39 protein-coding genes and 5 pseudogenes are annotated in these 42,817 nt (G+C 59.7%); 22 read left to right on the top strand and 22 right to left on the bottom strand.

The window, feature by feature from the left end:
• Window positions 1-1,253 precede the first annotated feature (1,253 nt).
• Window positions 1,254-2,307 (top strand): annotated as a pseudogene (locus BG61_RS30875) (purine-cytosine permease family protein); the annotation flags it as partial.
• A 21-nt stretch (window positions 2,308-2,328) separates the two neighbouring features.
• On the opposite strand, the gene BG61_RS30870 reads toward BG61_RS30875, so the two are convergent.
• Together BG61_RS30870 and BG61_RS30865 are read right to left on the bottom strand one after the other, a co-directional pair.
• Window positions 2,329-3,258, bottom strand: a complete 930-nt coding sequence (locus BG61_RS30870) for an acyltransferase family protein (RefSeq protein WP_035942550.1) — start codon at window positions 3,256-3,258, stop codon at window positions 2,329-2,331.
• A gap of 41 nt (window positions 3,259-3,299) precedes the next feature.
• Entirely contained in the window at window positions 3,300-3,482 is a 183-nt protein-coding gene (locus BG61_RS30865; protein WP_152565252.1) for a hypothetical protein, read from the bottom strand.
• A gap of 338 nt (window positions 3,483-3,820) precedes the next feature.
• On the opposite strand from BG61_RS30865, the pseudogene BG61_RS30860 reads away from it, so the two are divergent.
• Window positions 3,821-5,509, top strand: a pseudogene (locus BG61_RS30860) (NHL repeat-containing protein); the annotation flags it as partial.
• A gap of 634 nt (window positions 5,510-6,143) precedes the next feature.
• Here BG61_RS30860 and BG61_RS40510 read toward each other — a convergent pair.
• Together BG61_RS40510 and BG61_RS30855 are read right to left on the bottom strand one after the other, a co-directional pair.
• Window positions 6,144-6,344: pseudogene (locus BG61_RS40510) on the bottom strand (ATP-binding protein); the annotation flags it as partial.
• A 91-nt stretch (window positions 6,345-6,435) separates the two neighbouring features.
• Window positions 6,436-6,696, bottom strand: coding sequence for a hypothetical protein (locus tag BG61_RS30855; RefSeq protein ID WP_035942548.1), 261 nt, complete (start codon window positions 6,694-6,696; stop codon window positions 6,436-6,438).
• Between the two features lie 262 nt (window positions 6,697-6,958).
• Between BG61_RS30855 and BG61_RS30850 the strand changes: the two genes are divergently transcribed.
• On the top strand, window positions 6,959-8,563 hold the full coding sequence (locus BG61_RS30850) for an EAL domain-containing protein (protein ID WP_051672902.1): 1,605 nt from the start codon (window positions 6,959-6,961) through the stop codon (window positions 8,561-8,563).
• Window positions 8,564-9,315: 752 nt separating this feature from the next.
• Window positions 9,316-10,362, top strand: coding sequence for a hypothetical protein (locus BG61_RS30845; protein ID WP_035942547.1), 1,047 nt, complete (start codon window positions 9,316-9,318; stop codon window positions 10,360-10,362).
• A gap of 32 nt (window positions 10,363-10,394) precedes the next feature.
• Here the strand turns inward: BG61_RS30845 and BG61_RS42280 are convergent, their stop codons facing one another.
• Window positions 10,395-10,748 carry a hypothetical protein gene (locus BG61_RS42280; protein ID WP_152565251.1) on the bottom strand — a complete coding sequence of 118 codons (354 nt, stop codon included), beginning with the start codon at window positions 10,746-10,748 and terminating at the stop codon, window positions 10,395-10,397.
• Between the two features lie 22 nt (window positions 10,749-10,770).
• Window positions 10,771-10,947, bottom strand: a complete 177-nt coding sequence (locus tag BG61_RS43010) for a hypothetical protein (RefSeq protein ID WP_161783718.1) — start codon at window positions 10,945-10,947, stop codon at window positions 10,771-10,773.
• A 215-nt stretch (window positions 10,948-11,162) separates the two neighbouring features.
• Here BG61_RS43010 and BG61_RS30840 point away from each other — a divergent pair, with 215 nt between their 5' ends.
• Complete coding sequence (locus BG61_RS30840; protein WP_081868231.1) at window positions 11,163-12,791, top strand: GNAT family N-acetyltransferase; 1,629 nt, start codon at window positions 11,163-11,165, stop codon at window positions 12,789-12,791.
• Window positions 12,792-13,098: 307 nt separating this feature from the next.
• Here the strand turns inward: BG61_RS30840 and BG61_RS42275 are convergent, their stop codons facing one another.
• From BG61_RS42275 to BG61_RS45075, 4 genes are all read right to left on the bottom strand, one after another.
• Window positions 13,099-13,641 (bottom strand): hypothetical protein, encoded by a 543-nt coding sequence (locus tag BG61_RS42275; protein ID WP_152565250.1) that lies wholly within the window; start codon window positions 13,639-13,641, stop codon window positions 13,099-13,101.
• Window positions 13,642-13,644: 3 nt separating this feature from the next.
• Window positions 13,645-14,460, bottom strand: a complete 816-nt coding sequence (locus tag BG61_RS30830) for a tetratricopeptide repeat protein (protein WP_233469246.1) — start codon at window positions 14,458-14,460, stop codon at window positions 13,645-13,647.
• A 26-nt stretch (window positions 14,461-14,486) separates the two neighbouring features.
• A complete protein-coding gene (ku, locus tag BG61_RS30825; RefSeq protein ID WP_035942543.1) occupies window positions 14,487-15,416 on the bottom strand; it encodes a non-homologous end joining protein Ku in 930 nt (309 codons plus the stop codon).
• Between the two features lie 85 nt (window positions 15,417-15,501).
• The gene (locus tag BG61_RS45075) at window positions 15,502-15,906 is read right to left on the bottom strand and encodes a response regulator (protein ID WP_420912402.1); all 405 of its coding nucleotides are present in this window, start codon (window positions 15,904-15,906) and stop codon (window positions 15,502-15,504) included.
• 164 nt (window positions 15,907-16,070) lie between these two features.
• On the opposite strand from BG61_RS45075, the gene BG61_RS30815 reads away from it, so the two are divergent.
• On the top strand, window positions 16,071-16,778 hold the full coding sequence (locus tag BG61_RS30815; RefSeq protein WP_035942542.1) for an SOS response-associated peptidase: 708 nt from the start codon (window positions 16,071-16,073) through the stop codon (window positions 16,776-16,778).
• Window positions 16,779-16,922: 144 nt separating this feature from the next.
• Here the strand turns inward: BG61_RS30815 and BG61_RS30810 are convergent, their stop codons facing one another.
• Complete coding sequence (locus tag BG61_RS30810; RefSeq protein WP_035942541.1) at window positions 16,923-17,123, bottom strand: YqaE/Pmp3 family membrane protein; 201 nt, start codon at window positions 17,121-17,123, stop codon at window positions 16,923-16,925.
• A gap of 352 nt (window positions 17,124-17,475) precedes the next feature.
• Between BG61_RS30810 and BG61_RS30805 the strand changes: the two genes are divergently transcribed.
• From BG61_RS30805 to BG61_RS30785, 4 genes are all read left to right on the top strand, one after another.
• Complete coding sequence (locus BG61_RS30805; RefSeq protein ID WP_035942554.1) at window positions 17,476-17,694, top strand: ribbon-helix-helix protein, CopG family; 219 nt, start codon at window positions 17,476-17,478, stop codon at window positions 17,692-17,694.
• Window positions 17,688-18,053, top strand: a complete 366-nt coding sequence (locus BG61_RS30800) for a type II toxin-antitoxin system VapC family toxin (protein WP_035942540.1) — start codon at window positions 17,688-17,690, stop codon at window positions 18,051-18,053. Before BG61_RS30805 ends, BG61_RS30800 begins: the two co-directional genes overlap by 7 nt.
• 316 nt (window positions 18,054-18,369) lie before the next feature.
• Entirely contained in the window at window positions 18,370-18,669 is a 300-nt protein-coding gene (locus tag BG61_RS30790) for a DUF2471 family protein (protein ID WP_233469247.1), read from the top strand.
• A 6-nt stretch (window positions 18,670-18,675) separates the two neighbouring features.
• A complete protein-coding gene (locus BG61_RS30785; RefSeq protein WP_035942538.1) occupies window positions 18,676-18,996 on the top strand; it encodes a hypothetical protein in 321 nt (106 codons plus the stop codon).
• Window positions 18,997-20,106: 1,110 nt separating this feature from the next.
• On the opposite strand, the gene BG61_RS42270 is transcribed toward BG61_RS30785, so the two are convergent.
• Both BG61_RS42270 and BG61_RS30775 read right to left on the bottom strand, forming a co-directional pair.
• Complete coding sequence (locus tag BG61_RS42270; RefSeq protein WP_152565249.1) at window positions 20,107-20,289, bottom strand: hypothetical protein; 183 nt, start codon at window positions 20,287-20,289, stop codon at window positions 20,107-20,109.
• On the bottom strand, window positions 20,286-21,227 hold the full coding sequence (locus BG61_RS30775) for a hypothetical protein (protein WP_035942536.1): 942 nt from the start codon (window positions 21,225-21,227) through the stop codon (window positions 20,286-20,288). The genes BG61_RS42270 and BG61_RS30775 overlap by 4 nt, the downstream gene beginning before the upstream one ends.
• A 412-nt stretch (window positions 21,228-21,639) precedes the next feature.
• Between BG61_RS30775 and BG61_RS40505 the strand changes: the two genes are divergently transcribed.
• Entirely contained in the window at window positions 21,640-21,924 is a 285-nt protein-coding gene (locus BG61_RS40505; RefSeq protein WP_075584256.1) for an isochorismatase family protein, read from the top strand.
• A gap of 25 nt (window positions 21,925-21,949) precedes the next feature.
• Window positions 21,950-22,055: pseudogene (locus BG61_RS41435) on the top strand (CGNR zinc finger domain-containing protein); the annotation flags it as partial.
• Window positions 22,056-22,065: 10 nt separating this feature from the next.
• Here the strand turns inward: BG61_RS41435 and BG61_RS30770 are convergent.
• Window positions 22,066-23,052: a GlxA family transcriptional regulator gene (locus BG61_RS30770; protein ID WP_035942535.1), complete on the bottom strand. Its 987-nt coding sequence runs from the start codon at window positions 23,050-23,052 to the stop codon at window positions 22,066-22,068.
• Between the two features lie 146 nt (window positions 23,053-23,198).
• On the opposite strand from BG61_RS30770, the gene BG61_RS30765 reads away from it, so the two are divergent.
• The 6 genes from BG61_RS30765 to BG61_RS30740 all read left to right on the top strand — a co-directional run bounded on the left by BG61_RS30765 (window position 23,199) and on the right by BG61_RS30740 (window position 29,664).
• Window positions 23,199-23,840 carry an HD domain-containing protein gene (locus BG61_RS30765; RefSeq protein ID WP_035942534.1) on the top strand — a complete coding sequence of 214 codons (642 nt, stop codon included), beginning with the start codon at window positions 23,199-23,201 and terminating at the stop codon, window positions 23,838-23,840.
• Between the two features lie 415 nt (window positions 23,841-24,255).
• Window positions 24,256-25,230 (top strand): meso-2,3-butanediol dehydrogenase, encoded by a 975-nt coding sequence (budC, locus tag BG61_RS30760; RefSeq protein ID WP_338152275.1) that lies wholly within the window; start codon window positions 24,256-24,258, stop codon window positions 25,228-25,230.
• Between the two features lie 1,282 nt (window positions 25,231-26,512).
• Window positions 26,513-27,934: a MocR-like pyridoxine biosynthesis transcription factor PdxR gene (gene pdxR / locus BG61_RS30755; RefSeq protein ID WP_035942532.1), complete on the top strand. Its 1,422-nt coding sequence runs from the start codon at window positions 26,513-26,515 to the stop codon at window positions 27,932-27,934.
• Window positions 27,935-28,055: 121 nt separating this feature from the next.
• A complete protein-coding gene (locus tag BG61_RS30750) occupies window positions 28,056-28,514 on the top strand; it encodes a carboxymuconolactone decarboxylase family protein (RefSeq protein WP_035942531.1) in 459 nt (152 codons plus the stop codon).
• Window positions 28,515-28,543: 29 nt separating this feature from the next.
• The gene (locus BG61_RS30745; RefSeq protein WP_035942530.1) at window positions 28,544-28,855 is read left to right on the top strand and encodes a DMT family transporter; all 312 of its coding nucleotides are present in this window, start codon (window positions 28,544-28,546) and stop codon (window positions 28,853-28,855) included.
• 182 nt (window positions 28,856-29,037) lie between these two features.
• A complete protein-coding gene (locus BG61_RS30740; RefSeq protein ID WP_035942529.1) occupies window positions 29,038-29,664 on the top strand; it encodes a cysteine hydrolase family protein in 627 nt (208 codons plus the stop codon).
• A gap of 640 nt (window positions 29,665-30,304) precedes the next feature.
• Here BG61_RS30740 and BG61_RS30735 read toward each other — a convergent pair.
• Entirely contained in the window at window positions 30,305-31,237 is a 933-nt protein-coding gene (locus BG61_RS30735; protein ID WP_027777730.1) for a LysR family transcriptional regulator, read from the bottom strand.
• Between the two features lie 291 nt (window positions 31,238-31,528).
• On the opposite strand from BG61_RS30735, the gene BG61_RS30730 reads away from it, so the two are divergent.
• The 3 genes from BG61_RS30730 (at window position 31,529) to BG61_RS30720 (ending at window position 34,873) form a co-directional block, all read left to right on the top strand.
• A complete protein-coding gene (locus BG61_RS30730; protein ID WP_035942528.1) occupies window positions 31,529-32,842 on the top strand; it encodes a serine hydrolase domain-containing protein in 1,314 nt (437 codons plus the stop codon).
• Between the two features lie 63 nt (window positions 32,843-32,905).
• The gene (locus tag BG61_RS30725) at window positions 32,906-33,772 is read left to right on the top strand and encodes an NmrA family NAD(P)-binding protein (protein WP_035942527.1); all 867 of its coding nucleotides are present in this window, start codon (window positions 32,906-32,908) and stop codon (window positions 33,770-33,772) included.
• Between the two features lie 81 nt (window positions 33,773-33,853).
• The gene (locus BG61_RS30720; protein ID WP_035942526.1) at window positions 33,854-34,873 is read left to right on the top strand and encodes an aldo/keto reductase; all 1,020 of its coding nucleotides are present in this window, start codon (window positions 33,854-33,856) and stop codon (window positions 34,871-34,873) included.
• Window positions 34,874-35,038: 165 nt separating this feature from the next.
• On the opposite strand, the pseudogene BG61_RS30715 reads toward BG61_RS30720, so the two are convergent.
• The 3 genes and pseudogenes from BG61_RS30715 to imuA form a co-directional block, all read right to left on the bottom strand.
• Window positions 35,039-38,182 (bottom strand): annotated as a pseudogene (locus tag BG61_RS30715) (error-prone DNA polymerase).
• 6 nt (window positions 38,183-38,188) lie between these two features.
• Window positions 38,189-39,655, bottom strand: a complete 1,467-nt coding sequence (locus BG61_RS30710; protein WP_051672900.1) for a Y-family DNA polymerase — start codon at window positions 39,653-39,655, stop codon at window positions 38,189-38,191.
• Window positions 39,585-40,286, bottom strand: coding sequence for a translesion DNA synthesis-associated protein ImuA (gene imuA, locus BG61_RS30705; protein WP_035942524.1), 702 nt, complete (start codon window positions 40,284-40,286; stop codon window positions 39,585-39,587). Before imuA ends, BG61_RS30710 begins: the two co-directional genes overlap by 71 nt.
• A 294-nt stretch (window positions 40,287-40,580) precedes the next feature.
• On the opposite strand from imuA, the gene BG61_RS30700 reads away from it, so the two are divergent.
• Window positions 40,581-40,952, top strand: a complete 372-nt coding sequence (locus tag BG61_RS30700; protein WP_233469248.1) for a Fis family transcriptional regulator — start codon at window positions 40,581-40,583, stop codon at window positions 40,950-40,952.
• A gap of 34 nt (window positions 40,953-40,986) precedes the next feature.
• Here the strand turns inward: BG61_RS30700 and BG61_RS30695 are convergent, their stop codons facing one another.
• The 4 genes from BG61_RS30695 to BG61_RS43710 all read right to left on the bottom strand — a co-directional run.
• On the bottom strand, window positions 40,987-41,244 hold the full coding sequence (locus tag BG61_RS30695) for a hypothetical protein (RefSeq protein WP_051672898.1): 258 nt from the start codon (window positions 41,242-41,244) through the stop codon (window positions 40,987-40,989).
• 56 nt (window positions 41,245-41,300) lie between these two features.
• The gene (locus BG61_RS30690; protein WP_035942523.1) at window positions 41,301-41,762 is read right to left on the bottom strand and encodes a hypothetical protein; all 462 of its coding nucleotides are present in this window, start codon (window positions 41,760-41,762) and stop codon (window positions 41,301-41,303) included.
• A 483-nt stretch (window positions 41,763-42,245) separates the two neighbouring features.
• The gene (bamE, locus tag BG61_RS30685; RefSeq protein WP_035942522.1) at window positions 42,246-42,593 is read right to left on the bottom strand and encodes an outer membrane protein assembly factor BamE domain-containing protein; all 348 of its coding nucleotides are present in this window, start codon (window positions 42,591-42,593) and stop codon (window positions 42,246-42,248) included.
• 15 nt (window positions 42,594-42,608) lie between these two features.
• Window positions 42,609-42,817: hypothetical protein (locus BG61_RS43710; RefSeq protein ID WP_206540616.1), on the bottom strand; the 209-nt coding region annotated here is incomplete at its 5' end.

Genomic DNA, 42,817 nt, shown 5'->3' with positions numbered 1-42,817 from the left:
TCTATCCGTCGAACCGGGTCAACCTCAAAACAATGTAGAGATCGTTGAGTGCCGTCACGATTTCTGTTGGGCTTGCGACGCAAGTCTCGGTGCAGGTCGAGGGCGGGTGCATCATCAGCATGCCTTCGATTTCGTCGTCAGGGGAGAGACCGCCGTCGGGTCACACGTTCCCGACGGCGTCGAAGGGTTCGATGAGGAATGTGTGGCACGGGCCGCTCCAGCGGCGCGGTGTGAGTTCGAAATCAGGCCGCGGTGCCTGCGAGGTGCCGGGTGAGGTGATGCACATGTGGGACGCGGCTAGAAGCACTTGAGGCAGGTGTGTTGCCGAGTTCCGCGTCGGCAATACGACCGCGGCAATTGCTGGACAACGAAAGCTGCGTTGTGCACAGCGGCGCATTGCTCAAAGACTTCCCGTCGGCTGGCAGTTCTGCGCTGAGGCACCGCATTCTGCGGCGGTGCGCCCGAGCAAGTCCAGGAGAGTGGATAAGCGTTGTCGATCGTGAACCGACAGACTAGAACGTCCCAATAGGCACTCGATCTGCGATGTCCAATAGTCGCGACGGATAAGCCGCGGGCGGTTAACCAAAGCGTTTAGCGCCTTCTCCAGTTGTCCTATTTCGGATTTCACCATATTCACGTTCGTCTCCTTTATCGATCCGCTGAAAGCCCTGCATGTCATGAGCTGCCTGACTTGCTCACTCAATAACCCGTTCGAAATACGTTAACGACTTTTCCAACACCGCCGAGCCTGCGAGCGGTCAAATACTCTCGCCGGCCACCACAAAGCGCTGCGCAGAGCGCGACTGATACTTGTTCAGAACAGGTGATACGGATCGTTGAATGACGTATCAAATCGGCCACAATTTTCGCGCAAACGTTAGCTCTGACGCGACCAAAGGATCCGTTTCCGTTAGTAAGTAGTCTGTATGCGATTACGGCAGCGACTCAAATTTCTTTACTAGTAAAAACCCGCAGTACGTATTGCAATGATTGACTGAAAGCGCGCCGAACCCTGGCGGATAAGGAGTGCTGGTCGCGATATGAAATTGTCGCCGGCAAAGAGCCGCGCCGGGTCCTTCTCCGATCGACCGTCAACGGCCGGGCCAATAAGCGACCTTCGCTGGCGACCGGGTTTGGACATTCCAGGCGACGGATGGACCCTGGAAGCGGGCGTTGAAAATCGCGGAGATGGAGGTCGCTTCATCGGCCGAGACGCTCCAATCGGCATTTGCGATCGAACGGCATGGACAGCGGGGCTCGCGGCGATGTCGTCGCTGCGGCCGACGCTCGGCGTGCGCGGCGCCTCGATGCAGGCCGTGCTGAACGCGCGATCCAACTCGTAGGGTAGGACGCGTTCGAAGTGATCGTGATGCGCGATTCCGCGGACGCTCGCTAAACATGCCTTCTGCATCTCGATGCCGCTGATCTGGGCCGTGATCTTCGGCGTACTCGCGACGCTGCTCGCGATCAGCGGTCCGCCGTCGTTCGTAAGGCGCTTTCCGTGCCCGTGGGGGATCTGGCTGCTGCTTGCGGGCGCAGGCTGAGCTCACGTGGGCGGTGCTGGCGAACACGACATCGGCGTGCTGCTGCACCGCCCCGGCACCGGCGAGATGTCATCCGGCGTCGCGATCGATCTGGGGGTGCCGATGCCGTTGTCGTGGCCGCCGCTAATCGCCGGCTTCACGCGTTTCGGCCGGCGCGCCGGCGAGACGTTACGCGGCACGCTGCTCGGCTACGGCAATGCGAACGTGTGGTTCTACGCTCCGCGCGGTGTACGGGCTCGCTGCGGGCGGCGGCGACGCGCTGTTCACCACCGCGCTCGCGCAAGCGGGGGGCGGCCTCGCGCTGCTGCTGGTGCTGATCGACGAAACCGACAACGCGTTCGCCGACGTCCACTCGGCCGCCGTCTCGACCGGCACGTTCTGGACCCCCTCGAGCTGCTGCTACTGTCAGCCGCGTACGGCGTGCTGGGCACGGCGATTGCGCTCGCCGTGCCGATGGCGCAGTACCAGAACTTCCCGCTGCCGATCGGCTCGGTATTCGCGCCACTGTTCGGCGTCGTGCGAGTCAATCACGTCATCGTCAGAAAGCGCCGCATCGATGCCGCGGCGCTCACCGACTGGCAGGGCCGCTTTGGCTGCTCGGCGGGCGGCACGTGAGCGCGTTTATCGCGTGGGCGATCGGCATCGCCGCGTATCAGGCAATCAATCAGGGCTGCCGAATCTGGGCGCGACGTCACCCGCACGAGCGATCGGCGCGTTGTGTTATCTCGCGCTTGTCTCGACCCGCAGGCAGGCGCTCGCATAGCCGCGCGCGGCCGGCGCGCGATCAGAACGGCTGGTTCGCGCGCTGCACAGCGGCGGTTCTGCCCCGGTGCAGCGTCAGGAACTGGCCGAGCATCATCGCGGGCCGCTCGATCGCGAAGTGCACGACCGTCGCGACCGGGATGACGAGAAGCGCGGCAGTCACGATGGTGCGCCACATCGAATCGGCCGAAGGTATCAGGTGGACCACCGTCAGCAGCACGACCGCGTGCGTCAAATAGAGGCTATACGAGATCATGCCGAGGAACGCGATCGGCCGCAGCGCGAGCACCGACGCAAAACGCGCGGACACGAGCGAGGTACTGATGAGGCCGGCCGTGCCCGCCGCGACGAGCCAGTCGAATACGCACTGCCCGAGCGCGCTCATCGTGATCGAGAGCACCGAGCGCGACGTGAAGTACAGCACGACCGATATCGCAAACACGATGCGCGTGCGTCCATCCTTCATCAGCCACTGACGCCACGACGCGCGGTGAATCGCGAGCGTCGAGCCGACGATGAACATGCTCAGGTAGTGCAGCGTCATCGGCCAGTCGCCTTCGAAGTTCGCGCTTAACGGTTCGCCGCCTTCAGTCCCAAGTAACACGAACGACAGCCCCGACATCGCGAGCGCGGCCAGCAGCGCCGTGCGCGCGGACACCGGCGCCACTAGAAACACGACCAGCGGCATGATCAGCGAGATGGGCGCCTCGTAAATCAGCGACCAGATGACCGGAACCATCTGATAGGCTTTGAATTGGCCGATAAAAATCAAATGATCGACGATTTCGGTGCCGGTAAATGGCCCGCTCCAGATCTGATTAAACCAGCCGCCTGCCCAATTTACCGATTGCACCGAAATCGCATCGACGATCGAAAAAGTTACGACAAGTACGGCGAGATAGGGCAGGTAAATTCGGCAGATGCGCTTGATCAGGTAATCGTGATATGGCACTTGTCGGCTCGACCGCAATTGCAACGCGAGCACAAACCCGCTCAGTACAAAAAGAAGATGACTGCTTCATGCCCCAACGCCGTCACCCTTAACGGCGATTTCATGATCCAGAATAATGGACCGAGCAGCACGAAATGGTTGACAACCACCATCAGCGCTGCGATGCCGCGTAACGCATCGAGCTGCTGGTAATGCTGGTTGTTCAAAACGCTGGTCTCTTTCATTCGAAAATCCCCGCGGCGTCGAGCAATCAATAAGTAGGCGAAAGGGTTCACAAAAACGGCGCCGCTCTTCAACGCCATTAGAACAAGGTTTTAATTGTTCAGAGGAAAGATGTGAAGTGCTGAATAATTTTCTAACAATTCTGTTTTATTTATGTTTTTGAAGACGGCGGTTACGACCGGACGGCCCGGATATCGCTCGCACTGAGCAAAACGGGGTCAATGCAGGCAGGCGGCACGGATGGCCGATGTGCGCTGCGTTTCACCACTTTGGCGCGGCGTGAGCGCTGAATATTTTTGAATTACTTCCGCTCTATGTCGTGACGGATTTCCCGCGTATGGGCTTCCTGATGGTGAACGACGTACCGGGCGACGCGAGCGCGGAAATCACCGGCCTCGCCGCCAGCGATTCGACGCTTTATGTCGCGAATCCCGCGCGCGGCCGGATCGAGGTCTACGACGCGCAATCGCAGCTGCGCAAGTCGACCTGGCCGGCGCACGATGCTGCGCACCTCGCGCTCGAGCGCGACGGCACGCTGTGGGTGCTGACCGACGCGCGCAGCGGCACACCGCACCTCGCGCACTACACGGCGAGCGGCCAGCACCTCGATGACACGTTGCCGCTGCCGGACGACACGGTCGCGACCGACGTCGCCGTCGATGCCCAGGGACGCGTGCTGATCGCCGATAACGGGCCGCGCCAGCAGGTGCTGATCTTCAGCAAGAGGAACGGGCGCTATCAGGCATGCGGCACGCTCGGCGAGCGCGGCGGGATCTTCTCGGGCGCCGCGGGCCGGGCGGGTCCGCGGCGCTTCAACGGACTGACCGGCGTCGGCGCCGACGCGCACGGCAACGTCTATGTCGCGAGCAACGGGCTCGGGCCGCGTTACGACGCACCGGGCGAGACGTTCGGCGCGTCGCTCGAGAGCTATGCGCCCAACGGCCGGCAGCGCTGGCAGGTGCAAGGTTTGCTATTCGTCGACGGCGCGTGGGTCGATCCGGCGCGACCCGACAGCGTCTATACCGGCAACAAGCGCTTCGAGCTCGATCTGTCGAAGCCGGCCGGGCAGCAATGGAAGTACGTCGGCTTCCTGTCGAACCGCTTCAGGTATCCGCAGGACCCGGTCTTCTATACGGACCGCTGGCCGCCGGGCCTGCCGATCGCACGCCGCCTGAAAGGCCGCACGTTTCTGTTCCTGACGGACATGTACGCGGACCACCTGGCGATCTATCGCTTCGATGCCGCGCATGACGGCGAAACGGCGATTCCCGCAGGCTTCATCGCGGGCGACGAGCGCGCGGTCGCGAAAGTGCCGAATGCGCCGCCCGATGGCGACTGGATCTGGCGCGACGCGAACGGCAACGGCCGCTTCGAAGCCGCCGAATTCAGCGTGAATTCGACGGGCAACCTGCTCGCCCACGGCTGGGGCTGGTGGGTCGATAGCAACGGCGACGTCTGGCGTGCGCGCAACGGCCAAGGCATTTATCGCTTGCGCTTCGGCGGGCTGGATCGGAGCGGCAACCCGATCTACCGCTACGCGGACATGACCGCGTATCCGGTGCCGCCACCGTTCAGCGACGTGCGCCGCGCGATCTACGAACCCGCAACCGATTCGCTGTATGTGACCGGCTATACGCCGCAGGCGGGCGTCGATGCGCGCTACTGGAAGGAAGCGGGGCGCGTGCTCGCACGCTACGACAAGTGGTCGACCGGCAAGCCCGTGCAGCGCTATACGATCGCGCTGCCGTGGCAGACGGGGACGCAGCCGGGCGCGACGGTGATCGGCGTGACGGTCGAGGGCGCGTATGTGTTCGCCGTCGAGCCGGTGGGCATCGTGCACGTATACGACAAGGCGAGCGGCAGCGAAGTCGGCGTGATCAAGCCGGGGCCCGAGGTCGGCCGCACGTCGGGCTTCGTCGATGTCGCGAATGGCGTGAGCGCGGTTCGGCGCAGCAACGGCGAATACCTGGTGTTCGTCGAAGAGGATGCGCGCGGTAAGGTGATGATGTATCGATGGAAGCCGGTGTGAAGCCGGACGTTTCCTATCGCATCGCAGTAGTTGCTCCTTGAGCACGCAACTCCCCTCATCTTTCACTCATCACTACCACAGGCGTGCCGCCGCAGGGCGCTACGAAAGGCGCACCTACGCCTCCCGGAAAGTCAACGACTTGCAAGTAGGCGCGCCACAAGAGCCGTCGAGCGGTGTCGCGACCGCTTTGCGCCAGTCGTCTTTTATGCCTGAGCCGGTAACAGCCTTCTCTTGATTCAGCCCGCGCGCGTTCTTCGGAACACGCAGGATTTTTTGGGGGCATTAAGGCTTCCAACGATAAACAACTATGCCAGGAGCCGTTGTAGTTGTCCTTCGTAACCACGTCCTCTCCGGTCGATCGAAGGTGCGACCGAAGGCGGTTTTCTGGCCGTGCACGGAAGACCGGCTTAACGGCTATCTGCCACAGGAGTTGAGGGTCAGCGTCGCCGCTGCGCTGGCGCGCAAGCGCGTCCCGGTACTGTGTCAACGGCACTCCGGAATTGATACAGTTTTCGCGGCATCGGCACTTCAGATTTACTACACCAACTTGTAGTGTTATTGCGGTGCCGGCCGCTCTCAGCCGGTGGCGTTCTCCCTTGTTGTGGACGATCTTTTCGCGACCAATCCGGCTCGCCCTTTTCTCTCGTAGCCGGTAGCTCTCCCCCTGAATTGCCACGACGTGAGCGTGGTGCAATAGCCGATCGAGCATCGCAGCAGTGAGCGTCGCATCATCAGCGAACGTCTGGTCCCATTGCCCGAACGGCAGGTTGCTCGTGACGATCAGGCTGCCGCGCTCGTATCGTTTGGCGATCACCTGAAAGAAGAGATTGGCCTGCTATCGAATAGCGAGCCCGCGCGAATCGTGATCGTCATGGGTGCCTCCGATGAATTAGCGGAAGATGCTCAATGGAAGGTCCGTTTCGGGCTCAGGCCTGTCCGCGCCTGATGAGCTCGTCGCGATAGCGTTTCTTCAACTGCTTGACCATCGACTCCACCAACTCATTGCCCTGAAAAGGCGCCGCCTTCTGGTCGATGGACGTTTCCACCTGCCGGATGGCCGCCTGCACACTGTCCTGATCGCCCGGCACGACGGTGACGTGGGCAAGTTCCCCGCCCAGCGATTTAAAGACGCGGGACGCTTCTTGAAGTTGCCGCGTCAGCTTGTTCAGTCCGTCGGTTTCGAGCATTCTTCCGTCCTCGTATGGGTGGCAAGAAGGAGAATTATCATACGAAAGAAGCTCGCGGACTATCGTCATTGCGGCGGGCTAGACCTGCGCTGTCGCATTTGCACCAAATCAGGGTTTACTTCGTTTAAGTAAACGCTCACGATGCCGATATGCAATAAATGCTATGCCAGTTTTCGCGATAAGGTAACTATTACTCTGTGCCATTTCGCGTATCGGGGTATCAGTGTGCCCTCCAAGCCACGCGAAATGAGGCGTCAATTTCATGGTTCAAAAGCACAGCCTTCACTGGACGAAACGATTGCCGCTCGCCTTCGTGTTGCCGGGGATGTTGGCGGTTATTGCAGCGGTCACGTGCGCGCACTGGGCTGTCGGGGTGGCGGTCCAGCAACGGGAACGAGCGGTGGCCAGAGACATTGTGCGCCCGGTCACCAGCATGCTCGACAGCCTGCTCGCCCGGGGCGCGCAGGCGTTGCCGCTCGTAGGAGAGCCGTGCGATCAGGCGCTACCTCGGCTACGAGCCGTGAGCCTATCCCTTCCTTATGTGCGGGCCGTGGTCCTCGTCAAAGGCGGCCGCCTGTACTGCTCGTCCACGCACGGTTTGATCGAAAAGCCGCTAGCCGCGTACCTCAAGCCGTCCACGCAAGCCCAACAACTCGGGCTGTTGCCGCAAACACCGTATCGGGCAAACGTGCCGGTTCTGGTGATGTTCGATCGCAGTGGGGACGGTAACGGCCTGCTCTACTTGATCGATCAGGTGTATCTGGCCAACATGCTGTCGCAAGGAAGCTTGGGCAGGAGCAGCCAGTCAAGTCTCGCCGTGGAAGGCTCCGGCGTCATCACCGAAGCCAACGGTTTTGAGCCGCTTTCCAGCAGCGCCTCGCTCGGCGCACTAGGAACGGGCGTGCAGTCGCCCAGCTGGCCCCTGACGGTGATCACCATGGCCAATCCAAGTTGGGTGCTCGGCACCACTGTCGGATTCGATCTGGTTGCGCTTTTGCTGAGCATGGCAGTTCTTGTCGCGGGGTGGCAGTTTCAAGGCGTAGCACAGCGCTGTCGGCTGGTGCGTGCCGCAGCGCGGGCGCTGCGGCGCAACGAGTTCTATCTCGTCTATCAGCCGGTGATCGATATCGCATCACGCCAATGGGTCGGCGTCGAAGCGTTGCTGCGCTGGGACCATCCTCGCTGGGGTCGCCAAGGGCCCGCCGCCTTCATGGAAGTGATCGAAAACAGCGCGTTGATCGGGCCGGTGTCGCTCTTCGTTCTCAGGACCGCGCTGACAGAAGTCACGTCGATCGGCGCACCGGCGTCGTGGCACGTCGCCGTCAATGTTGCGCCCCGCCATGTGCATCAAGAAAACTTCGCCGCCGAGATGGTTTCCGAGCTTGCCGCCATTCCCGCGCGTCCGCAGGTCGTTCTCGAAATTATCGAGCGTGGACAGCTACGAAGCAATGAAAGCGTTTGCAAGGCCTTCTCGACATTGCGCGCCAACGGAGTGAAGTTCGCCATCGACGACTTCGGTAGCGAGCATAGCAATGTCGACCTGTTGCGTCGGTTGCGTTTCGACTTCGTCAAGATTGACCGGCAGTTCGTCGCCAGCGGCGCACAACAGGATATCCAGTTAGTCCGAGGCATTGCGTCGTTTGCACGCCACCTCGATACGGAAGTGATCGCCGAAGGGGTGGAAACGGACGCGCACCACGGCGCGTTAGCGCGAGCAGGCGTACGGCTCGGCCAGGGCTATCTCTATCAACGCCCTTCGCGCATCGCCGAGCTGGCCAGGTTATGGAGTTCGTCGAACAAAAAACCGCCGCCGGCCGTGCACCCGCCCGTATCCCCAGTGGGCGATGCGGCGATGCTTGTTGCGTAGAATGGGTTGATCCTCACCGCTGATAACGCTGCGGTGTTGGTCGAACACTTACCAAAGCTTTCAGTCATAAGACCGGCTCGTCAAAGACGCGGGTGCCGCTGCTGCATCGCAGGCAGATGCGGAACTGCCCGACGCAATGGCCGCCGACGGAGAGGCCCGTTGACCACTGGCGGGGAATTAGCGGCTGTCGGTGTAGAGAACATTTTCGAGGACCAAGGACAGCGAAACGCTCGGACGTTGATGGGCATCCTCGGCGCGAGCGCTATCCGGCCGTAAGTCACGAGGATCGGGGTCATAGTCATCGCATGGGGCGCAGTCGGCCAGTAAGAGACGTTCGCCAGTCAGCGGATGATGACCGCTTGCCAACGGACTTCAGGCGTCGGTCGAATCTCAGGATGTTTCCGGAAGCCGAATCAAATCAAAAAAACAACTACCTGCAGAGCGACGAGGTGAAGCGGGCTCGGCAGATGAGTCAGGAATTCGCCGCGCTCTGACCGGGAGCGCCTGGCAGTTTCCGGTCTCTGACGCCCCCCTTTTCTAACCATGCCTGTGCGATTGTCTCTTTCGGCTGAAGCATTCCACCGGCGGACGCTCAGGCGCACGGCGATGCCGCAACGGGCGCAAAAAAAATGCGTCGTTTGAGCTAAAGCCCCGCAAGGTTTTTGTCGATATCTTTCTGTGAGTATTGCGCTTTCGTTGCTCAGCGGCGCGACAGAATATCCCGAATACATAATCACGCCTGGCACACGCAAATGTCCTCACCGATCAGCAGCATCACCGACGCCCGGTTACCGGGCTTGCAGAGTATTTCGCCTACGTCCGTCAGCGCCGGGCGGAAATCCAGTCAATCGGCAGGGCTGGAGATCGGCCAAGCTGATATCGGCCAAATGCAGGAAGTGCAGAAAATGCTTCAGGCGATTGCTCTGCCGGTCGCGACGGCCAACATCAGCCAGTTTGAGGCTGCCTTAGGGCAGATCGTGCAAACTGCAACCACTGTCGATCCAGCGACCGGGCACCGAGAGATGACGGCCACCGCTGACCGCGAACTGAGCGGTGCGCTTCAAAACTTGCTTGTGGAAAGCGGTTTTCCGGCGCAGCAAGCCCAAGCAGTCAGTGCGAATTTTGGCGAACAACTGGCAAAAGGCGGTTCTATCAGCCTGAATGCAAGCTTCGCCGTGACCTCTGCCGAATCGTCGACGGTAATCGGTTTCTCTAAAGCCTTTATCGGCAATATTGCCGTATCGGCCGGTTATGGGACGACGCTGTCGGCGTCGTCGTCGATAGTCAATGCACGTGCAGGTTCGGTGTCGATAACATTTGATCCCGATAGCGGTGCGTTGTCGGTTTCGCTCGAAAACCAGTGGCTGTCCGCGTCCTCGGCGGTTATCTATGCTGCAACCCCCGGCGCGCTTGCTACTTCCCTCCCACCAGGCAATACGGCAACAGTCGGGCCGGACCAGAATCCTGACGGCACTAACGACGACGGAGGTAGCCGTCTGCGCGGGCTGATCGCCGGACTTGGGCACCCGACGCTACACGGCGTAAGTACGGCACTCGATTTGCTGCGCCTTGCGGCCAGTGCCGCGCAAACGGAAAACGCGGCGAAGGATGCCGGTGCGAAGCCCGGAGATCGGGTGCCGAATCGGAATCATGCCACGCCCGCCACCCTAACGGTGGGTTTCACGCAGCCCCTGTCGATCGCGAGCCACGGTGTAAATGGCGATCTCGCGACGCTATTCAAGCGACCCGACGGCAGTACCGGTGTCGTTTCGTTCGGCCCGGTAAACGTCGAGGCTTGAACAAGGGGACAACTGCAAGCTCTCAAAATACTTCACCGACGACGCCATGGAAAATCAACGAGTTGGTGGTCTTCCCTGATATGCGTAAATGCTGAAACGGGTCGGACCGACAATGAAAATCGATAGGCATATCCAGAAAACGTGAAGCCTTTGTCGTTTTCAGCAAAGTGCAGGTTTGCCATGGTCCATGGCTGGAACCCTTTAAGCCGGTAGCGCCAGCTTTTTTCTGTGGTTAGCATCAGTTGACGCGATTGCCCTAACAGGTTGCTGAAATACCTTCCGAGAGGGGTTCGCAGAAAATTGCCGACCTCATAGGAAGTCCTGCAAGCCGCTCGCGCGACGGGGAGCCACTGGTCGCGGCGGTCGAGCATGCCGAGAGCGGTCAATGAGCCGAGTGCTTGCCGACACCTACCTGAGCAGCTTTCTGCCTACCCACCAGATCCCCAGGGCGACGGGAAGCATCAACCACGGACCCATCCCGCCATATTCCTTGTAGGCAGGCAGGCCGATGACCATCCACAGGATCATGATTTGGATCCCGCTGAATACATTGTCCCAAACGTCCTTATCGTCGTCTTTTTTCATCGTGGTCCCACCTGTAGTTGGGGCGGCCCTAGCCTACCGCGTCTCCGCCCCAAGATATGCGCTGCACCACGCATTTAGTCCCGGACTGCTAGTAGACAAGTATAAGCTTGCGATTTATATTCTGCGTGCCGATGCCAACCTGTTATTAATAATATTATAAGCTGCTTAATCTATGTGCGCGCCAAGCCCAACCCCTATCGGGAGCGAATTTAATCATGAAAAGAACGATCGTCATTTCCAGTGATGAAAATGCCTTCAATCTGATCTCTGAACCTGTTTTTTTACATCAGTGGCGTGACCTGTGCGAAGCATGCTCGTGGGGGACTGTGTTTCAATCCTCGGACTACGTCAAGGCTTGGTATGAAACATTTCGTGAACGATTTATTCCTGTTATTTTAAGCATGGCAGGTTCAAAGGGCCAACTCCGTGGACTCTTTACGCTTGCAATCAGCAGATCAACGGGACAGCTGGTCTACGCCGGCGATATATATGCCGAATATCAGGTTTGGCTTGCGCGCGAAGACGCGAATGATGCTTTCATCTCTGAAGTTTTGGATTTGCTTCGAGAAAAGTGGCCCCGAAAGGTTCTGGTATTGAAATACCTTCCTCCGAGGACGGACCTGGGACCGATCGAAAAGTCAAACTGGATCAAAAACATTTGTTTTTTTAGACCGTCTTCTCGACCCTTGATAGGCCTGGATGCGCAACAACGCGTCGATCAGTCACTGAAATCCAAACAAGTCAAGCTTAACCGACTTAAGAGGATGGGAGCGGTCACATTCATAGAAATCAAATGCGATGAATTCGCGGAGATCTTTGAACATGCGTGGCCTCTGTACGAGTTCCGACAGATTAAACAATATGGTTCAAGTCCTTTTCTAAGGGACGCCGATCTGAAAAGGCTTTGGGTTGCGGTGGCGAAACATTCGGACGCGCTGCACATGTCCGTCCTGAAGGTCGATGAAACGATTGTTGCCTGGTTCCTCGGCCTTCAAGGAAACGGATACTTACACCTGCTTTCGATGGGTTATTCTCCGTTTTACTCACGTCATAGTCCTGCAATGCTGCATATGCTGATGCTGGCAAAGAGGCTGATCCAGGAACGACGCGTCTTCGACCTTACGCCGGGCGGCTCCATATATAAGGACCAACTGGCGACCGCGCATGAAAAAACCCTTACCCTATACTTTATCCCGAGTCTAAGGTCTGCGATTGAATCCCAACAAACGCGCGATCTAGCTGGAAGAGCTGTAAAACGGCTGGTAAGGGTTGCGGTCAAGAACCCTTCACGTGCTCTGGCGGCGGCACTTGGCAGGAGACGAGGCGAGGCGGCCGATCCCGACAATCCGCGTCCCCGCGAACACGAGATCCGCTTTCGTCTTCACAAGCTCAACACGGCGGATTGTGCAAGGCATGATGAACGGTTAGACGCAGTTAGAAAGAATAAGATCGCCGATCTCATACGATATGAGTCGACGCATGCGCAATCACTTCGCGATTTTGTCAGCGAAGCATGGCACTTTATCGATCAAGGAGCGGACGTTTATACCCTCATGCGAAAAGACCGTCTAGCTGCCAGCTGCTGGATAGTTTCTGGAGAGAGGACGGCTTCTGCCGAGTTAGCGAATTCCGGGGTGCCCGCGGGCACGGCGCTTTTAGTCGGCTTTTACGTTCATGCCGATGAGGATGGGGAAAAAATCCTAATTATGTTTATTGAAAAATGGAGGAATGAGATCGCACCCGTTCTAAAAACGACTGAGCTAAATATTGGCATACCCGAAACCGACGCCTTTCGAAGCATCCATGTTTCCGGCGAAAGCGCGCCGCAAATGCCAGTCACCTAAGTAATGAGGCGAAAAACAGGCCTCAAACCGTCGAACAAGAAGCTGGATTCGCGTTTAAATTTCGCAATGCAAAAAAGTTGCGGCCGTAGCCGCGCCCAGCAAGGAACGTTGTTTCTCGAGGGTGTATTTCCGCAGCCTGCTAAAGAACTCAGAGGGCACTGATTGACCACTAATCGGCCGTTCGTCACAACGTTTCGACTGGCTGTGTTGGGTCGACTTCCGCCGATCGCACGGATGTTTCGCCATCGACGCGGTGGGTCGCCTTTTTCCCGTTCGCCGCCGCTTGGCGCGACAACAGACGCGAGTTTCATTGATTGTTTCGGGTGCGCGGCCTGCGTTCGGCGTGATCGGAACGATCAGAGCGCCGTACAGGAATGCGGCCGCCGGTGAAGCCGCTGTGCTCATTCCAACGGACGACATCGGCTTCGTCGACCGAATGGAACTCGATGGCAGCTTCAACCGATACGACAGTCCCGATCTGACTGGCGATGTCTTGCGGCACGTCACCGCCAGCAGCGAGTACAGCCTTGCCGGTAACTTCCCAAACTTTCGGCTCGCCGTGGCATTCGAAACGCAGACGGAAGCCCGTCTCAGAGAGGGGTTCGTCGAGAGCGGCGTCGTCGGCGTACACGAGATCGACTGAGGAATCAGGGTCGAACGAGCCAGTCCAGAGCGTCGCAATGTCGAGCCGGTCAGTGCCTAGAAGTTGTTGTGCGCGGTCGAAGCCGTCTCTGACCTTCGTGACGGTTCGCGACAGCGGGTCAATGAGGTACGAAACGAACACGATCGTCTCCTCAGAAGGATGGATTTTGGCGCTCGAGCTTCGACGCATGGCGATGCCCGAACTCACAGGCTACTGCTTTTTCTGTAAAGTGCGGTACCGGTTGAAGTGGCGGATCGCTCTGGTGGCCTCGCCAAGCTCCTCGTGGATACGCGCGGCGTTGAAGTGAGCGTCGGCAAAGTCATCCGATAGCGCGATGCATGCCTGATAGGAGGAGAGGGCGTCCCTCAGACGGTTGCTGTCCTCCAGGACAACGCCAATGTTGAAGTGCAGGACTGGATCGTCCGGACGATGCTCCAATGCCGCCCGATACACTGCGATCGCATCGTCGTAGCGCTCGGCATCAACGAGAATGCAGCCCAAATTCAGCGACGCGTCGGTATAGCCCGGCGCTTGCGCTAGTGCGTCGCGATACGCAGATTCCGCACCCACCAAATCAGTCGCCTCCAACGCTTCGGCCCGGTAGAACATATCCACCGCTGTGCTCTGTGCGCGTCGCTCGCGAGCCGACGGTGGCTCGTGGAATGATGCAACCGTGCCGCAGGCAGGCTTCGGCTCGAAATCGATGAGAAGTTGCCCCGACTCGGCGTCCCATTGGCGGCTATGTGCGTCCCTGACCGTTATGTTGTTGCCCACCGCAGCGATCCGCAGGCTTGTGAGCGACCCTTCCTTGACCCAGCTTGTCCGAAGATGGTCCAGCGCCCGGACGATCTTGCGGGGAGAAACGCCGGCAGTGCGCAACGAATGGGCGGCGCGAAGGATGACGACATCCTGGAAGCTGAAACGGCGTTCGCGCCGTTCTCCGGTCTTCGGCGAGACAAAGCCGGCCGCGATCAGCCGTTCAACAACCGTGCGCGATACTCCGAGCATGCGCTGCAGCTCGCGCAAGCTGTATCCCTCACCCTTTCGCATGGTCACTTTTTGGATGCCGTCCGGCGGGCGGGGGCGGGCGTCGCCTCTTGAATTGCTGCCCGCCGCACGCCGCGACGGGGCTTGGCGGGTGGGGCTTCCGGTTCCTTCGCTTTCGTCGCCGGAGCGGCTGCTGCCTGCGTGCGGGCGGACGAAGGCGCCTTTTTCTTCAGGCTCGCACGCAGAGCTTCAACGAGGTCGATGACCTCTGCGCCCGTCTGTTGTACATCGGGCGCTGCGGTGATCTTGTTTCCAGCGACCTTCTGGTCGATTGCAGCGAGGACTCGTTCCTTCTCCTCGTCCTCATATGCGGCCGAATCGTAGCCCTCTACCCGGTACTGCTCGATGAGCTGCTCCGCGAGCTGAAGTTCCGACGGCTGGAGCGATGGCTTCTCAATATGGAGATCTTCTTGCGATCGAACCTCGTCAGCATAGAGGAGCTGCTGCATGATGAGCCCGTCGCGGCCTGCACGGACCTGGACCATGTGCTGCTTGCCGCGCGAGACCCATTTGGCAAGTGCGCAGGTTCCCGTTTCCCGCATCGCCTCGTGGAGCAACTGGTACGGTTTGGCGCCGCGCTTGTCGGGGCCAAGGAAGTACGCCTTGTCCATGTAGATCGGGTCGATCGCTTCGGTAGGCATGAACGAAACGATATCGATGGTGTGGCTGGCGCTGGCTTCAAGTGCTTCAAGTTCAGAAGGTTCGAAGAGAACGTACTTGTCTTTCTCGAATTCGTAGCCCTTCACCATGTCGGAGCGCTCGACCACCTGGTTATGCGTCGGGCAGATGTACTGCTGGCGCACCCGCGTACCGCAATCCTTGTGCATTAGATTGAAGCCCACGCCGGACTTGCTTTCGGTCGCGGTAAAGAGCTTCACCGGCACGGCAACAAGTCCAAAGCTAAGCGTCAACGAAGCGATCGAGCGAGGAGCCATGACAGTTCCTGTGAATAGTAGGAAGGGGATGATTCACGCATACGGCACGGCAAGCCAATCTGCGGCCAGCTGCCCGCCGTGCGTCTCACGGTCCATCGTTAACCGGCGCCGCGGGCTTTTGAAAGTCTAGATCCAGTCCAGCTTTGCCCCAAGTTTCGAGAGCGTGTCTTAACGCGGGCCACGTAATCGGCTTGTGCAGGTATCCGTCGAACGACGGAAAATCGTCGCCTCGCAGATCTGTTCGGCCGGTTATTGCGATCATGCAGGCATCCTGGGAGGCGCCAGCGGAGCGCAGCCGCTCGCAAGTTTGTCGGCCATCTCCGTCGGGCAATCCCACGTCGCACAAGATTACGTCGAAGCTGCGAGTCGTTGCATACTGCATCGCAGTCTTGCAGTCATAGGCTACAACGACCGTGTGGCCTATTTCTGTTGCGAGCGCGGCCAAACTGTCTGCTGAATCACGGGCATCATCCACGACTAGGATCTGCATAGAGCCCCCGACAACCGCAACTACGGGCACGCGGCGCGTGCGCATACGGGAAAAGCAAGCAAAATGCCAGCTTATGAGATTCATGCACGCTGCGGGGTTGACCGTGTCAGTCGCCGTCGCGATGTAAATCGTCCCTGTATCATCTTCCCGCAGGAGGTATTTCAATGTGCACCAGCTACGAGGCAAATCCGGCGGATCGCTTTGTCACGTTCAGTCTTTTCCCGAGACCCGATTTCGACCACAAGCGCGAGATCTACAAAGACTATCCGGCGCCGATTTTTCGGAAGGTCGAAGAGCAATACACGACAGACGCCGCGACCTTCGGCCTCGTTCCGCGGCAGCACATTCCGCCCGGCGTGAAGGTGTTCGACACGATGAACGCGCGATCGGAATCGATGGGAGAGAAACGCAGTTTCCGGAGCGCGTGGAACGGATTGCAACTGGCACTCGTTCTCTGTTCTGCGTTCTTCGAGCCGAATTACGAGAGCGGGAAGGCAGTACGTTGGCGCATCGGGATGGCGAACGGCGAGCCACTGGCAATCGCGGGCCTCTGGCGGTCGTGGAAGGAGGCTGACGGTGGTGAGGCCTTGTCTTTCTCGATGCTCACAGTCAACGCGGCCTACCACCCGCTCATGAATCGTTTCCACCGGCCGGGATCTGAGAAGCGTTCGGTGGTGATCCTGCCACCTGATGAGTACGAGTCGTGGCTGTCCTGCCGCAGCACCGATGAAGCCCGCTCGTTCCTGCGGCTGTACGCGGCCGAGGCGATGCGCGCTGAGGCGTACCCACTGCCGCCGCGCACGGCTAAGCCGAAAGCATCGCCTGGAGTCGACATTGCCCAAGCATCGCTGCTTGCGGACGACGGTGGCTGAACGCCACCGGCGTTGGAGTTCCTCTGTGTCCCTCACGGAGAGCAAGGGCCAACCAAACGCCGCCAGCCCCAAGGTTCGTCGTTGGCCGACGACCGGCACGTAGGCCAGGTCGACGGCGATTGACCTCGCGAGGGACTTCTACGATTAGCCTGAGGCTCGTGCGCCGAGCGCGCGCTCGATCTTCTTGTCGGTCTTGTACTGGCTCAGCGCATAGACCGACCAGATTGCAGCAGGGATCCAACCGATTATCGTGATTTGAAGCAGAAAGCAGATGATGCCGGCGATGGGGCGTCCGATCGTGAAGAACTGGAGCCACGGGATAATGATGGCGAGAAACAGGCGCATAGAGTTCCTTTGAGTTGCGACAAGGTTGTTATAACGGCACGTCCGCACGGAACTTGAACCTTCGCGGTTTGAATCCGGTGAACCAGATTTGCCAGCCGTCTTGTGGCGCAAGGCCACTCACTCGACACCGTCAATTGCTGCTGGGCCACGCGCATCCGGATCACGTTTCGCCATATCTGGAAGTGACCGCTCGCGAGCGATCGGAAGCAGCCGCCTCGTTCGAGGACGGATTTGACTAAAGCGGAAGTCCCCAAATGCCGTTAATTTCAGTGAGAGGCAATACCCGCAAAAACCAGTTGCCGCGAAGCCGCGAATGATATACGATATGTATATCATGAAAGCGGAGGCGGAAATGAGTCGAATTCTGATAGACCTGCCTGATGCGCAGGTCGAAGAGTTGGCGGTCCTTGTGGAGGCAGAGCAACGCCCCCGCGCCGCTGTTATCCGCGACGCGATCGAGGCCTATATCGCGCAACACAAGCGAGCGCTTGGGGCTGACGTTTTCGGGTTGTGGAAAGGCAAGAAAGTCGATGGCCTGGAATACCAACAGGAGCTGCGCTCAGAATGGTAAGGGCGCTTTTCGACACGAACGTTCTAATCGACTATCTCAACGGCGTTGGTGCAGCGAAGAAAGAACTCGCGCGCTATGAGAATCGTGCGATTAGCACGATCACCTGGATGGAGGTTCTTGTTGGCACGACGCCAGCAGATGAGGCGGCTATTCGCGCATGGCTTAGTTCGTTTGACGTGATTGCGCTCGACTCTGCCATCGCAAATCGGGCGGTAGAGATTCGCAAGCAGAGGCGGATTCGACTGCCCGATGCGATTGTATGGGCCTCGGCACAGGTAAATTCGATGCTGTTGGTTTCACGCAATACAAAGGATTTTCCCGCGGACGACCCCGGTGTGCGTGTCCCATACAAGATTTAGAGGAACAGCTCATGAAGATTTCTGAACTGGAAGCTTGGCTTGAACGAGAGCCTCGTACGGCGATATCGACAATCGCCTGCATGACCGCGCCATTCCATGACGGCGAGTGTAGTTACCATCGGGTACGCCGATAGGAAAAGTCTCGCATTTTCGAGCACGTCGGCACTTCGCTGTTTGACGCTACGGACGGCATTGATGTAGTAAAGAAAGCACGATTTGCCATAATCGGAAAAGCCCATCGCGGCCTGATCCAGACCAAGGAAGAAGGAAAACGCGAAGGTCGCATCAAACGCGCTCGCGTGCATCGAAGATAGGGATGGTTGAAATGGAGACGTTATTTGCTGCCGATGCGGCTGTGCGGCAAGCAGTACCCGCGGTTGTGCTTCGGCACAGGTCTGCCGGTGTACTGACTTGGGCGCTGCTGCATGCCATTGAGGCTGAGGTCCTCGCCGAAGTGGCGGCCACAGGAAAGCACAGCAGACGGATTCTTGACATGATCCGCGCTCCCGCGGCGCTGGACTATCCGAGCGACGGAAGCCCGGCATCGTTCGAAGGGCATGATTTCGTGCCGATCGTTTTCGGTGTAATCGAGGAAGAGTGGCGTCGTGTCAACTAGGAGAGCATGTTGAAAACCTCTTCGATCGTTGTTGTCGCATTGACAGCTGCGGTGATAGCGGCCCCGCTGGCAATCCATGCCGTTGCGAACTACGAACGTACGGTGGCGGAAAAGCGGTTTGCCGAATTGTCCGTGCAGCAAGACAACGCGCCGGTTACGCACAGGAAGTACGCCATGAACGGAGTTACACGGTACGAGACGTGTGCAAAGGGCTGGTGCACGGAATCTGCGTATCGTGGGGACGTGGACCAGTTCAACGGCCCGATCGAAGCGCGGGGCGGCAGCGTACCGGTCTTCGACGCAAGGGCATGGCAAAGCCGCCGTTGACGACGCCAGGTAGCCACGGAAAGTACGTAAAATGTGGGGAACGCGGGAACCGTAAACGGAGCAGCACGAAAAGATGAAAGCAAAGTATCTCGTCACGATTGGCGTCGGCGGTCTTGCGGTTTTGGCGTGGGCACTGATTGATCCCCGCACTTCAATTCGTTCTGGGCTATCGCCGCGATCGGTGGCGGCGCGGTGACGACCGCAATGGTCTTCATAGACAGCAAGGCCGACGTCTAATCACAAACCGAAAGCAGAGAAAAAAGAACAACGAACGGAAACTCAAATATCGGCGCCGCGGCGTCTAATTCCGCGTCTCTTGCGCAGCGCATCGCCTTTGGTAACCCTATACGTGATGTATCAGATAGTCCCGTTTCTACAAGGCGAATCTAGCTCACCGGGGGCTCATGCGCTCGACTCCATAGCTCGAGTGCTCGTTAGGGCATTCGAGTGGCTTACGCGCGACGCTGGCAGCTACGAAACGGCCGATGATGATTTGAGGCGGGCGCTCGGCACGGGTTTGTACTATTTTTTGGGCGTAGCAGCATGCGGAACGCTCGCAGCAACGGTTCGTCTAGGATTTATCGCAGCAGGTCGCTTCGTTGAAATGGGCCCACGACAATTCTTCCCGGAAGCTGGGAACGCGATTCGTGCTTTCCTATCGGGACGGAGGGCTCTGTAAATTTGTGGCCGCGATTCCCATCCGTGGACAATATGATGCGAGACGAAGCTGATAAGTATCTCAGCAAGCTGATTCCGAGCGGCAACCTGGCGTCCCGGCGTCGTGCCTACTGGTGGTCGGTATCGTACTGGGTTGCCGCCGGTCTCATACTTGCCTCAGTGTGCTTGGGCGCAGTGTCCTACTTCGGCACGAGTTGGGTCTTCGCCGGAGTTGTGAGCGCCACTGTCATGGCCGGATTCTTGTCGGTTACATGGCCGGATTACCCCACTGCGGAGGACGTTGAGCGCGATCGCGGGTTCCGGCGCTCACAGGGCTTACCTGGCGAGAGCAATGACGCCCGACATTGACGCGAAGGATCGCGTCTAGCCGGCAACACGCCGACTACAAGCGTCTTGCTGGCCACGTATTCACGTATTCAGTTGCAACACGGCTTATCGCCATCGGCGAACGAGCGGCCTGACGCGCCACCAGATCCCGTCGAGGCTCGATGCGGTCGCGAGTTCACATCGTCGGGCTCCGCGTTTGACCATAAAGCTGCCGTCCGACGTGAAGCCCATGTTCTTCAACGCTTCGGTCGTGTATTGCTTTTTGAGAGTTGCGTAGATGCGGGTCATGACGGCCGGGCGTCACTGGCGCGACCGGTAGGGGATGGTGCCGAGATGCATTTGAAGTCGATTTTGTCGCCCCTCAGGACCTCCATGGCGGTGCGGTCAACGCGCACAAGTACGTCGCGGCTTGCGTTCGCCTCGTCGAAGAGACGCACGTAGGAGCTGTTCCCCACGCCGTACCACACGGCGCGTACAGCACGCGTTCCCCACATCGCCGTACCGGGCAACTTGCAGAAGCTGACCTTAACGCCGCTGGCGTCAGCGATTGCCGCAAGCTCGTCGTGTTCAGCGCTGGAAAACAGCAGCATCTGACCGGGTGCGGACCGCACGCCGAGATTGACCATCGCCAGATTGAGGAGCGCCGGCCGAGTCGCAACCAACGCACCGAACACGGCCATGGCGCAGATGCTTACTGTGAACCGGACGTCGCGGCGCTGCGCCTGCGCGGGAACGATCAGAAAAATGATCGACGCGAAAGCGCCAACGGTGGCGAAGAACATCAGAGTCGCCTGCATCCGGCCATCGGGCGTCTGATCTCGCACAAAAATCAGCAGATAGGCGAAGGGAAGGGCGACGAAGAACGACATCAACATCATCGATCCGCTATCGACAAACCGGTGCAATCGTGATGCAGGTGGCAAGCCGCGTCCGGCAAGACGATGGTTGCGGACTACAACGATGAGTTTCAACAACCACAAGGCCGCAAACGCTCCACAACCCACTCCAATGAGCGCGATGCACGCAAATGAGAAGGAGGCAGACGCGAGGAAAAAGGCGTCGCCGAGAGAAAGCCCCTCGGGCATGATGCTCTCGAAGTAACAGTAGGCCACGAGCACAAGCCCGCCCAACGCAATAACTACTTTCCAGGCGAGTGCGAGATATGACTCGATCGCGTCGGTGAGGGTCTTGAACACGTCGACGGGTACTTTGTTGTTTGTTTGCATATGACTCGTTGAAGGGTTGATAGCGCGGACGCAACCTTCAGTTGCGTCACTGGTCAGCGTATCAAGAACGTGGCCATGCCAAGGACGGTTGGCTTGCTCAAGAAGCGGGAATTCGAGAGCGGCGTGACGTCGGTTCGCTCGGCGGCGGGAAAAGCGCGGCTCGAATCGCATGTTCGTCAGGTTTTGCCTTCGACTGAAACGGGACTGTCCTGATGTCGACACTCGCAAGATAGGCGTCACGCGTCGCGTCCTTTTTTGCGTTGTGGGTTCGGTCGTTGATGGACTTCTGCCCTACGCTCACCGATCAATGGCGAATCGCTCCGTTGGGTCAATGTCGGACCGCGTTCGGCCACAAGCGGTCCGTCAGTGAGGAAAACGCGAAGTCCGCAATGATATTCGTACCGGCCGTTCAATGCCCTGCCGCGCCTTTGCAAACATCAATTCCATTACGCAATCCAATCCAACGTGGATCTCTCGAAGCACGATCTTGATTGGCCTGCTTGCGAACAGCTGCCTTGAAGCGACCGGCCGCATCGGGATAGGACTTGGCTATCACGTAGCTCTCGTTCGGGATGCGACCTCTGCACGCTCAGATGAAGCACTTCACGCTGCGATGAATATTGATGGCCTCACTTACGCCCATAAAGTATCGACAACCAGGGAATTGATCGCTGCCATCACAAGCAATGCGACATGAAAGACCTTGTTTTCACCGCGAGCCTGACCGTACGCGATCGCATCGGCGCCGCTGGTGCAGCATGGCGCTTTGCGGCAACCGGGCACGAGGTGGCGGCCTATCGCAAGCGCAAGGGCGACGCGTCGCCGTAAGACTGCGGTTTCACTGAACCGGCATCGCATGTCGCTTGCGATAGTCGGCCGGCGTCACGCCCATCACGCGCATGAATGCGCGGCGCAGCGTATCGACGCTTGAGAAGCCGCATTCGGCGGCCACCTGCTTGGGCGCAAGGTCCCGGTTCTCGAGCAGTTCACGCGCGACGGTCACGCGCGCCGCTTCCACCCAGCTCGCGGGCGTCACGCCCACCTCTTCCCGGAACAGCCGCGTCAGGTGACGCGCGCTCACGCCCATGCGCAATGCCAGGCTCGGCACATCATGCTGCTGCCCCGGATGCGCCGCAACCCAACGTTGCAGTTCCTGCAGGGCCGATCGGTTGGCCGCGGCAGGGACCGCGCGGCGGCTGAACTGCCCCTGCCCGCCGGGGCGCTTGAAGTACATCACGAGCTGACTGGCAACCTTGAGCGCGACGTCCCTGCCCAGGTCTTCCTCGACCAGCGCCAGCGCGAGATCCAGCCCGGTGGTCACGCCGGCTGCCGTGCGCACTTTGCCATCGCGCACAAGGATAGCGTCGGCGTCGACGGTCACCGCGGGAAACGACGACCCCAGCCGATCCGCCACGGCCCAGTGCGTGGTCACTCGCCGGCCATTGAGCAGGCCGGCCTCGGCCAGCAGGAAAGCGCCGCGGCACACCGAGCCATAACGGCTCGTGCGCGGGGCCATCCGGCGAAGCCAGTCGAGCAGCATCGGTTCCGCCGGCGCGTCGCCGGCGTGCGGCGCGCCCGCCACCAGCATCGTATGCAGGCGTGGCAGCGCGGTGACCCGGCGATCGTCCTCGATGGTGAGATCCGGTAGCAGCCGCGCGCCCGACGAGGCACGAATCGCACCGCGCGTTACGCCGACGACCTGCAGCCGATAGGCCTCGACACCGGACTGGATATTGGCCTCTGCAAATACATCGAGCGGACCCGAGACGTCCAGCAACTGAACGCCTTGGATCGCCACGAGCACAATGATTCGGGGTGAAGACATATCGTTTTCCTATCCTGTTTCCGGGGTCGCCCCCGGGGGAGCTGTTCGACATCAAGACATTGTCTTATTTCGTCGTATCGTGATCATTGCGGACATACTAACCGGACTTTTATACTCTGGACAACCCCCTCGACAAGGAGTCAGTCATGAGTATCAGCGTAGGCGGCATCGCCATTCCCGACAGCAAACTTGCCCGCGAGATCACCGATCTCGTGCGCGATACGGAGTCCGATCTGCTGTTCCACCATTCGAGTCGCGTCTATTACTGGGCAGCACTGGCCGGACAGCGCCGTGGCCTGAAGTTCGATTCGGAGCTTCTTTATGCGGGCGCCATGTTCCATGACATGGGCCTGACCGTGGAACACGGCAGTCCGGACAAGCGCTTTGAAGTGGACGGCGCCAATGCGGCCGCCGATTTCCTGCGCAGCCGCGGCATTCCGGAACACGACGTGGAGCGCGTGTGGATCGCCATTGCGCTGCACGCCACACCGGGTGTGCCCGAGTTCATGCACCCGGTGATCGCGCTGGTCACGGCCGGTGTGGAAATGGATGTGCTGGGCATCAAGTACGACGAATACAGCGACAAGGAACGCGAGGTGGTGGTGCACGCGCACCCGCGTACCGAGCACGCCAAGGAAGACCTCCTTCAGGCGTTCTACAACGGCGTCAAGCACAAGCCCGACACGGCGTTTGCCAATGTGATGGGCGATGTGATTGCTGACAAGGAACCGCATTTCCATCGCGGCAACTTCTGCAGCGTGGTCCGCTGCTCGCACTGGAAGGGTTGATTAGGTGCGGCGGTGGGGCGTCTGCCGCTCGCTGGCGAATCGTGACAACCAGCGTGGCGCGGCTGACCGGTTTCTCCAGCACGAGATCGATACCGGCGGCACGGCAATGCTCGCGCTGGGTCAGAGTGGCGGTGCCGGAAATGGCCAGGATCGGCATGCGCGGACCATCATCGGGTTCCGCAGTGCGGATGGCCCGCGCGGGCTTTGTCACGTTCACGGAAGCTTTAGCTTGCCTGAACGCACGCAGATCTTCCTGTCCTACTGCCTTCCGAGTGTTCGCCTCAACAGGTGACGCGTTGCCCCACAAATCGCCAACGTGACAAGGCCGTGTGGGGTGGTGCGTTAGTTCAACGCAGTGACATGCAGTTGCGATGCTCAGCTGCAAAAGACCCAGTCCTTCGGCGAGGTATCTTCGGTGCCAGGCAACACTCAACCCGCATGGAACGCGGTGCAGCACCCAGCAAGGATATGGAATTTACTTTCCGTTGACTACCCGCGACATGGTGTTGATCGAAGATTTGCAAGAACTGCTTGCCGCAAGACGGAATTCCGACATGCTCCGAAGTGTTCTTTTTCCCGTCTAGATAGAGGCAAACACAACGGAGTGTTCGAAATGGAAGAAAAGCGTTTTGCAGAAAAAGTGGTGATCGTCACGGGTGCGGGCACTGGCATTGGTGCCGCAACAGCGCGCCGTTTCGCCCATGAGGGCGCGTCGGTGGTGCTGGCCGGCCGCACTGAGGCAAAGCTCCAGCATGTCGCGGATGGCCTAGGTGCCGCAGCTCAAAGTCTCGTTCACGTGTGCGACATGACGGTGCGCGTGGACGTCGAGCGCCTCGTCGAGGCTGCGCTTGCACGTTTCGAACGCATTGACGTGGTGGTCAACAATGCCGGCATCGGCGCGCTGCGCGGCCTGCTCGACGTGACCGACGAGCACTGGCACAGCACGCTGAACACTAATCTGAGCGGTCCGTTCTATCTCACGCGTGCCGCGCTCCCTCATCTGATGAAGACAAAAGGCTCGGTCATCAACGTTTCATCGGTGTGCGGCCAGGGCGCCGATCCGGGCTTCAACGCATACAACGCATCGAAGGGCGGCCTTAGCAATTTCACGCGCAGTCTTGCGCTGGAACTCGGCAAGCACGGCGTGCGCGTAAATGCGGTCAGCCCCGGCATGACGTTTACCGAAATGAATATGCCATTCTTCGAGCAGCAACCTGCCATGCAGCAGGCGTTCGAAAGCCGCATTCCGATGGGGCGCGGCGCGCAGCCTCACGAAGTAGCCGCCGTTATCGCGTTTTTGGCGAGCGACGACGCTAGCTTCGTGAACGGTGTCGACCTGCCGGTGGACGGCGGCGGAAGTGCGTCGTCCGGTCAGCCGCTTTTCATGTAGTCGTGCCCCCCCTGTAAAGGGCGCAAGAGTGCCGCTGCGCTCATTTGCACCGCGCCTCACGACGCAACGTGTCAGCCGCCCGCCGCACGACACAGTCGTTTGTTGACGTCTCCGTCACGCCGCCCGCTCGCCAACGGCGGCTTTCGGAGAGGTGCAAAGACCACTATGGGTCCGATACCGAACAGATACTAAATCGACAGTCTCCGGCTCATGCCGGGTGACTTCGTTCAGGTGAAGTACAGGCTCGCCCCCTTCCCGGTTCACGCCATGAGGTATTGCCGCAGATACGCGCCGTGCGGCTCTCGTTGTCGCGTGCGACTTCAGTCGACCTGCCTCTCGACCCGATGGTACCGCCAGCAGACGGTGGGCTCGCGTTAGCGCGAGGTACAGCAGCCGCTTGTCCTCTTCGATAATCGTGCGAACAGAAGCCGCGAAATGCGCAGATGGCCAGGGATCTCTTGATGTCTCATGGTTCTCCGCGGCCACTCTTTGATGAGGCAAGATGCTTCACCGTGGCAATACGCTATGGATGCGTGTCATGGAGCTAAGCTCATCTCCCGATTGGCGTCACGAGTCGACGGCAGATTGGAAATTTCGTGGGGATTTTGGGGAAGTCGATGAAGAGCTTTCCGTACACTTTGGCGGCAATCTGCGTATCGTTGACTGGGTCGTCCCACGCCTTCGGCGCACCGTCCTGGGCAGACATCAGTGGTTCCTACGCCTGCCGCGGTCACGACGAACATCTCGGTACATATGAGGATCGCCACGACCTCCGATTAAATCCCCATCATTCGGGAAACTCGCGCGGGTATAGCGTTAAGGGTTACTCGGACGGAAAATTGGGGCTCTTTTGAAAACGGAGTGGGTAACGGCAAGTCTGCGGACGACCAGTTCGGCCTTGGGATTTCTTTGAAAAAGCATCTCGACGATTTTCCTCGAAAGCCTTTGACTCTCTGAGGACTCTCCCCGGGCACTGAATGTGAGATGCAGGATGTTCATCTATGTGGTTCCCAAAGTTCCGGATCAAGGCAGCGGTGCTGTGTTCTTCTGATGCGCCTGGATCGCTTGATGAAGGTGTCGCGTGGGAATACTCTAACGAGGGGATGGTTCAACTAATAAAACCAAGAATTGCGTTTTCGTATAGACCATGATGACGACATCGAAATGAATAGCGGACAATGCCGAAGCGGCAGACCAAACTGTCATTGCTGCGAGCAGCATGAAACGCCTGTTTCGCATGCCATGGTTCAATCCTTTTTCAGACGCGCAGACGCGACCGCTCATGGTCAAATTGAAAACATCGATTGTTTCACCGCTCGATCCAACCGCGGAGACTCCGCTTTACCGCCAGATCTATGAGCGTCTCGTGGCGGTCATCGCCGATGGGACACTAAAGCCCGGCGACCGAATACCCTCCGCGCGTGCCCTGATGACTGAACTTGGTCTGGCCCGGGGCACGGTAAATTCCGCGTATGAGCTATTGGCTGCCGAAGGGTACGTCGTCTCGCGAGGTCAGGCGGGAACCATCGTGACGCCCGGCCTCCGGGCGCGGATTCCAACACGCGAAGTGCAGCCGAAGTTGAAGGCCGCGCCAGACGCGCCCAGCTTCCGTCCCGATTCCATCTTGCCGTTTCAGATGGGCTTGCCCGCACTTGACATGTTTCCCCGAAAGATTTGGGCCCGGCTGGGCGCGAACCGTATTCGTGCGACGCAAGCGTTCGACATGGTTCACCCGCCAGTGTGTGGCCTGGAGGAACTGCGCGCGGCTATCGCGACATACGTTCACGTCTCGCGCGGCATCAAGTGCGCCCCAACGCAGGTGTTCGTAACATCAGGCTATCGTCACTCGATCGAACTCATCTCTCACGCGCTTTTCAACGCGGGCGATCAGGTGTGGTATGAAAATCCGGGATACCCGCCGACCCGGCAGTTGATGGGTATGCTGAATCTGGACGGAGTTCCCATTCCGGTGGACGAAGAAGGGATCGATGTTGCCTGCGGCATGGAACTCGCACCGCGCGCGCGGGCGGTGATCGTGACTCCCGCCCATCAAAGCCCCTTATGCGTAACACTTTCGTTGCCCCGCCGGCTAGCCCTGCTGGAATGGGCTGCACAAAACAAGGGATGGATTATCGAAGATGACTACGATGGCGAGTATCGCTATATCAGCCGGCCCTTGCCAGCGCTGAAAAGTCTGGATGGAAACGGAAGAGTTCTTTATGCAGGCACTTTCAGCAAGGTGCTGATGCCGAGCCTTCGACTCGCGTATCTTGTCGTCCCCGGAACGCTCGTCCAACGCTTCGAGCAGGTCTTTCACACGCTTGGCACAGGCACGTCCCACCTCGTTCAGGCGATGGTGGCATCCTTCATGAGAGAGGGGCACTTTGCGCGGCATATTCAGCGAATGCGCAGGCTATATGCCGAACGACGCGATGCAACGGTCGCGGGTCTGGAAAGTGCACTGGGCAACTACGTGGACATTGATGCGCAACCAGGCGGCATGCATTTGATCTTGCGCTTACGCGGCCGCCGGTCGGACCGACGGCTCGTTGCGAGTGTGGGTGAAAACGGCATGTACGCCGAAGCACTTTCGGATTGGGGCGAGGGACGGCAAGTCGGATCGGCGCTGCTCGTCGGGTTCACGAACGTTGACAGTCAGGCAACCGCAGCGCAACTCGGCAAGCGAATCCTGGCGCTGATGTGACCGGTTCGACTCGTGCGCCAAGAATCATGGCATAGCGCGGATGCAAGTTCATGGTCCTTTTGAACTGGACCAAGGTGAGACAAGATGAAGCCTCTTAAACGGTCAATCAGAGAGGTTCTTCATGACACAACGCATCAACTACAGCAAGGCGTCGCCGGACGCGTATCGGGCGTTCGGTGAAGTACATTCGATACTTCAGAAATGCGGCCTTGCGAAGGAACTGATCAACCTCGTGTACCTGCGCGTCTCGCAGATCAATGGCTGTGCTTTCTGTATCGATATGCACACGCGAGACGTGAAGAGGCTCGGGGTATCGGAGGAAAAGCTCACCCTTCTGCAGGTCTGGCGCGACGCCGGCACGCTGTTCAGCGCGCGCGAGAAAGCAGCGATCGCCTGGGCGGAAACGGTCACGCGGGTGGCTGAAACACACGCTCCCGATGAAGATTACCAGGCGGTGGCGGCCGAATTCGATGACAAGGAACTCGCTGACCTCACCTATGCGATCAGCTTGATGAACGCTTTCAATCGTCTGGGGATCGCCTTCCGCACCGCTCCGGCTGCGGCATGCGCGAAAGCCTGACATCGCTCATATCGTACGGAGTTTCACTGATGGCATGGCTACTACTTGGCCTGGCGGGCGTGCTTGAGATCGCTTTCGCCTTTGCGATGAAGGCTTCAGACGGCTTCACGCGACTGACGCCTGGGCTGCTTACGGTCGCGACGGGGCTGTCGAGCGTCGTTCTGCTCTCCGTGGCACTTCGTACGGTGCCGGTCGGGACCGGTTACGCCGTGTGGACCGGAATCGGGGCGGCGGGTACGGCAATCCTTGGCATCGCTTTGCTCGGAGATTCGGCCGCACCGTTGCGGGTGTTTTTCATTCTGCTGATTCTCGGTGGCGTGATCGGACTCAAGTTTGCATGAGCGCGCTCGATACGCCTGTGACCGCCGACCTGACGAAAGTCGGATCAATTTCTTGGACACAGGATTTCTCAAGACTCTTGTAAAAAGCAGCGGCCATAAGGATCGCGCACTAAATCTATTTTCAGCAAGTGCCGGAGTCGCCTCTGGCCGGTTCGGCTCGCAGTTCAACAGCGGAGATTTCGATGACCAGCTATGACCCCAAGATCACAGCAGTTCTTTGCGTGGATCTGTACAACGACTTTCTGAGTGATGGAGGCAAGCTATTTCCGTGGATCAAGGACATCGCCGAAGAGAACAACATGGTCGACAACCTTCAGACGATCGTACGAACGGCGCGTAACTCTGGCGTCACGATTTTTCACGTGCCGCACCATCGTTGGGAGTCGGGTGACTACGTGAACTGGAAATATCCGTCGCCTTACCAGCTTGGTGCCGCTGAGCGCCAAGCCTTTGCAAAGGGAACATGGGGCGGTACGTTTCACAACGAATTTCAAGTGCAGCCAGGGGACATTGTTGCGACTGAGCACTGGGCATCCAGCGGCTTTCCAAATACCGATTTGGATCAACTGCTTAAGAGGAACTACAAGGAAAAGATCATCCTGATTGGACTGCTTGCGAACAGCTGCCTTGAAGCGACGGGCCGCATCGGGATGGAACTTGGCTATCACGTAACTCTCGTTCGGGATGCGACCTCTGCGCGTTCACATGAAGCACTTCGCGCTGCCATGGATATTAATGGCCCCACTTACGCCCATGAAGTATTGACAACCAGGGAATTGATCGCTGCCATCACAAGCAATGCGACATGAGAGACTCGCTGTGAGTGGCGGCGCCGGTAATGTCCAGGATCGGCATGCGCGGACCATCACCGGATTCCGCAGTGCGGATGGCCTGCGCGGGCTTTGTTACGTTCACGGAAGCTTTCGTTTGCCCGAACGCACGCAGATCTTTCGGTCCTCCTGCCTTTGAGCAATCGCCTCAACCAGGTGACGCGTTGCCCCACAACCGCCAACATGACGAAGCCCTGTGGGGCGGTGCGTTAGTTCAACGCCGTGACATGCAGTCGCGATGCTCAGTTGCAAAAGACCAAGTCCTTCCGCTTGATATCTTCGGTGCCACGCAACACTCAAACCGCATGGGACGCGGTGCAGCACTCAGTAAGGATATGGAATTTACTTTCCCTTGCGCCCGAGCAAGTACCGAGGTGAAATGGCGCAATGGCGGCGAACGGCAGTTGTACGACTAAATGCTGTCGTTGCAGCCTCCACCCTTGAACGGCAGTTCCGGGTCGCGTGCTGCCGATCGTCGCCGTGCAAGATCGAGCAGAGCATGCAATTTGCGTGAGACAGTTCCCGGCCAGAACTGGACGTTCGTAACCTGATCATGGCAGACCGCAACCCATACGTAACCGGCCATTCGATATTGCCTCGCCAGTTCGCCGAAACAGCACTAGCGAGCGCCGGCGCGCTCGTGATTGCCTGTCAGTTCCACCACGAAGTCAAGAAAAGCACGGGTCTTTGCCGGCACGTGGTGCCGAGATGCGTAGTAGACGTATAACGGATACCGTTCGTCTACCCATTCGGGAAAGAGATTGATCAACCGGCCGTCGGCAATCAGGGGCTCGGCACCGAGCAGCAACATCTGCGCAATTCCCGAACCGGCGAGACATGCGTTGAGCAGGGCACCCGGATCATTGACCGTGAGTCGTCCCTGAGTGTCGACCACAATGCGTCTTCGCTTGCGATGAAATTCCCACTGAAACGGCTTGCCTGTCTCCGGGTTGCGAAACTCAAGGCATCTGTGGCCTCGACCTTCTAAGTCCTCGGGTCTTGACGGCCGTCCCCAACGGGCAACATACGAAGGCGCTGCGACAGTCACGATGCGGGTGTCGAGCAGCTTTCTCGCGATCAGGGTAGACGCTTTGGGTTCGCCGAATCGCACGGCGAGGTCGAAGCCGTCCATGACGAGGTCGCCAAGACTGTCTCGCGCGATGAATTCGATTTCGAGTTCGGGGTGTGCGTCCATGAACGCATCGAGCTGTTGCCCGAGAATGGTCCGGTAGACGACAGGATCCAGATTGATTCTCAGCTTTCCACGCACAGCGGACGCGCCACCTGCCGCAGCGGCCGCGGCTTCCTCCAACCCGGCGAGATGGGGCATGACCTGCTCGTAAAAGCGACGGCCCTCTTCAGTCAGGGAGACGGAGCGCGTTGTCCGGCTGAAGAGCCGGATGTTCAATCTTTTTTCCAGCCGCGCAATCGCCCGACTGACGCCGGGCGGCGTCATTCCTATCACCTCCGAAGCGGCCACAAACGTTCCCGCATCCACTACGGCGGCGAACACGCTAATGCTGCCGGAAAGCTTCTCGCTACTGGATCTCATGGTTGCTCGAGTTAATACGTGTGGCAGAGCGCGATCGACCGCGTGAAAGCGAACGCTGCGCCGCGCAGCAGTGGATCTGTCCGTTGATCATGCCAAATCGGTGACGCTTTGTCACTTATATGATGACATCCGTGTCATTTTGTTTCGTTTGGTGCTTGGCCAGAATACGTCTCACCGAGACATCCGCTGGACGCCTCAACGGGAACCGCTCGCGGCGCGCGTTTTTCGCCCATCACTGAAGCACTGTAATGCCGCGATTCATTCATTCATTCATTCGGGAAGAAACGGAAAATGGCAGTTCAAACAGATCGTCGTCGTCTTCTGAAGGGTGCATCGAGCCTGCTGGCTCTTGCGACACTTGGTGGCGTCGCAAGCCGCGACGCGCGGGCAGTGTCGCAGCGCGCGAGTGGCGACGCCGCGCTGGCGCATCACCCGGCCTACAGTTCGATCGATCAATGCCTGCAAAGGGCGGTGGACGACGGCACGGTTGCCGCTGTTGTCGCCATGGGCGCAACCGACCGCGGACTGGTTTACGAGGGAGCATGTGGCCGGGCGAACGCCCGCACTGGCGAGGCCATTAGTCCCGACACAGTCTTCTGGCTCCTGTCGATGACAAAGGCGATTACCGCAACCGCGTGCATGCAGCTCATCGAGCAGGGCAGACTGCGGCTGGATCAACCTGCGAGCGAAATCCTGCCGCAATTGAAGTCGCCTCAAATCCTCGACGGATTCGACGTCTCCGGGCACCCCAAGCTGCGTCCTGCGCGCAATGCGATCACGGTGCGCCATCTACTCACGCATACCTCCGGATTTACGTACAGCATCTGGAGCGACAAGCTCAGCCGGTACGAGACGGTAACGGGCATGCCGGACATCGGCTATTCGATGAACGGTGCATTCGCGGCGCCGCTCGAGTTCGAGCCGGGCGAGCGCTGGGAGTACGGCATCAGCATGGACTGGGTCGGCAAACTGGTCGAGGCCGTGACCGATCAGTCGCTGGAAGTCTACTTCCGCGAGCACATCTTCGATCCGCTGGGCATGCGCAACACGGGCTTTCTCATCGGTAGCAAGCAGAAGCAGCGCGTCGCGACCATGCACAGGCGTCAGGCGGACGGCTCACTCGCGCCTGAGCCGTTCGAAACCAACCAGCGCCCCGAATTTTTCATGGGCGGAGGCGGACTGTTCAGCACGCCGCGCGACTACATGGGGTTCCTGCAGATGCTGTTGAACGGCGGCACGTATCGCGGCGAACGCGTGCTACGCGCCGACACCGTCGCGACGATGTTCCGCAATCACATTGGCGATCTGCAGGTCGCGGAAATGAGGACGGCGCAGCCGTCGTGGTCGAACAGCTTCGATCAGTTTCCGGGCACCGCGCACAAGTGGGGGCTGTCGTTCGACATCAATACAGAGCAAGGACCCCACGGACGAAGCGCTGGCAGCGTGAGCTGGGCCGGGTTGTTGAACACCTACTTCTGGGTGGATCCGGTCAAGCGGGTCGCCGGATCGCTCTTTACGCAGATGCTGCCCTTCTACGATGCGCGCGTCGTGAACCTATACGGACAGTTCGAGCAGGCGTTTTACGAGGCTTTGCGTCGCGCCTGAGCGATTGACCGTCGGCAAATCGACGCTGCGTCACCCGATATATCCACACATGGAGAACGAGCAATGTATGCAATCACAGGAATCACCGGCAAGGTGGGCGGCGCACTGGCCCGCGAACTGCTGGCTACTGGTCAGCCGGTGCGCGCAGTCGTGCGCGATGCGACGCGGGCAGAGGCGTGGGCAGAGCGAGGTTGCGAGATCGCGACGGCTTTCATGGAAGACCCTTCGTCGCTCGCCGCCGCGTTCGAAGGCGCGACGGGCGTTTTCATCCTGCCGCCTTCGGAGTTCGATCCGGAGCCCGGGTTTCCTGAAGCGCGCACAGTGATTGAGGCTGTGTCCGCAGCACTCCTGAAGGCGCGGCCCGACAAGGTCGTTTGCCTCTCGACGATCGGCGCACAGGCCGATGGGGTCAACCTGCTCACTCAACGCACGCTGATGGAGCAGGCGCTGCGCGAGATGCCGATGCCCGTGACGTTCCTGCGCCCTGGCTGGTTCATGGAGAACGCCGCGTGGGATGTTGCGTCTGCAAGCGACGATGGCGTCATTGCCAGTTACCTGCAACCGCTCGACAAGCCTGTGCCGATGGTCGCCACCGCGGACGTAGGCCGCGTTGCTGCCGAACTGCTTCAGCAGACGTGGCGCGGTGTGCGCGTCGTCGAGCTTGAGGGTCCACGCTGGGCGAGTCCTAACGATCTCGCAGCGGCTTTCGCCGGCGTGTTGCGTCGTCAGGTACGTGCGGAAGTTGTCGAAAGGCAGACGTGGGAAGCGCTGTTCCGCAAGCAGGGCATGAAGCATCCTCTACCTCGCATGCGCATGCTGGACGGCTTCAACGAAGACTGGATCGATTTCGAAAGCAGTTCTGACGAAATCTTGCGCGGCCATGTCGAACTGGAGACCGTTCTGGGCGAGCTTGTGTCGCGTCGAACCTGACCAGAGCCGATGGCGCGACGAGCGGACTCCAGGTCTTACTCTACCGATGCATCAGGTTTTCGTTCAAACAAGGAATACACGATGGAATACAGCACGCTTGGCAGAACTGGTCTACGCGTCTCACGACTGAGCTTGGGCGCAATGACTTTCGGTGCTGGCTCGGGCATCTGGGGCAATATTGCCGGCTTGAACAGCGATCAGGCCGCCCGGCTCGTCGCGATGGCCGTGGAAGGTGGCGTCAACCTGATCGACACGGCGGACGCCTATTCGCAAGGTCGCTCAGAAGAGGTCGTGGGCCATGTGCTGAAAGCGCTGGGGCTGGACGAAGATCGAATGCTCGTCGCGACCAAGGTTCGGCTACGCACCGGCCCTCGCCAGAACGAAGTGGGATTGGGCCGCTCACACATCATGCGCTCGGTCGAGACAAGCCTGAAGAGACTCGGTCGCGATCACATCGACCTGTTCCAGTTGCATGACCGTGATGCGCTTGTTCCGCTCGACGAGACGCTTCGTGTGCTGGACGACCTCGTCACCCAAGGCAAGGTCCGCCATATTGGCGTGTGCAATTTCAGTGCAGGCGATCTCGAGCGGGCCGTCGGCATAACGTTGCGTACCGATCGGGCTCATGTCGTGAGCAATCAGGTGCACTATTCGCTGACGAGCCGCGATATCGAGCACGAACTCATGCCGGTTGCAGCGAAAAACAGAATGGGCCTCTTGGTTTGGAGTCCGCTCGCAGGTGGCTACCTGAGCGGCAAGTACTCGCAGAATGGCGAAGCTGTCGGGCGGCGTGCCAAACTCGACTTTCCGCCGGTCGATACAGTCAGGGCGGAGCCGATCCTCGCAGTATTGCGTGAAGTCGCCGACGAACTAGGGGCCACGCCGGCTCAAGTCTCATTAGGCTGGTTGCTCGCGCGCGAGCAGATCACTTCTGTCATCGTCGGAGCCCGCACGTGCGAGCAACTCGCAGCTAATCTCGATGCACAGAATCTCGTATTAACCTCCGAACAGTGCGCGCGGCTCGATAAAGTATCTGAACCAACAGTGCCGTTCCCCTACTGGATGCAACGCTTCCATGACCGGGATCGCGTCTGCGGATGAGGGGCGGGCGTCCGGAGTCTTGTCCGCGCGAGGCGGTTGAATGGGGAAAGTCTGTGGCCATGTGCGGCAGCTCATCCTCGAATAGCCGCCGTTCGAAGTCTGCTACTGGAGGACCGGATTGGGTCGACAAGCGACGTGGGCGCTCTCGGCGCGCACCCGGTGGGATCAGTGAAAATTCCGGCTATTCGTCGCTAGATTCCCCAGCAGAGCGGTCATGTCGACGAGGCGGTTGGCGACCAGATGCTTCACCTCTCCCTCGCGCTGCCAAACGCCATATACACCGAGCAGCGATGCACCGAGCGCCTCCTTCCTGAACTTCTCAACGAGTGATGGCCAGACGATCACGTTGATCTGGCCGGTTTCGTCTTCGAGCGTGATGAAAAGCACGCCATTCGCGGTGCCCGGACGCTGACGCACGGTGACGATGCCGCACGCCTTGGCGAGCCGTCCGTTCGGGTACGCGGCCAGCGTCGATGCGGCGAAGATCTTCTTTTCGTTGAGCCGCTCACGCAGCAACGCGAGTGGATGGCGGTTGAGTGTGAGGCCGGTCGATCGGTAGTCGCTAACGATTTCCTCGCCTTCGCTGGGCGCGGCCAGCACGGGCAATTCTTCCTCGCGCGCCGTCGCCCGCAGTAAGTCCTTGTCCGGCACGGCTGCCACCGCCTGCCACAGTGCTTCACGCCGGTTGCCTGAGAGCGCTGCCAGCGCATTTGCATCGGCCAGCACCTGCAGGTCGTGCCGGTCGAGGCGCGCGCGATTCGCGAGGTCGTTCACACTGTCGAACGACCGCACGGCACGCGCCGCTTCGATGCGCGCTGCGGACTCTTCTCGCATGCCTCGTACAAGCGCGAGGCCGAGCCGCACCGGCGCCATCGATCCGTCTCCTTCGAGTGCCGAGTCCCAGTTGCTGATCGTGACGTCGATGGGCAACACGCGGACCTTGTGGCGCTTTGCGTCCTGCACGAGTTGCGACGGGGAATAAAACCCCATCGGCTGGCTATTGAGCATCGCGCACAGGAACGCGGCGGGTTCATGGCACTTCAGCCAACTGCTCGCGTAGACGAGGAGGGCAAAGCTCGCTGCATGGCTCTCCGGGAAGCCGTATTCACCGAAGCCCTGAATTTACGCGAAGATGGACTCAGCAAACTCGCGCTCGTAGCCCCGCTCGAGCATGCCGTTGACGATGCGATCGTAATAATGCTGCAGGCCACCTTTGCGCTTCCAGGCGGCCATCGAACGCCGGAGCTGGTCGGCCTCGCCGGCCGAGAAGCCGGCCGCGAGCATGGCGACTTGCATCACCTGCTCCTGAAAGATCGGTACGCCAAGCGTGCGCGCGAGCGCGGTTTCCATGTCCGGACTCGGAAACGACACGGGCTCGAGCCTCTGCCGCCGGCGCAAGTAGGGGTGGACCATGCCGCCCTGAACCGGCCCGGGTCGCACGATCGCCACCTCGATGACCAGGTCGTAGAACTCGCGCGGCTGCAGGCGCGGCAGCATGCTCATCTGAGCGCGCGATTCGATCTGGAAGACGCCGACCGTATCGGCCCGACAGATCATCTCATATGTGTTTGGATCTTCAGCCGGAATGTCCTGAATCTCGAAGGGCTCCCCGCGCTGCTGCGAGACAAGATCGAGTGTCCGTCGGATCGCGGACAGCATGCCCAGCGCGAGCACGTCGATCTTCAGCAGGCCGAGCGCTTCGAGGTCGTCCTTGTCCCACTGGATGACGCTACGATCCACCATCGCCGCGTTCTCGATGGGCACGAGGCGCGAGAGCTTGCCACGCGCGATCACGAATCCACCTGTGTGCTGCGAAAGGTGTCGCGGAAAGCCAAGCAGCTGAGCGGCAAGCTGGGCCCACTGCTGAATCATTGGCGCCGAGGTGTCGAGCCCGGATTCAACGAAGCGATTGAGCAGATCGGCACTCGAGTCGAACCAGTGATGCGCCTTTGCGACCTTGTCGACGATAACCGGATCGACGCCGAGCGCCTTGCCGGAGTCGCGCAGTGCGCTTTTCGGGCGATATGTGGTGACGGCGGCCGCGAGCGCCGCACGCGTGCGCGTGTACTTGCGATAGATGTACTGGATGACTTCTTCGCGCCGCTGGTGCTCGAAGTCGACGTCGATATCGGGCGGCTCGCCCCGTTCCTTGCTGATGAAGCGTTCGAACAGCATCGAGCTGCGTGCCGGATCGACCTCGGTGACGCCCAGGCAGTAGCAAACGGCCGAGTTGGCGGCGGACCCACGACCCTGGCACAGTATTCCCTCGTTGCGCGCGAAGCGCACCAAGTCGTAGACCGTCAGAAAGTACGGCTCGTATTTCAGGTCCGCGATCAGAGCGAGTTCGTGTTCGATCTGGATCTGGACGTTGTGCGGGATGCCTTCCGGAAAGCGGCGGTGCGCGCCGATATAGGTTTCCTGCCGCAGATAGGCGGTCGGCGTGACGCCTTCAGACACGAGTTCGTCCGGATACTCGTATCGCAGTTCGTCCAACGAGAATGTGCAATGGCTGGCGACATTGAGCGTTTCGATCAGCGCGCGCTCGGGATACAGATTGGCGAGACGAAGGCGAGGGCGCAGGTGCTGCTCGGCGTTTTGCGCCAAGTCGAACCCACATTCCGCGATTGAGCGGTTCAGGCGTACCGCGGTCAGCGTGTCCTGAAGCGGTTTGCGTGATCGAACGTGCATCGTGACGGCGCCGGTGGCCACCACCGGCACGCCGTGTTTGTCGGCCACATACTCAACGATGCCTCGGTGAATGTCGTCCATCGCGCGCGCATGAAGCGTGAGCGCGACCCAACAGCGATCGTCGAATGTATCCGCCAGCCACTCGACCTGCGAGTCGAGTCGCTCTTCCTTCGCTGGATACTCCGGCGACAGGATGATGAGGCAGCCGGGCAGTCCGCGCAGGTGCGCGTACGGCGCCTCTGGACGCGCCAGATCGTGGGGCGTGAGCAGGTAGGTGCCTTTCGCCGTGCGCGTGCGAGCAAGCGTAATTAGCTCAGACAGGTTGCCATAGCCGTCGCGGGTCTGCGCGAGCGCAGTGAAGGCGAGGGCGGGTGTTCCGTCGGCGTTCGTCAGCTGAAAATGTGCGCCAATGAGCAGGTGAACACCGGTCTTCTTTGCCGCGACGTGTGCGCGGACCACGCCGGCGAGCGAACATTCGTCGGTGACGGCGATTGCGAAGTAGCCCAGCCGCTCAGCACGCTCGATGAGCTCTTCCGCGTGCGAGGCGCCGCGCAGGAACGTGAAGTTGGAGTAGCACTGCAGCTCGGCGTACCCGGGCAGCGTGGCAGAGAACAGGTCCATCGCACGTTACCCGAAGAGGCCATGCAGGAACCAGCGCGGATCTTCCTCGTCGCGGCTGCCCACGCGCTCGCGATAGATCCAGTAGCAAGTATGGTCGTCGGCTTCGGCGACGAAATAGTCTCGCGTTACCAGTTCGCCGTCCCACCAGCCGGCTTCGACACGTTCGCCGGGCGAAACCGTCCGCAGCGGGCTGCCGTAGAACGGCCGGTGCTGGCGAGTCATTAACTGAACCGGCGTTTCCAGCAGCCATGACGGCCGCGGCTGATCGCCCGGCAATGCGCAACCCTTGACGTCGCTCGTCACGGGCACCCAGTTCGCGATGACTTCCGGCCGATGGTCGGCAACGGGCGCTGCGCGTAGCACGTTCTCGGGCCCGAGCCGCGCGATCAGCAGTTCCATCAGCCGGTTGTGATCTTCGGCGTTTCCTCCCGGTTCGGGGAATAGCGTGTCTGACGGGGGTTCAGCGCCTTCCACGTCGTTGACAGCCAGTCGCACGGCGATGACCGCAGCGACGAGCTCTATCCGCCCAAGTCGCTCTTTCAATAGGCGTGTGAGATGTTCTTCGTGCCAAGTCGGTTCAGCGAGTGCGATTTCGACGGCGGTGGGCGCAAGCGCAGCGCGGCCGCGTTCGTGCTCCAGTTCTACAGTAAATCGTGTCACCGCGAGTTGCTTGCTCGCGAGCCACCCAGTGAGCTGAACCAGCAGGCGACGAGCGGCGAACAGTACCGCTTCGGCGTGCTCGACGCGATCCGGCAGTTCGAGCCGTGCATTGAATGACGGCGGCGTTTGCACCCATTCGAACAATTCAGGAGCCTCACCAACGGCACGGTCCAAGGTATCGAGCAGTGCCGTACCGCAGCGCTTTTTCAGGCCCGCGCGCGGCAGGCGACGCAGGTCGGCCACGCTCGAGCAGCCGAGACCGTTGAACCAGTCGGCAAAGCGCCGCGTCTCGGGCACGAGCAGCGCCGGCAGGACACTCAATTGGCGCTCGAACGATCGAATCGAGAGGCGCTGGCCGCCTCGGTAGCGGGACATGAGCCACGCGCCTTGACCGGTTGGTGCGACGCTCGTGCGCACTGTGAAGCCAAACGCCGCGAGCGACTTGCGAATCGCGCGATGGATCGCGCGGATGCCGCCAAAGAGCCGCAAGCTGGCGGATACGTCGACGAGCACCGTTTGTTCTTCGGCGATCGCGACCTGGGGGCTGAACTGCATCAGGGCCGTCGCGACGTCGGAGATAGCCTGCTGCTCCCGAAGCTCATCTCGGTCATGAAGTTTGGCGTCTGGCGCGAGCGTGAGTACGCCGCCGCGGCGCATGCCTGCGCGAACGCCCGCGTCGCGCGCGTCGTTGTCCAGTGCGATGACGCGTTCGTGATCGAGCACGACAAGTCCTTCCTTCGAACTAGGAGACCAGTTCGGCCGGAAGATTTCGCGGCTGAGGTAGGGCAGAAACACGCCGATCCAGAGTTGCATGACGATTTAACAGGATGGGCGAATGGGACAACCTGACGATTAACGGCTCATCTCGATTGGGACCGCGGCGCTTCACAAAGTCGAGCGCCACACTGTCACGACCGGGACGCACGGCGATGCGCAGGGGAGCGGGCGACGTGTCGCTGGCACTGGCGAGCGGCCTGAACATGAAAAACAGTGTCTCGGACGTCTGCGCGGCAAGGTGCAGCCGTCGCAGCGACTCGGGGCGAACGTGGGTCTGCCAAAAGAGCAGAGCGCCGAAGCTTCCGGCTCGCAAGATTTGCTCCGCGGACCACAATGCATCGGCGGTCTTCGTCGCACGGATCACATTGAGCGACGTCTCCGGCAAGCCCCAGTATGCGGCGGCCTCCGGATGGAACCGATGGGGCGCCTGTAATAGGGCGATCGGCCGACGAGCAACGGCACGCAGGGCCGGCAACAGCAAGCGCAACTCTCCAATGCCGGGTTGCTGGACGAGCAAATCGGTGAGAGAGCCTTTCGGCCATCCGCCGCCGGGTAACTCGTGCATCAGGTCCTCGAATCCGCACGACACAACGTTGACCCGCGCCGAAGCGAGTTGCGTGCCACGCCATAGCGATGGGTGGATGCTTTCAGGAGCCGGGAGACCCATGGTGTCGCCTGTTGTACTGTATATATGTACAGTATTCTAGCCGATTTTTCGACCGACGCCGGGCTCTGCTTGGCAGGCGGCGACAAACGACGTAATGCCGCGGCCATCCACCGTTGCGCCATCTAAATGAACGTCTGTTCGTTTCTCGGGTGCTTGCTAAAATTGCGTTTTTCCACGTTGGCGATCTCGCCGATGCCTGTCTCCAAGAAACGAAAACCTTCTGCTCAGAGGCCGCCCCGAGGTCGCGGGACGAAGCGCCTCCTGTTGCCGATGCCGCGGCGAGATGCCGATGCGATGAGTCTGCAATTTCGTATTGCGCTCGAAAACGTTCGGCAGCGGCGGTCCGGACGCCGAGAAGCGACGTGCCTAGCACAGGTGGTTTTGCTCACCAGCTTCTTGACGGAGAAGGGCCACGGGGAGATCGATCTGTCCAACATCCGCGCGGTTGAGAACGACGTGCTCGCGATCCTTGATCACGGAGAAGCCACTGGTGAGTGGGAATTCCCGCAGGCGATGCTCGATCCCCTCACAGCGATCGTCAACGAGCACGATCGGCAGTTGCGCGAAGTACGCTTGGCCGCCATCGCGGCAGCGACCGAGCGCCTCGATCGGCTGCTAGCCTCGCTTCCGCAGAAGCTCGCCGCTAGTAGAGGCAGCGCGGCATAAGAGCCCGGCGACCGACCCTCGGTAGGACCGACTATTAGATCTCTCGACACTCGTCGGGCGAGCGTTCGTCGCGCGGCCAGTCCCACGCCTGAAGAGCCCAATTTGGAACCTCGTCGCAACGCTCAAAGCTGTATTGCTCCGGGTCGTCGAAGATGTCGCCGAATGTTTCGTCGAGAATCTGCTGCATGCAGGCGACGTGCTCGAGGCACATAGGCGTCCAGCGGTGATAGCTGCGGTCCTGCCCCGCGTCGACGGTTTTCGTCTCGAGGTCGAGGACGATCCGGTGGCTCATGTACGGCTCGTTCGACCACAGAGATTCCCACCGGCCCACAGAATAACGGCGCGTCGTCATCGAAGCGCCTGTTCGAGCGCAGCACTTGCAGCGCGTGCGCCGTCACGATCCACAAAGAGGGCGACGGAACCGCCCGTCACGTCGCGCAAATTGATATGGATGGCGCTGCTCTTTCCGAAGCCAGACATCCTTACTGGATTCCCCTGCCGGTGGTAGTCGACCGCATCGAAGTCGAGCGGGTATTCGATGAACCTACTTCCGGATTGAGCAACAAGTTGAATGTGATCGAGGCGGATGCCATCCAACTCCTGACTCACGATCCGGTTGAGCAATACGTCTAGCGACTGATTCTGTTCACTGTCGTCTGGGGACCATGTGACGTCTTGGATCAAATGCACTATCGCTCGAACCGATTCCGGTATCGACTCGCCGAGAAGAATGACTCGGTAGCGCGCAGCCCTCGGTTCACCGTTAGGTGCCGGATAGATGATGTCCTTAAACGAGCCTCTGTAGACCATGCGTAACCCTCAAGGAGTTGTGCGCAAGACCCGATGTCCGGCGCACTACTCAGCCTACGGGGGCCGCGGCAAAGTCAAGGCGCTGTGGAATCAGTCGTCGCCACCTCGGCAAAAAGTTGCCAAGTTTTGGCAAGAAGTTGCACAACCGTCTGCCTAAGGATAGATAGCGGATTGGCATCGGCAGGCGCCCGGCTGTACTGTCGCGTGGATGGAAGCGACGGCAGAGCTGACAACGACCGATCGCCGTTCGATGATGTTGCAAATTCATCGTCGGACTGGGTTCGGCCAGTTTCGGACGCTCGACGTTGATTCCGAGATTGCTGACAATCGGTAAGCGCAAGAGCCCCGCGCGTTGGCTAACGCCGTCAGTTGGAAGAAATTGGCGGCGGCGTGCGGCGACGCCGAGCACGCCGGGACAACAAAAAAACCTGCAACCGACCATTCGCGGCTGCAGGCTCTATGCTTCCCCTCGATTTCCCGAGGTCACATGTTGTGCTGGCCCCGGCCCATGGCGGTTACCACACCCTTTTTATTGAAGCGCACGGTCAGGTTATGCTCCTCTTCCGACTTGCCCATCATATTGGCGATGGGGATGAACGCCACGGCATTCGTTTTGACGGTTTGATACGTCCAGACTTGTTCGCCGCCTTGCTGCAACTCCACGTCACCCGGCTTGCCGAAGGCGCGTTCGACATCCTGCATCGTCGACTTTCCGATCTGAATGGACGAAACCTTTTGTTCATCCGTTATTGACGCGTTGCCGGTGACACATCCACCCAACGTCAAGCTGGCTGCAGCGGCGACGAGCACGCTTGCGATGATTTTTTTCATGAAGTTGTGGCCTTATTACAAAATTGTTCCAGTGATTCGACGGGAAGTCAGGATGCGGCTCTTTTTCTCGCCATTCATAGATATCGGCAGCAGGTATCGAAACTTTAGGACATCGCTATCTCCTCCCGGCGAGGCGTCGTCGAATCGTTGGGAAGGCGCTGTGTACTTTGATTCGGGAATAGCCCAGAACGGTATAGCGTAAGCGCCCGGTGATGGCATCTTGA

This window comes from Caballeronia glathei (genome assembly GCF_000698595.1).
Classification (GTDB): Bacteria; Pseudomonadota; Gammaproteobacteria; order Burkholderiales; family Burkholderiaceae; genus Caballeronia; species Caballeronia glathei.
The sequence above is the reverse complement of the archived record's forward strand: the minus strand, read 5'-3'. Positions and strand labels throughout refer to the sequence as shown.

What these genes read in the sequence shown, in the direction of transcription:
- BG61_RS30865 (WP_152565252.1), bottom strand. Translation starts at nt 3,482, where the DNA reads ATGAAAGAGACCAGCGTTTTGAACAACCAGCATTACCAGCAGCTCGAT.
- BG61_RS30855 (WP_035942548.1), bottom strand. Translation starts at nt 6,696, where the DNA reads ATGCTCGAAACCGACGGACTGAACAAGCTGACGCGGCAACTTCAAGAA.
- BG61_RS30850 (WP_051672902.1), top strand. Translation starts at nt 6,959, where the DNA reads ATGGTTCAAAAGCACAGCCTTCACTGGACGAAACGATTGCCGCTCGCC.
- BG61_RS30845 (WP_035942547.1), top strand. Translation starts at nt 9,316, where the DNA reads ATGTCCTCACCGATCAGCAGCATCACCGACGCCCGGTTACCGGGCTTG.
- BG61_RS43010 (WP_161783718.1), bottom strand. Translation starts at nt 10,947, where the DNA reads ATGAAAAAAGACGACGATAAGGACGTTTGGGACAATGTATTCAGCGGG.
- BG61_RS30840 (WP_081868231.1), top strand. Translation starts at nt 11,163, where the DNA reads ATGAAAAGAACGATCGTCATTTCCAGTGATGAAAATGCCTTCAATCTG.
- ku (WP_035942543.1), bottom strand. Translation starts at nt 15,416, where the DNA reads ATGGCTCCTCGCTCGATCGCTTCGTTGACGCTTAGCTTTGGACTTGTT.
- BG61_RS45075 (WP_420912402.1), bottom strand. Translation starts at nt 15,906, where the DNA reads ATGCAGATCCTAGTCGTGGATGATGCCCGTGATTCAGCAGACAGTTTG.
- BG61_RS30815 (WP_035942542.1), top strand. Translation starts at nt 16,071, where the DNA reads ATGTGCACCAGCTACGAGGCAAATCCGGCGGATCGCTTTGTCACGTTC.
- BG61_RS30810 (WP_035942541.1), bottom strand. Translation starts at nt 17,123, where the DNA reads ATGCGCCTGTTTCTCGCCATCATTATCCCGTGGCTCCAGTTCTTCACG.
- BG61_RS30805 (WP_035942554.1), top strand. Translation starts at nt 17,476, where the DNA reads ATGAGTCGAATTCTGATAGACCTGCCTGATGCGCAGGTCGAAGAGTTG.
- BG61_RS30800 (WP_035942540.1), top strand. Translation starts at nt 17,688, where the DNA reads ATGGTAAGGGCGCTTTTCGACACGAACGTTCTAATCGACTATCTCAAC.
- BG61_RS30790 (WP_233469247.1), top strand. Translation starts at nt 18,370, where the DNA reads ATGGTTGAAATGGAGACGTTATTTGCTGCCGATGCGGCTGTGCGGCAA.
- BG61_RS30785 (WP_035942538.1), top strand. Translation starts at nt 18,676, where the DNA reads ATGTTGAAAACCTCTTCGATCGTTGTTGTCGCATTGACAGCTGCGGTG.
- BG61_RS42270 (WP_152565249.1), bottom strand. Translation starts at nt 20,289, where the DNA reads ATGACCCGCATCTACGCAACTCTCAAAAAGCAATACACGACCGAAGCG.
- BG61_RS30775 (WP_035942536.1), bottom strand. Translation starts at nt 21,227, where the DNA reads ATGCAAACAAACAACAAAGTACCCGTCGACGTGTTCAAGACCCTCACC.
- BG61_RS40505 (WP_075584256.1), top strand. Translation starts at nt 21,640, where the DNA reads ATGCCCTGCCGCGCCTTTGCAAACATCAATTCCATTACGCAATCCAAT.
- BG61_RS30770 (WP_035942535.1), bottom strand. Translation starts at nt 23,052, where the DNA reads ATGTCTTCACCCCGAATCATTGTGCTCGTGGCGATCCAAGGCGTTCAG.
- BG61_RS30765 (WP_035942534.1), top strand. Translation starts at nt 23,199, where the DNA reads ATGAGTATCAGCGTAGGCGGCATCGCCATTCCCGACAGCAAACTTGCC.
- pdxR (WP_035942532.1), top strand. Translation starts at nt 26,513, where the DNA reads ATGGTCAAATTGAAAACATCGATTGTTTCACCGCTCGATCCAACCGCG.
- BG61_RS30750 (WP_035942531.1), top strand. Translation starts at nt 28,056, where the DNA reads ATGACACAACGCATCAACTACAGCAAGGCGTCGCCGGACGCGTATCGG.
- BG61_RS30745 (WP_035942530.1), top strand. Translation starts at nt 28,544, where the DNA reads ATGGCATGGCTACTACTTGGCCTGGCGGGCGTGCTTGAGATCGCTTTC.
- BG61_RS30740 (WP_035942529.1), top strand. Translation starts at nt 29,038, where the DNA reads ATGACCAGCTATGACCCCAAGATCACAGCAGTTCTTTGCGTGGATCTG.
- BG61_RS30735 (WP_027777730.1), bottom strand. Translation starts at nt 31,237, where the DNA reads ATGAGATCCAGTAGCGAGAAGCTTTCCGGCAGCATTAGCGTGTTCGCC.
- BG61_RS30730 (WP_035942528.1), top strand. Translation starts at nt 31,529, where the DNA reads ATGGCAGTTCAAACAGATCGTCGTCGTCTTCTGAAGGGTGCATCGAGC.
- BG61_RS30725 (WP_035942527.1), top strand. Translation starts at nt 32,906, where the DNA reads ATGTATGCAATCACAGGAATCACCGGCAAGGTGGGCGGCGCACTGGCC.
- BG61_RS30720 (WP_035942526.1), top strand. Translation starts at nt 33,854, where the DNA reads ATGGAATACAGCACGCTTGGCAGAACTGGTCTACGCGTCTCACGACTG.
- BG61_RS30710 (WP_051672900.1), bottom strand. Translation starts at nt 39,655, where the DNA reads ATGCAACTCTGGATCGGCGTGTTTCTGCCCTACCTCAGCCGCGAAATC.
- imuA (WP_035942524.1), bottom strand. Translation starts at nt 40,286, where the DNA reads ATGGGTCTCCCGGCTCCTGAAAGCATCCACCCATCGCTATGGCGTGGC.
- BG61_RS30700 (WP_233469248.1), top strand. Translation starts at nt 40,581, where the DNA reads ATGAGTCTGCAATTTCGTATTGCGCTCGAAAACGTTCGGCAGCGGCGG.
- BG61_RS30695 (WP_051672898.1), bottom strand. Translation starts at nt 41,244, where the DNA reads ATGAGCCACCGGATCGTCCTCGACCTCGAGACGAAAACCGTCGACGCG.
- BG61_RS30690 (WP_035942523.1), bottom strand. Translation starts at nt 41,762, where the DNA reads ATGGTCTACAGAGGCTCGTTTAAGGACATCATCTATCCGGCACCTAAC.
- bamE (WP_035942522.1), bottom strand. Translation starts at nt 42,593, where the DNA reads ATGAAAAAAATCATCGCAAGCGTGCTCGTCGCCGCTGCAGCCAGCTTG.